This window comes from Nonomuraea sp. NPDC050691, assembly GCF_040654455.1.
Classification (GTDB): domain Bacteria; phylum Actinomycetota; class Actinomycetes; order Streptosporangiales; family Streptosporangiaceae; genus Nonomuraea.
Genome location: NZ_JBFAIA010000021.1, coordinates 1 through 53,581, shown reverse-complemented (window position 1 = coordinate 53,581; position 53,581 = coordinate 1). Strand labels below are relative to the sequence as shown.

The 53,581-nt window shown below is 69.6% G+C and carries 60 protein-coding genes and 8 pseudogenes (1 of these 68 cut by a window edge); 31 read left to right on the top strand and 37 right to left on the bottom strand.

The features are described from left to right. Positions 1-341: the 3' portion of an epoxide hydrolase family protein gene (locus AB0H81_RS12165; RefSeq protein ID WP_358372888.1), read on the top strand. Its footprint begins 784 nt before the window's first position; 341 of the gene's 1,125 nt are visible here — the last part of the coding sequence; its start codon lies beyond the left edge, outside the window; its stop codon occupies positions 339-341. After that, a complete protein-coding gene (locus AB0H81_RS12160) occupies positions 338-844 on the top strand; it encodes a hypothetical protein (protein WP_358372964.1) in 507 nt (168 codons plus the stop codon). Before AB0H81_RS12165 ends, AB0H81_RS12160 begins: the two co-directional genes overlap by 4 nt. A gap of 434 nt (positions 845-1,278) precedes the next feature. Here the strand turns inward: AB0H81_RS12160 and AB0H81_RS12155 are convergent. From AB0H81_RS12155 to AB0H81_RS12105, 11 genes and pseudogenes are all read right to left on the bottom strand, one after another. Beyond that, a pseudogene (locus AB0H81_RS12155) lies at positions 1,279-1,437 on the bottom strand (MerR family transcriptional regulator); the annotation flags it as partial. 143 nt (positions 1,438-1,580) lie between these two features. Then, positions 1,581-3,011: a hypothetical protein gene (locus tag AB0H81_RS12150; RefSeq protein ID WP_358372885.1), complete on the bottom strand. Its 1,431-nt coding sequence runs from the start codon at positions 3,009-3,011 to the stop codon at positions 1,581-1,583. A gap of 224 nt (positions 3,012-3,235) precedes the next feature. Next, positions 3,236-3,379 carry a hypothetical protein gene (locus AB0H81_RS12145; protein WP_358372882.1) on the bottom strand — a complete coding sequence of 48 codons (144 nt, stop codon included), beginning with the start codon at positions 3,377-3,379 and terminating at the stop codon, positions 3,236-3,238. A 44-nt stretch (positions 3,380-3,423) separates the two neighbouring features. After that, positions 3,424-4,470 carry a Gfo/Idh/MocA family oxidoreductase gene (locus tag AB0H81_RS12140; protein ID WP_358372880.1) on the bottom strand — a complete coding sequence of 349 codons (1,047 nt, stop codon included), beginning with the start codon at positions 4,468-4,470 and terminating at the stop codon, positions 3,424-3,426. Continuing rightward, the gene (locus AB0H81_RS12135; RefSeq protein WP_358372877.1) at positions 4,467-5,477 is read right to left on the bottom strand and encodes an ABC transporter permease; all 1,011 of its coding nucleotides are present in this window, start codon (positions 5,475-5,477) and stop codon (positions 4,467-4,469) included. Before AB0H81_RS12135 ends, AB0H81_RS12140 begins: the two co-directional genes overlap by 4 nt. Further along, positions 5,474-6,472, bottom strand: a complete 999-nt coding sequence (locus AB0H81_RS12130; protein WP_358372874.1) for an ABC transporter permease — start codon at positions 6,470-6,472, stop codon at positions 5,474-5,476. Before AB0H81_RS12130 ends, AB0H81_RS12135 begins: the two co-directional genes overlap by 4 nt. A 67-nt stretch (positions 6,473-6,539) precedes the next feature. After that, positions 6,540-8,081, bottom strand: a complete 1,542-nt coding sequence (locus tag AB0H81_RS12125) for a sugar ABC transporter ATP-binding protein (RefSeq protein ID WP_358372871.1) — start codon at positions 8,079-8,081, stop codon at positions 6,540-6,542. A 46-nt stretch (positions 8,082-8,127) separates the two neighbouring features. Then, positions 8,128-9,192 (bottom strand): ABC transporter substrate-binding protein, encoded by a 1,065-nt coding sequence (locus tag AB0H81_RS12120; protein WP_358372868.1) that lies wholly within the window; start codon positions 9,190-9,192, stop codon positions 8,128-8,130. Between the two features lie 237 nt (positions 9,193-9,429). Then, positions 9,430-10,215, bottom strand: coding sequence for a DeoR/GlpR family DNA-binding transcription regulator (locus tag AB0H81_RS12115; RefSeq protein WP_358372865.1), 786 nt, complete (start codon positions 10,213-10,215; stop codon positions 9,430-9,432). Continuing rightward, the gene (locus tag AB0H81_RS12110) at positions 10,208-11,713 is read right to left on the bottom strand and encodes a rhamnulokinase family protein (protein WP_358372862.1); all 1,506 of its coding nucleotides are present in this window, start codon (positions 11,711-11,713) and stop codon (positions 10,208-10,210) included. The genes AB0H81_RS12115 and AB0H81_RS12110 overlap by 8 nt, the downstream gene beginning before the upstream one ends. Positions 11,714-12,177: 464 nt before the next feature. Further along, on the bottom strand, positions 12,178-13,131 hold the full coding sequence (locus AB0H81_RS12105) for a hypothetical protein (RefSeq protein WP_358372859.1): 954 nt from the start codon (positions 13,129-13,131) through the stop codon (positions 12,178-12,180). Between AB0H81_RS12105 and AB0H81_RS12100 the strand changes: the two genes are divergently transcribed. Both AB0H81_RS12100 and AB0H81_RS12095 read left to right on the top strand, forming a co-directional pair. Beyond that, entirely contained in the window at positions 13,090-13,521 is a 432-nt protein-coding gene (locus tag AB0H81_RS12100; RefSeq protein ID WP_358372953.1) for a carboxylesterase family protein, read from the top strand. The two genes, AB0H81_RS12105 and AB0H81_RS12100, sit on opposite strands and share 42 nt — an antisense overlap. Further along, positions 13,488-13,562: a hypothetical protein gene (locus AB0H81_RS12095; protein WP_358372951.1), complete on the top strand. Its 75-nt coding sequence runs from the start codon at positions 13,488-13,490 to the stop codon at positions 13,560-13,562. Before AB0H81_RS12100 ends, AB0H81_RS12095 begins: the two co-directional genes overlap by 34 nt. Positions 13,563-13,728: 166 nt before the next feature. On the opposite strand, the gene AB0H81_RS12090 is transcribed toward AB0H81_RS12095, so the two are convergent. After that, entirely contained in the window at positions 13,729-14,382 is a 654-nt protein-coding gene (locus AB0H81_RS12090; RefSeq protein ID WP_358372856.1) for a response regulator transcription factor, read from the bottom strand. Then, the gene (locus AB0H81_RS12085) at positions 14,357-15,502 is read right to left on the bottom strand and encodes a histidine kinase (protein ID WP_358372855.1); all 1,146 of its coding nucleotides are present in this window, start codon (positions 15,500-15,502) and stop codon (positions 14,357-14,359) included. The genes AB0H81_RS12090 and AB0H81_RS12085 overlap by 26 nt, the downstream gene beginning before the upstream one ends. Before the next feature lie 167 nt (positions 15,503-15,669). Here AB0H81_RS12085 and AB0H81_RS12080 point away from each other — a divergent pair, with 167 nt between their 5' ends. From AB0H81_RS12080 to AB0H81_RS12040, 9 genes and pseudogenes are all read left to right on the top strand, one after another. Further along, positions 15,670-17,526 (top strand): serine hydrolase domain-containing protein, encoded by a 1,857-nt coding sequence (locus AB0H81_RS12080; protein WP_358372852.1) that lies wholly within the window; start codon positions 15,670-15,672, stop codon positions 17,524-17,526. Between the two features lie 230 nt (positions 17,527-17,756). Next, on the top strand, positions 17,757-18,341 hold the full coding sequence (locus AB0H81_RS12075) for a TetR/AcrR family transcriptional regulator (protein WP_358372850.1): 585 nt from the start codon (positions 17,757-17,759) through the stop codon (positions 18,339-18,341). After that, positions 18,338-19,879 (top strand): MFS transporter, encoded by a 1,542-nt coding sequence (locus tag AB0H81_RS12070; protein ID WP_358372847.1) that lies wholly within the window; start codon positions 18,338-18,340, stop codon positions 19,877-19,879. The genes AB0H81_RS12075 and AB0H81_RS12070 overlap by 4 nt, the downstream gene beginning before the upstream one ends. Continuing rightward, on the top strand, positions 19,837-20,475 hold the full coding sequence (locus AB0H81_RS12065) for a glycosyltransferase (RefSeq protein WP_358372844.1): 639 nt from the start codon (positions 19,837-19,839) through the stop codon (positions 20,473-20,475). The genes AB0H81_RS12070 and AB0H81_RS12065 overlap by 43 nt, the downstream gene beginning before the upstream one ends. A 68-nt stretch (positions 20,476-20,543) precedes the next feature. Continuing rightward, positions 20,544-20,747 carry a hypothetical protein gene (locus AB0H81_RS12060; protein WP_358372841.1) on the top strand — a complete coding sequence of 68 codons (204 nt, stop codon included), beginning with the start codon at positions 20,544-20,546 and terminating at the stop codon, positions 20,745-20,747. Positions 20,748-21,056: 309 nt separating this feature from the next. Beyond that, the gene (locus AB0H81_RS12055) at positions 21,057-22,580 is read left to right on the top strand and encodes an FAD-dependent oxidoreductase (RefSeq protein WP_358372838.1); all 1,524 of its coding nucleotides are present in this window, start codon (positions 21,057-21,059) and stop codon (positions 22,578-22,580) included. Positions 22,581-22,629: 49 nt separating this feature from the next. After that, positions 22,630-23,444: pseudogene (locus AB0H81_RS12050) on the top strand (IS5 family transposase). Positions 23,445-23,844: 400 nt separating this feature from the next. Beyond that, a pseudogene (locus AB0H81_RS12045) lies at positions 23,845-24,206 on the top strand (transposase); the annotation flags it as partial. 176 nt (positions 24,207-24,382) lie between these two features. Next, positions 24,383-24,718 (top strand): annotated as a pseudogene (locus tag AB0H81_RS12040) (GNAT family protein); the annotation flags it as partial. A gap of 263 nt (positions 24,719-24,981) precedes the next feature. On the opposite strand, the gene AB0H81_RS12035 reads toward AB0H81_RS12040, so the two are convergent. Then, positions 24,982-26,793: a sugar transferase gene (locus tag AB0H81_RS12035; RefSeq protein ID WP_358372835.1), complete on the bottom strand. Its 1,812-nt coding sequence runs from the start codon at positions 26,791-26,793 to the stop codon at positions 24,982-24,984. Between the two features lie 608 nt (positions 26,794-27,401). Between AB0H81_RS12035 and AB0H81_RS12030 the strand changes: the two genes are divergently transcribed. After that, a complete protein-coding gene (locus AB0H81_RS12030; RefSeq protein WP_358372833.1) occupies positions 27,402-27,539 on the top strand; it encodes a hypothetical protein in 138 nt (45 codons plus the stop codon). A gap of 312 nt (positions 27,540-27,851) precedes the next feature. On the opposite strand, the gene AB0H81_RS12025 is transcribed toward AB0H81_RS12030, so the two are convergent. Beyond that, positions 27,852-28,820 carry a helix-turn-helix transcriptional regulator gene (locus AB0H81_RS12025; RefSeq protein WP_358372830.1) on the bottom strand — a complete coding sequence of 323 codons (969 nt, stop codon included), beginning with the start codon at positions 28,818-28,820 and terminating at the stop codon, positions 27,852-27,854. A gap of 250 nt (positions 28,821-29,070) precedes the next feature. On the opposite strand from AB0H81_RS12025, the gene AB0H81_RS12020 reads away from it, so the two are divergent. Further along, positions 29,071-29,232 (top strand): heavy metal-associated domain-containing protein, encoded by a 162-nt coding sequence (locus AB0H81_RS12020; protein ID WP_358372827.1) that lies wholly within the window; start codon positions 29,071-29,073, stop codon positions 29,230-29,232. Between the two features lie 102 nt (positions 29,233-29,334). Here AB0H81_RS12020 and AB0H81_RS12015 read toward each other — a convergent pair whose 3' ends face one another. The 6 genes and pseudogenes from AB0H81_RS12015 to AB0H81_RS11990 all read right to left on the bottom strand — a co-directional run bounded on the left by AB0H81_RS12015 (position 29,335) and on the right by AB0H81_RS11990 (position 33,462). Beyond that, positions 29,335-29,877: a DUF4396 domain-containing protein gene (locus AB0H81_RS12015; RefSeq protein WP_358372824.1), complete on the bottom strand. Its 543-nt coding sequence runs from the start codon at positions 29,875-29,877 to the stop codon at positions 29,335-29,337. A 239-nt stretch (positions 29,878-30,116) separates the two neighbouring features. Next, the gene (locus tag AB0H81_RS12010; RefSeq protein ID WP_358372821.1) at positions 30,117-30,563 is read right to left on the bottom strand and encodes a hypothetical protein; all 447 of its coding nucleotides are present in this window, start codon (positions 30,561-30,563) and stop codon (positions 30,117-30,119) included. 391 nt (positions 30,564-30,954) lie between these two features. Further along, a complete protein-coding gene (locus AB0H81_RS12005; RefSeq protein WP_358372819.1) occupies positions 30,955-31,905 on the bottom strand; it encodes a M56 family metallopeptidase in 951 nt (316 codons plus the stop codon). Further along, positions 31,902-32,273: a BlaI/MecI/CopY family transcriptional regulator gene (locus AB0H81_RS12000; protein WP_358372816.1), complete on the bottom strand. Its 372-nt coding sequence runs from the start codon at positions 32,271-32,273 to the stop codon at positions 31,902-31,904. Before AB0H81_RS12000 ends, AB0H81_RS12005 begins: the two co-directional genes overlap by 4 nt. A gap of 11 nt (positions 32,274-32,284) precedes the next feature. Then, positions 32,285-32,371, bottom strand: a pseudogene (locus AB0H81_RS11995) (SHOCT domain-containing protein); the annotation flags it as partial. Between the two features lie 347 nt (positions 32,372-32,718). Further along, positions 32,719-33,462 (bottom strand): GNAT family N-acetyltransferase, encoded by a 744-nt coding sequence (locus AB0H81_RS11990; RefSeq protein ID WP_358372813.1) that lies wholly within the window; start codon positions 33,460-33,462, stop codon positions 32,719-32,721. A 64-nt stretch (positions 33,463-33,526) separates the two neighbouring features. Between AB0H81_RS11990 and AB0H81_RS11985 the strand changes: the two genes are divergently transcribed. Then, positions 33,527-34,054: a carboxymuconolactone decarboxylase family protein gene (locus AB0H81_RS11985; RefSeq protein ID WP_358372811.1), complete on the top strand. Its 528-nt coding sequence runs from the start codon at positions 33,527-33,529 to the stop codon at positions 34,052-34,054. Positions 34,055-34,107: 53 nt separating this feature from the next. On the opposite strand, the gene AB0H81_RS11980 is transcribed toward AB0H81_RS11985, so the two are convergent. The 3 genes from AB0H81_RS11980 to AB0H81_RS11970 all read right to left on the bottom strand — a co-directional run bounded on the left by AB0H81_RS11980 (position 34,108) and on the right by AB0H81_RS11970 (position 36,387). Continuing rightward, entirely contained in the window at positions 34,108-34,992 is an 885-nt protein-coding gene (locus AB0H81_RS11980; RefSeq protein WP_358372808.1) for a F510_1955 family glycosylhydrolase, read from the bottom strand. A 67-nt stretch (positions 34,993-35,059) separates the two neighbouring features. Continuing rightward, positions 35,060-36,022 carry a M56 family metallopeptidase gene (locus AB0H81_RS11975; RefSeq protein WP_358372805.1) on the bottom strand — a complete coding sequence of 321 codons (963 nt, stop codon included), beginning with the start codon at positions 36,020-36,022 and terminating at the stop codon, positions 35,060-35,062. Next, positions 36,019-36,387: a BlaI/MecI/CopY family transcriptional regulator gene (locus tag AB0H81_RS11970; protein ID WP_358372802.1), complete on the bottom strand. Its 369-nt coding sequence runs from the start codon at positions 36,385-36,387 to the stop codon at positions 36,019-36,021. The genes AB0H81_RS11975 and AB0H81_RS11970 overlap by 4 nt, the downstream gene beginning before the upstream one ends. Before the next feature lie 291 nt (positions 36,388-36,678). Here AB0H81_RS11970 and AB0H81_RS11965 point away from each other — a divergent pair, with 291 nt between their 5' ends. Then, positions 36,679-37,299: a DUF305 domain-containing protein gene (locus AB0H81_RS11965; RefSeq protein WP_358372799.1), complete on the top strand. Its 621-nt coding sequence runs from the start codon at positions 36,679-36,681 to the stop codon at positions 37,297-37,299. Between the two features lie 187 nt (positions 37,300-37,486). On the opposite strand, the gene AB0H81_RS11960 is transcribed toward AB0H81_RS11965, so the two are convergent. After that, positions 37,487-37,846 carry a hypothetical protein gene (locus tag AB0H81_RS11960; RefSeq protein WP_358372797.1) on the bottom strand — a complete coding sequence of 120 codons (360 nt, stop codon included), beginning with the start codon at positions 37,844-37,846 and terminating at the stop codon, positions 37,487-37,489. A gap of 184 nt (positions 37,847-38,030) precedes the next feature. On the opposite strand from AB0H81_RS11960, the pseudogene AB0H81_RS11955 reads away from it, so the two are divergent. Next, positions 38,031-38,147 (top strand): annotated as a pseudogene (locus AB0H81_RS11955) (DUF1259 domain-containing protein); the annotation flags it as partial. A gap of 375 nt (positions 38,148-38,522) precedes the next feature. Here AB0H81_RS11955 and rpsR read toward each other — a convergent pair. Then, entirely contained in the window at positions 38,523-38,750 is a 228-nt protein-coding gene (rpsR, locus tag AB0H81_RS11950) for a 30S ribosomal protein S18 (protein ID WP_358372794.1), read from the bottom strand. Next, positions 38,747-39,889: a GTP-binding protein gene (locus AB0H81_RS11945; RefSeq protein WP_358372792.1), complete on the bottom strand. Its 1,143-nt coding sequence runs from the start codon at positions 39,887-39,889 to the stop codon at positions 38,747-38,749. Before AB0H81_RS11945 ends, rpsR begins: the two co-directional genes overlap by 4 nt. A gap of 73 nt (positions 39,890-39,962) precedes the next feature. On the opposite strand from AB0H81_RS11945, the gene rpmG reads away from it, so the two are divergent. The 5 genes from rpmG to rpmF are packed head-to-tail and all read left to right on the top strand — an operon-like array spanning position 39,963 to position 41,074. Continuing rightward, positions 39,963-40,127 (top strand): 50S ribosomal protein L33, encoded by a 165-nt coding sequence (gene rpmG, locus AB0H81_RS11940; RefSeq protein ID WP_185055367.1) that lies wholly within the window; start codon positions 39,963-39,965, stop codon positions 40,125-40,127. Continuing rightward, positions 40,124-40,369 carry a type B 50S ribosomal protein L31 gene (locus tag AB0H81_RS11935; RefSeq protein WP_358372789.1) on the top strand — a complete coding sequence of 82 codons (246 nt, stop codon included), beginning with the start codon at positions 40,124-40,126 and terminating at the stop codon, positions 40,367-40,369. Before rpmG ends, AB0H81_RS11935 begins: the two co-directional genes overlap by 4 nt. Beyond that, entirely contained in the window at positions 40,369-40,605 is a 237-nt protein-coding gene (gene rpmB, locus AB0H81_RS11930) for a 50S ribosomal protein L28 (protein WP_358372786.1), read from the top strand. Before AB0H81_RS11935 ends, rpmB begins: the two co-directional genes overlap by 1 nt. Beyond that, the gene (rpsN, locus tag AB0H81_RS11925) at positions 40,605-40,904 is read left to right on the top strand and encodes a 30S ribosomal protein S14 (RefSeq protein WP_358372783.1); all 300 of its coding nucleotides are present in this window, start codon (positions 40,605-40,607) and stop codon (positions 40,902-40,904) included. The genes rpmB and rpsN overlap by 1 nt, the downstream gene beginning before the upstream one ends. A 2-nt stretch (positions 40,905-40,906) precedes the next feature. Then, positions 40,907-41,074, top strand: a complete 168-nt coding sequence (gene rpmF, locus AB0H81_RS11920) for a 50S ribosomal protein L32 (RefSeq protein ID WP_358372780.1) — start codon at positions 40,907-40,909, stop codon at positions 41,072-41,074. A 416-nt stretch (positions 41,075-41,490) separates the two neighbouring features. Here rpmF and AB0H81_RS11915 read toward each other — a convergent pair whose 3' ends face one another. The 3 genes from AB0H81_RS11915 to AB0H81_RS11905 all read right to left on the bottom strand — a co-directional run bounded on the left by AB0H81_RS11915 (position 41,491) and on the right by AB0H81_RS11905 (position 43,237). Further along, positions 41,491-41,961, bottom strand: coding sequence for a hypothetical protein (locus AB0H81_RS11915; RefSeq protein ID WP_358372777.1), 471 nt, complete (start codon positions 41,959-41,961; stop codon positions 41,491-41,493). A 149-nt stretch (positions 41,962-42,110) separates the two neighbouring features. Beyond that, complete coding sequence (locus AB0H81_RS11910; protein WP_358372775.1) at positions 42,111-42,722, bottom strand: DUF305 domain-containing protein; 612 nt, start codon at positions 42,720-42,722, stop codon at positions 42,111-42,113. 80 nt (positions 42,723-42,802) lie between these two features. After that, on the bottom strand, positions 42,803-43,237 hold the full coding sequence (locus AB0H81_RS11905) for a hypothetical protein (RefSeq protein WP_358372772.1): 435 nt from the start codon (positions 43,235-43,237) through the stop codon (positions 42,803-42,805). A gap of 239 nt (positions 43,238-43,476) precedes the next feature. On the opposite strand from AB0H81_RS11905, the pseudogene AB0H81_RS11900 reads away from it, so the two are divergent. The 3 genes and pseudogenes from AB0H81_RS11900 to AB0H81_RS11890 form a co-directional block, all read left to right on the top strand. After that, a pseudogene (locus AB0H81_RS11900) lies at positions 43,477-43,584 on the top strand (hypothetical protein); the annotation flags it as partial. Between the two features lie 2 nt (positions 43,585-43,586). Continuing rightward, entirely contained in the window at positions 43,587-43,883 is a 297-nt protein-coding gene (locus AB0H81_RS11895) for an oxidoreductase C-terminal domain-containing protein (RefSeq protein WP_358372948.1), read from the top strand. Positions 43,884-44,051: 168 nt separating this feature from the next. Continuing rightward, a complete protein-coding gene (locus tag AB0H81_RS11890) occupies positions 44,052-46,433 on the top strand; it encodes a heavy metal translocating P-type ATPase (RefSeq protein WP_358372770.1) in 2,382 nt (793 codons plus the stop codon). Here AB0H81_RS11890 and AB0H81_RS11885 read toward each other — a convergent pair. Genes AB0H81_RS11885 through AB0H81_RS11870 form a run of 4 tightly spaced genes read right to left on the bottom strand, consistent with a single transcriptional unit; the run spans position 46,405 to position 47,780 of the window. Beyond that, positions 46,405-46,998, bottom strand: coding sequence for a TetR/AcrR family transcriptional regulator (locus AB0H81_RS11885; protein WP_358372767.1), 594 nt, complete (start codon positions 46,996-46,998; stop codon positions 46,405-46,407). The two genes, AB0H81_RS11890 and AB0H81_RS11885, sit on opposite strands and share 29 nt — an antisense overlap. A gap of 25 nt (positions 46,999-47,023) precedes the next feature. Next, entirely contained in the window at positions 47,024-47,260 is a 237-nt protein-coding gene (locus tag AB0H81_RS11880; protein ID WP_358372765.1) for a hypothetical protein, read from the bottom strand. Next, a complete protein-coding gene (locus AB0H81_RS11875; RefSeq protein WP_358372762.1) occupies positions 47,257-47,466 on the bottom strand; it encodes a cation transporter in 210 nt (69 codons plus the stop codon). Before AB0H81_RS11875 ends, AB0H81_RS11880 begins: the two co-directional genes overlap by 4 nt. Before the next feature lie 32 nt (positions 47,467-47,498). Continuing rightward, positions 47,499-47,780: a metal-sensitive transcriptional regulator gene (locus tag AB0H81_RS11870; RefSeq protein ID WP_358372760.1), complete on the bottom strand. Its 282-nt coding sequence runs from the start codon at positions 47,778-47,780 to the stop codon at positions 47,499-47,501. Between the two features lie 460 nt (positions 47,781-48,240). Here AB0H81_RS11870 and AB0H81_RS11865 point away from each other — a divergent pair, with 460 nt between their 5' ends. The 4 genes and pseudogenes from AB0H81_RS11865 to AB0H81_RS11850 all read left to right on the top strand — a co-directional run. Further along, complete coding sequence (locus AB0H81_RS11865) at positions 48,241-49,662, top strand: MFS transporter (protein ID WP_358372758.1); 1,422 nt, start codon at positions 48,241-48,243, stop codon at positions 49,660-49,662. A gap of 27 nt (positions 49,663-49,689) precedes the next feature. Beyond that, complete coding sequence (locus AB0H81_RS11860) at positions 49,690-50,037, top strand: universal stress protein (protein ID WP_358372756.1); 348 nt, start codon at positions 49,690-49,692, stop codon at positions 50,035-50,037. A gap of 346 nt (positions 50,038-50,383) precedes the next feature. Next, on the top strand, positions 50,384-50,542 hold the full coding sequence (locus AB0H81_RS11855) for a hypothetical protein (RefSeq protein WP_358372754.1): 159 nt from the start codon (positions 50,384-50,386) through the stop codon (positions 50,540-50,542). Between the two features lie 26 nt (positions 50,543-50,568). Continuing rightward, positions 50,569-50,835: pseudogene (locus AB0H81_RS11850) on the top strand (NlpC/P60 family protein); the annotation flags it as partial. Between the two features lie 65 nt (positions 50,836-50,900). On the opposite strand, the gene AB0H81_RS11845 reads toward AB0H81_RS11850, so the two are convergent. Beyond that, positions 50,901-51,455, bottom strand: coding sequence for a helix-turn-helix domain-containing protein (locus AB0H81_RS11845; RefSeq protein WP_358372752.1), 555 nt, complete (start codon positions 51,453-51,455; stop codon positions 50,901-50,903). A gap of 116 nt (positions 51,456-51,571) precedes the next feature. Here AB0H81_RS11845 and AB0H81_RS11840 point away from each other — a divergent pair, with 116 nt between their 5' ends. Then, positions 51,572-52,219: a class I SAM-dependent methyltransferase gene (locus AB0H81_RS11840; RefSeq protein WP_358372751.1), complete on the top strand. Its 648-nt coding sequence runs from the start codon at positions 51,572-51,574 to the stop codon at positions 52,217-52,219. A gap of 129 nt (positions 52,220-52,348) precedes the next feature. Here AB0H81_RS11840 and AB0H81_RS11835 read toward each other — a convergent pair whose 3' ends face one another. Both AB0H81_RS11835 and AB0H81_RS11830 read right to left on the bottom strand, forming a co-directional pair. Then, positions 52,349-52,525 carry a hypothetical protein gene (locus AB0H81_RS11835; protein WP_358372748.1) on the bottom strand — a complete coding sequence of 59 codons (177 nt, stop codon included), beginning with the start codon at positions 52,523-52,525 and terminating at the stop codon, positions 52,349-52,351. A gap of 436 nt (positions 52,526-52,961) precedes the next feature. Next, on the bottom strand, positions 52,962-53,396 hold the full coding sequence (locus AB0H81_RS11830; RefSeq protein ID WP_358372746.1) for a GNAT family N-acetyltransferase: 435 nt from the start codon (positions 53,394-53,396) through the stop codon (positions 52,962-52,964). Positions 53,397-53,581: the final 185 nt, after the last annotated feature.

Below are 53,581 nucleotides of genomic sequence, written 5' to 3'. Positions count from 1 at the left end.
TGCAGCTCGCCTGGATCGCCGAGAAGGTCCACGAGTGGACCGACCTGCCGGTCGACCGCGACCAGCTTCTCACCACGGTCAGCCTGTACTGGTTCACCGGCTCCGGCGCCACCGCCGCGCACACGCTGTACGAGCAGGCGCACTCGTCCGACTGGGGCGCGCCGCCCGCCGTACCGCAGGGCTTCGCGGTCTTCGGCGCGGACGAGACGGTGCGCAAGCTGGTCCCCGCGCCGGCTGACGCGCACTGGAGTGAGTTCCAGCGCGGCAAGCACTTCCCTGCGATGGAGGCCCCGGCCCTGCTGGCGGCGGACCTGCAGGCCTTCTTCGGGCCACTGCGGTGACCGATGTGGTGAGCCGGCGTTGCCTCAACCAGGCCACGCTGGCTGGCCAGTACCTTCTGGAGCGCGCGCCGGCACGGGCGATCGACGCGACCGAGCACCTGGGCGGGATGCAGTCCCAGGCGCTGACCGAGCAGCGTCAGGTGGTACGGCTGCACCTGATGCGCAACACCGTGCATCTCGTCAGCGCGACTGCCTGGGCTGGAGGTCAGAGCGACGCCCCACTCCTTGAACAGCTGGCCCAGGGTGGAGGTCGCACCCCGCTTGTCGGTCTCGATGTGGATCGCACCGCGAGTGTCATGGGTGTGCGGCGTGGACATGTTCCCGCTCTTCGGGTCCACCCCGATACCGGCCGCCACGGGGACCGGCTTCCCATTGACGAGGACGTCGAGGCCGGAGCGGGCCACGGAGGCGACCCGCCATCCGGAGGGCTCGGCGCGGCAACCGTGCCGGCCACCACGGAGCGACCTGGGGCGGCTGCCTGCGCGTCCGACACGAGGCCGTAGACGCATCCCACCAGGACGAGAGCCGCGGCGGCGGCCACCAACTCGGGGTCCAAACAGTGACGCCGCCGCCGCGGTGGCTGATGCGGTGAGCGCACCCATGTCAGGCTGCGCCGAACCTGGTCGGCGTGCGTCACGCTCATCAGACGCCACCCCAAGGTGTGCCCCGGTGCGCCCTCGTTACACCTAAGCAACTTAGGCGAATCGAGGAAGCTCACTGAGTCGGTGGCTCGATGGCGAGTGCGGTGAGCAGGTGATGACGGCCACGTAGGTGAGCCCGTTCGTGAGCGCGCACCGCCGCCAGCCGCCGGTCCGCAATCAGGAGGCATGCCGCGACTCCTGGCTTCCCCCACGGCCGCAGGCAACGCTTCGAGGCTGTGCCAACGACCCGTCCAGCACGACAAAGCGTCTGACCAGGTCCGACAGAGGTCCGACCGGTCGTAACGGCGGCGTTCACCCTCCACGCGGGCCGGGGACAGGACCCCTATCGACTCCCAGTGCCTGAGTACGTGCGCGGCCACGCCGAACGACTGCAGGCCTTCCGCGGGGGGTTCGTCGACCAATGAGACGTGCCTGCCCACGCGAACGTGCCCCATCGGATGCCCGCGATCTTCACCCAGGCCATCAATGGCAGTCGGCCACGGTCACTGCCCGATCATCGGCTGTCTTCACAGACTCTGAATGATCAGGCAGTGGGCCATCTCATGCGACCTGTCATAAGTACAGTGCTATCCCATCCTTAGTCGATCTTTTCTCTTCTGCGCACGCTCCCGTAGTACTCGTCAAGCATCGTACGGAGCTCCGGACGGTCGGTGAGCTGGATCGACTGGATGACGTGGGCCACTTCGGGGCCGGTGAAGGCGCCTTTCTTGCCCTGGCAGATGCGGTTGGTCAGCTCGAAGAGGATGTTCTTGGCCAGGGCGTCCGGGGTTCCGTTCGAGGCACAGTCGAAGGAGACGGTGACCGTGGTCGCGGTGGGCGTCGACTCGAAGGTCAGGTCCTGGGTGTCGTCGGGCGTTGCCGGCCGCGGGTGCGTCCCGGGATCGTCCTTGGTGCGTTGCTCCGGGGCGCGGTTGAGTCCGCCTCTCGGCTCGGGGCCGAGCCTGAGGACGAGGTAGGTGTTCACCACGCTCATCAGGGTTTCGAGCTGGGCGAAGAGCTCTCTCAGCAAAGCGGTGAGCAGGCCGGGGTCTGAAGGCAACTGCAGCACCCGCAGCTCCTCGGTGGCGATCTTGGCGATCCGACCGTTCGCGGCCATGCCGATCAGATCCCAGACGCGGACCCAGGCACGGAGCACCCGCGAGCTCATCAGCGCGTGCACCTGCCCCAGCGAGTCGCCGGCGCCCTCCCGCAGCGCCTTGACCTCACCGGCGTTGAGCTGGCCCGGCATCCCGCCGATCAGGTTGATGACCACCTGCTCGTAGTTGGCCGCGTTGAGGAGAGCCAGCTTCGGCGGCAGCAAGTAGTGGGCGTGGGCTTCGCGGTAGGCGAAGTCGACAGTCGGCTTCGCCTCGAGCGTGTGCGAACCCTCGTGCACGAGTGTGGAGGCGGCCTTCACGTCGGACACGAGGTGCGGGCGGAACTCGGAGCTCAGGTCGATGCACGCGTCCGCGCCGCTGCCCCGCGCGAGCGCCCCCATCGAGCTGGGCAGCGCCGGGTTGTAGAGCATCCCTTTGCTCTTGTCGTCCGAGCGGGCATGGATGGCCTGCAGTTGCCGGAGGATCTCCCTGAACCGAGGGACGGCCGCCGCGGCCTCGTCCCCGAAGCAAGTGTGCACACTCGCCATCGCCCCCGGGGAATCCGTCTCGATCGGGACGACCACCCGCTCCTCGACCAGCTTCAGCAACCGGCTGATCCACGGGCTCCCCGCCACCGGGGGGAAATCCTCCGCGGACTGCTGCGCCTGGGGGGCTGCGGGGGCGAGAAGCTGGTTGAGATCAGTGACGAACTGCGGCAGCTCTGCCGCCCTGCGGCGCGCTGCATCGTCCTTGGTTTCCTGCCGACGGACGAAGCCGAGCTCGCTCCACTGGACGACGAGCCGCTGGTAGGCGTCGCCACGCGTGGCCTGCTTCGCGAGGGCAGCCTCGATCAGCCGGCAGTAGGAGGCGTAGACATTGTCTTCGTTCGCCGCGATCTGCTCTAGCAGCGCGCGAGTGGGGTAGGGGATCATGCCACCGTTGTAAACCCCCGGGATCGGTTCCTGATTGCCGATCGCTTGCAGACGGCGACAGATCAGGAGTGAGTGGTCGGCGGAGGAACGTGCACAACCAGGTGCGAATCAGCATTGACGCGCCGGTCGACGACGGAGCCTGATGGGCGTGGGGTGCTAGATGAAGACCCGCCAGATAGTTGTCGGGGAGAACCGATCCCAGTCGGTGAGCCGCGGATTGCCGATCACGCCGATCCCACGGACAGGTCGATCCCCGGGTGAGGGATCACCAGGAGTGGCCCGATGGCGAGCACCGCGATCACCGTGCTCTGCGCCAGCACGTTGCCCACGTTGAGCACGGTGAGGAACGCGGGCGCCTCGATGGTCATGTCACCGCTCCGGGCGGGTCGTCGTGAGTGGCCGGCGACGTCGTTCACACATGGCCGGACGGGATGTCCGGGCACGCGTCCGGGCTCCCTGCGGACAGGGATTCGCCGGGGGCGACGTCCACCCGCTTCCCCGACTCGTACGAGCGGATCACGGCGTGCGCGAGCGCGAGCGCGCGACGACCGGCGCGGGCGTGGACGGGCGGCGGATGCCCGGCGCGCAGGGCGACGAGCACCTCGTCGACGTGCCGGTCGAAGGTGGCGTGGAAGCCCCGGTCTGTGTCGTTGAAGTAGCCGGCCTGCCACACCCGGCTCGTCTCGTCCCCTGCCGGCGTGTAGGTGTAGCGGCGGACGGTGTCCTCGACGAGGATCCGGCCACCGGTGCCGTTGATCTCCAACAGGTGGGTTCCCGGATAGGTGTACGACGAGTCGTAGGTGCCGAGGAGCGTTCCCACCGCCCCGCTCGCGAACCGCGCGGCGATCGCCATCGTCGTGTACGGCGGCCCGCCGGTCATCTCGGCCGTCACGGACGCGATAGGGCCGCACAGGTGCTCGACCATGTCGAAGCCGTGGCACTGGGTCTCGATGAGGTTGGCGTGGGGGTGCCGGCTGGTGCCGGCCTCTCCGCCGAATCGCCAGGTCGCGAAGACCAGCCGGCCCAGCTCGCCACGCTCGATGGCGGCCGCCGCCAGCCGTACGGGACGGGCGTAGCGGTGATTGAAGTTGATGGCGAAGAACAGCCCGCGGGCCTCGGCCTCGGCGATCAGGACGTCCGCCTCCTCCATCGAGAAGACCAGCGGCTTCTCGACCAGCAGCGGGATCCCTGTCTCGATCAGGAGCCGGGTAGTGGCGAAATGGTCCTCGTTCGGCAGGCACACGGAGATCAGGTCGGGCTGCTCCCGGGCGATCATCTCCTGGACGTCGAGATAGGGGCGCACGCCGAACCGGCGGGCGCGCTCGGCGGTGCGCTGCTCGGTCCGCCCCACGATGGCGCACAACGTGGCGTCCTCGCGGCCGGAGAAGACACGTGCGTGGTGGAAGCCCCACCAGTCGCCGGTACCGACCACCGCGACCCTGGTCCGATTGCCGTTCACTGTCGTCTCCTCCTTGCCAGGGCCGCCTGGACGAGCACGACCAGGACGAGGAAGGTGCCGCTGACCACCTGCTGGTAGGCGGAGCTGAGCGTGCCCACCTGGTTGATCAGGTTCTGGATCACCTTGAGCAGCAGCACGCCCGCAAGGGTCCCGCCGAGCGTTCCGGCGCCGCCGGTGAGCAGCGTGCCGCCGATCACGACGGCCGCGATGGCCTCCAGCTCCCTGCCCTCGCCGAGGGTGGGCAGCCCAGAGGCGGTCTGCGCGGCGATGAGGACTCCCGCGAGGCCGGCCAGCAGCGAGCTCAGTACGTAGACCCGGACTCGGATGCGCGCCACCGGGAGCCCCATGAGCTCGGCGGCGTGCCCGTCCCCATTCCCGGCGGCGAAGACCCGCAGGCCGAACCGGGTGCGGTTGAGCACCACGCCGGCCGCTGCGAAGGCCGTGAGGGCGATCAGCACCGGGACCCCGACGCCGAGGACATTGGCCTGTCCGATCCGGGTGAGGGCCAGGTCGGCCGGGATGATGTAGACCCGGTTGCCCTCCTGCGAGACCGCGAAGGCCAGCCCTCGGGCGAACAGCAGGGTCGCGAGGGTGACGACGAACGGCGCGAGGCGGGCCCGCCCGACCAGCACCCCGTTCACCAGGCCGATCAGACCGCAGACCGCCAGGGGCAGCAGGACCGCGCCCGCCGTCCCCCAGCGGGAGCCGTACGCCGCCAGGACACCCGACAACGCGAGAACCGATCCGACGGAGAGATCGATACCGCCGGCGAGGATCACGAACGTCATGCCTGTCGCGACCAGCAGCAGGTAGGAGGCGTCCAGCGCGATGGCGCCGAGGTTCCCCGGCCCGGTGAAGCTCGAGCCGAAGGTCAGCGTCCCGAGGAGCACCACGAGGGCGAGCACCAGGGCGGCCCCGTGCCTCCGGGCGAGTGACGCCAGCCGCGTCCGCCCGGTGCCGGCGGCCGGAGAGAAGGGGGCGGCACGTTCCGCCTGTCCGGTCGTCACGTCCCGCTCCTGTCCCGCTGCGCGTACACGGCGGCCACGATGATCGCCGCCTGGATCATCCGGGCGGTCGAGTCGTGCAGGTCGTGCTGGATGACCGTGGCGATGATGAGCTGCATCAGCAACGCGCCCATCAGCGTGCCGAGGATCCGGACGCGGCCTCCGGCAAGAGGCGTGCCCCCTACGACCACGGCGGTGATGGCGCTCAGCTCGATCAGCAGCCCGGTGAACGAGGGGTCGCTCGCGCCCTGCCGCCCGGTCGTGAGCACTCCGGCCATCGCCGCGAGCACCCCGCTGATCACATAGACCGTGACCAGCGTCCGCCTCACGGGCAGGCCGGCCAGGAGCGCCGCGGGCCGGTTGCCGCCCACGGCCAGCAGCCTGCGGCCGAACGCCGCGCGGCGCAGGACGAACCCGGCGGCGGCGGCCACCGTCAGGGCCGCCAGCACGGGCAGGGGGACCCCCAGCACCTGCCCGCCGCCGATGGCGGTCAGCGTGGGATCGAAGATCTCGACGAGCCTGCCGTCCGCGACCACGAGTGCCGTCCCCCGTCCGGCGACGAGCAGCCCGAGGGTGGCGACGATCGGCTGGATGCCGTAGGCGACCAGCCCGCCGTTCACGAGTCCCACGGCGCCGCCGGCGAACACCGCGACGGCGATGGCGGGCCAGATCCCGTAGCCGAGGTAGAGCGGCAGCAACGCCGCCGCGATGGCCATCGTGGAGCCGACCGACAGGTCGATGCCTCCAGTGCCGATCACCAGTGCCATGCCGAGGGCGACGATGGCCACCGGGGCCACCTGGACGAGCTGGAGCCGGAGGTTCGCCACCGTGGCGAAGTTCGGCGTGAACACCAGGTTGAACGACAGCAGGAGGCCGAGGGCGAGGTAGACCCCGTAATCGGACAGCCAGGTCACCCGTCCCGCCACGCGGGTGCGGCCTTCGGGAACGGAAACCGCCTGCACCGCGCCGCTGGCGACCGCGGGGCTGCCGGCGGGCACATGGTGTCCGGGGGATGCAGAGCTGTCGGCAGGCGTGGGGGTCGAGGCGGGAGTCCCGTTGGCCGGCTCAGTCATCGAAGCGCCCACCGGCAGCTCCGTCCGAGTCGGCCGCAGCGATCAGCTCCATGATCGGCCGCTCGCCGATCTCCGCACCGCGCAGGACGCCGGCCGCCGTCCCGTCCCGCAGGACCACGACGGTGTCGGCGCCCTCCACGATCTCCTCCAGCTCCGCCACCAGCAGCACGCCCAAGCCCTCTTGGGCGAGCTCGTCGATGAGCGCCTGAATCTCGGCCTTGGCGCCGATGTCGATGCCCCGCGTCGGCTCGTCAAGGATCAGCACCGCGGGATGGAGACAGAGCATGCGGGCGAGCAGCACCTTCTGCTGGTTGCCTCCGGACAGCTCGCCCACCTTCTGGTCGGGCGAGGACACCTTGATTCTGAGGCGGCGGATGAACGCGTCGACGACGCGGTCCCGCGCCCGGCGGGACACCAGCCCGCCCCGGGTGAGGCGGGGCAGCGCCGCCAGCGTGATGTTGTCGCGGACCGACAGCCCCGGCACGACGCCCTCGGCCTTGCGGTCCTCCGGCACCATGCAGACACCCGAGCGGATCGCGATGGCGGGGTTCCACCGCCGGCGGGCGCGCCCGGCCACTTCCACCGACCCGGCGTCGAGGGGGTCGGCGCCGAACACCGCTCTCGCCGTCTCCGACCGGCCGGAGCCGAGCAGGCCCGCGAGTCCCACCACCTCGCCTGGGCGTACCTCGACGGAGACGCCGTGCAGGGCGTGCTCGCGCACCAGGGACTCGGCGCGCAGAACCGGCGCGGCGCGGCCCACCTCGTGGGCCTCGCCGAAGCTCGTCACGCCGCGGCGCACCTCGGCGACCGGCCGGCCGAGCATCGCGGCGACCAGGCCGATGCGGGAGGTCTCCCGGACGGGACCGGTGCGGACCAGACGGCCGTCACGCAGGACGCTCACCCGCTGGCAGACACGGAAGACCTCATCCAGCTTGTGAGTGACGTAGAGGATCGCTATGCCCTGCTCACGCAGCACCTCGATGACCTCCGCGAGCCGGTCCACCTCGCGCGGGGCCAATGAGGAGGTCGCCTCATCCATGATCACCAATCGGGCGCGCGCGCTGACCGCACGGGCGATCGCCACCATCTGCCGGATGCCGAGACCCAGCTCGCCGAGCGGCCGGCGGACGTCCACGGCCACGCCGTACCGGGCGAGGACCTCGGTGGCTTCCCTCCGCAGCCGCGACCGGTCGAGCAGCCCCAAGCGAGTGATCGGTTCCCTGCCGAGGAAGAGGTTGTCGGCCACGCTCAGCAGCGGGGCGAGCTCCACCTCCTGGTAGATGGTGCTGATCCCGGCGTCCTGAGCGTCGGCGGGCCCGGAGAAGGACACCGGCCGGCCGAGGTGGCGGACCGCGCCACCGTCGGGCCTGTGCACCCCGGTGAGCACTTTGATCAGCGTGGACTTCCCCGCCCCGTTCTCACCCACCAGTGCGTGGGCCTCGCCGGCGTCGAGCCGCAACGAGACGTGGTCGAGGGCGAGGGTCCCGCCGAACCGCTTGGAGATGGCGTGCGCCTCGCACACCGGTTCATTCATGTGTCCGCTCCTGGACGTCATGCGGGCGGCCTGGGCCGCCCCGGGCTCAGTAGGCGTTCGGCAGCTCGACCTTGGCGTTCTCGGGGGTGTATTCCTTGTCGGAGATGATCGTCTTCTCCGGTACGCCCTTGCCGGCGTAGAAGTCCTCGATCGCCTGGAAGGCCAGTGGCCCGAATCGTGGGTTCGACTCGATGACCGCGGCGATCCAGCCGTCGACGATGCCCTGGACCGCGCCACGGGTGCCGTCGATCGTGACGATCTTCACGTCTCCCGGCTTCTTGCCCGCCGCCTTGAGCGCGGCGACGGCGCCGAGGGCCATCTCGTCGTTCTCCGCGTAGATGGCGCTGATGCCGGGGTTGGCGGAGATGAGCTGCTCGGTGACCGCGCGGCCCTTCTCACGGGTGAAGTCGCCGGTCTGCTCGGCCACGACCTTCAGTGCCGAGCCCTTCGCGGCGAGCTGATCCTTGAAGCCCTTGGTCCGGTCGATGGTGACGTTCACCCCTGAGGCTCCGAGCAGGATCGCTACCTCTCCCTTGTCTCCCGTCGCGGTGATCATCGCATCGGCGGCTCGGGCGCCCTGCTTGACGAAGTCGGAGCCGATCCAGCCGATGTAGTCGACGCAGGCCTTCTTGGTGGTGAGCAGCCGGTCGATCGTCATGATCGGGACCTTCGCGTCCTGGGCCGCCTTGAGCGCGGGGTCGAGCCCTTCGGAGTTGAGCGGGGAGATGATCAGGATCTTGGCGCCCTGGGCGATCATGCCTTGGATGTCGGCGATCTCCTTGTTGAGGTCCGACTGCGCGTTCGTCGTGATCAGCTTGATGCCCCGCCGGGCGGCCTCGTCCTTGATCGACCGCGTCTCGGTGATCCGGAACGGGTTCGCCTCCTTCTCCGACTGCGCGAACCCCACGGTGACGTTCTTCAGGTCGAGCTTGGGAACGCCGCCGTTGTACCGCTCCGGGGCGCACCGCGACGCGTCTCCAGAGGTCGCCTCCACCTGCTGCTGGGCGGACGCGCCGGCGTCCGCGGGGCCGTCGCCTACCGACTTGGTGCACGCGCTCAGCGTGAGCACCAGCAGGCCCACGACGGCTGTGGCCGTTGTTCTCCAAGGCATCGAGTGACCCCTCCTTCCGAGGGAACAAGCCTGTTCACTGCCAGGATTTGCCCACTTTTGACAGGAACTTGGAGGAATTATAGGCGTGGCGAACGTAGATACGTCAATACGTGTCGGTGAATGTCACGCGACGTCAGAGGCCTCGCGCGCCCGACCTGCATACATACGGAGGTGGCGCAAGTGAGGATACGAGCAGCCCGCTATCCGCTAGCGAGACCTGTCACTTCAGGTCAGAACTCATCGATTCATGTCAGCGATGTGGACGTCGACCTGTGCCTGGACGAGCCGGTCGACCATGACGGGATCGGCCTTCGAGTCCGTGACCAGGATCCTGATGCGCTCGGTGGCCACGGTCTGGCACATCGTGTCATGACCGATCTTGGAGTGGTCCGCGAGGACGACGACCTCGCGGCCGGCCGCGGCGAGGGCCTGGTCGGTGGCCGCGGCGAAGACGTTGGGCGTGGTCAGCCCTCTCTCGGGGGTGACGCCGTCGCCCGACAAGAAGGTCTGCGCGCCCCGCAGACCCTCCAGGTGCTGCTCGGTGATCGGCCCCACGAAGGCGTGGATGGACCGGCGCAGCGTGCCGCCCAGCGCGACGACTTCGACATGGGGCGCGTCCATGAGCGCCTCGACCACCAGGGTGGAGTTGGTGACGACGATGAGGGACGGCAGCTTGGCGAGCCGGCGGGCCAGCGCCGCGGTGGTCCGCCCGGGACCGAGCAGGACGGCGGTGCCGGGCTCCACGAACGTCGCGGCGTGGTCGGCGATGGCCTCCCGCTCGGCCGCCACCACGTCCGGGCTGGCCGGGCGCGGCCCGGCGGACTGGACGGGCCGCGTCACGCCGCCCCGGGTGGCGTGCAGCAGGCCCTCGCCTACCAGCGAGCGCAGGTCACGCCGGACAGTCGACTCCGATGTGCCGAGCGCGCCGGCCAGCTCCTGGAACGAGGCGTATCCATGCTCATGCACGTGCTCCAGGATGCGGCGTCGCCGCTCTGCGATCAGCATGGGACCGGGCTCACCCATCTATGGTCGGGCTCCTCTGGGACGCTACTTTACTCCAGAAGTTGTCAACAGCGGTCAATCGCCGAAAGCGGGCGTATGCCGCGTCGTACGGCTCACGCTCACCGGCCGGCGTGTAGACCCGGGGCGGGAACGACCGGCGGACCACCTCGCGCAACTCTCCAAGCGAACCGATGCCCTCGTGCGCCATGACCTGGACGAGAAGATTGCCGATGCCGGTCGCCTCGACCGGCCCCGCGAGCACGGGCCGACCACCGATGTCCGCGGTGAGCCGGCAGAGCGTGACGCTGGCGGCGCCGCCACCGACGAGATGCACGGCCTCGACCGGGCGGCCCGTCAGCTCCTCGGCCTGATCCAGGACCAGGCGGTAGGAGCACGCCAGGCTCTCCAGGATGCAACGCACCGTCGCGGCCCGGCTCCCGGGCACCGGCTGGCCCGTCGCGCGGCAGAACGCCGCGACCCGGGCCGGCATGTCCTCCGGCTCGAGGAAACTCAGGTGAGCGGGGTCGATCAGCGGGCCGAAGGCGGGCGCGGCCGCGGCCTCGGCGACCAGGTCCGCATACGAAGCGCGGGTCCCCCAGGCCCGGCGGCACTCCTGGAGCAGCCACAGGCCGTTGAGGTTGCGCAGGAACCGCACGGTGCCCAGCACGCCGCCCTCGTTGGTGAACCCGGCGAGCCGGGACTCGGGCGTGGTGATGGGCTCCGCCGTCTCCACGCCGACGAGCGACCACGTGCCGCAGGAGACGTACGCGACCGCGCCGGAAGAGCCGCTCGGACCCGAGACGACGGGGAGCGCCGCCACCGCCGACGCGGTGTCATGACCGGCCACCGCGACCACGACGGCCTCGCCGGGCCTGCCGGATGCGTCCCGCAGCGGACCGGCGACCGTGCCCGGCTCGACGACCTCTCCGCCGAACAGCCGCGACGGCAGCCCGAGCCGGGCGATGAGATCGCCGGCCCAGCGGCCGGTCCGGGCGTCCAGGAGCTGGCTGGTGCTCGCGATCGTCCGCTCGGTGAGCGTCTCGCCGCTCAGCCAGAGGGTGAACAGGTCCGGCAGCATCACCAGCCGATCGGCGGTGTCCAGCAGCGGCGACCCGGCGTGCGCGAGGAGCTGGCACGACGTGTTGATGGGCAGCGGCTGCACCCCCGTCACCTCGTACTGCTCCTGGGAGGAGACCAGGGAGGTCAGACCCACGGTGTAGGGGTCGCGATGGTGCCGGGGGTTGGCGACGAGCCGCTGGTCGCGATCGAGCAGCCCGAAGTCGTTGCCCCACGCGTCCACGCCCACGCTGACGACCCGACGTTCACAGGCGACGCGCCCGATCCCGGCACGCGCCTCCGCCAGCAGGCGCAAGACGTCCCAGTGGAGGCCGCCGAGAACGCGGACCGGCACGTTGGGAAAGCGGTGGGCCTCGCTCACCACGAGACGCTCGCCGTCGAACTCACCCGCGAGCACCCGGCCGCTCTCAGCCCCGAGGTCCACGGCGACGTAGGTGGGCACAGGCCGAGCCTATCCCGCTCACGGCGCCCGGAAGGTGCCGCAAGGTCACGGTTCGAAGGCTGCGGGGTCGGCCCCGGCGCGTCCGGCTCGATCAGATGAAGCCCGGGTGAAGCCAGTGATCGGGGGTCTCGCCGCGATCTCGTCGTTGGAGAGCGAATCGCTGTTCGCCCGGGAGTCCTCACATGCCTCATCGAGGCCTACATCGCCCAGCCCACGGGCGGGCAGCCGGCGAGCCTGGACGCCCTCACCGAGCGGGAGAGCGAGGTCCTGGCCTTGGTCGGTCGTGGGCGGCCCCGGTGAGGGTCCGCAACGTCGAAGCGCGGTTCACCGCAACGCCGGCGGACGGGACCATCCGAGACTGGCGGTCTCCCAACTCCCGGCTCTCGGGCACGTCTCTCTCACGAGAACACAATCATGCTGGAGAGTGTCCATGGGCGCGACAAGCGATCCTCCATGATCGATGATCACTCGCGATTCGACATGAGAGTGATTCGCTGTTCGGAAGATCCCGTGTAGGCGCCATACAGGATGAAAGCGGTCGGCGGGCGTTTACCGACGAACTCCTTACCGATCGAGAGCGCCATGCCGTAGGGCACGCTGATCAGACGCGGCACCCCATCGGAGAAGGTAGGGCTGTCCCAGCGCTGGGCCGGGGCGTCCGAGCAGCGCGAGAGCCGGACCGCACGCATGCCGCCGCCGTTGAAGGCGACGTTGTCGTACTTCTCTCCTGCCGTCAGGCACAGGCCGCTGACGTTGTTCACGAGCTGGAACCGCCCCGGGTCTCCCTTGGTGCGCCAGGCTGTCCGCGCGTCGGCGCAGCGCGCCGCCGCGATCCGGCCGCTGATCACACCGACGCAACGGCCCGCGTAATTGATCCGAGTGCCGGGGACCGCTCTCGGGGTGGGCTTCCGGGTGGGTGTCGGCGTGGATTTCGGGGTCTTCTTCTTGGGCGTGGGGGTGGGCTTCGGTTTGGGTGAGGTGCTCAGTGTCGGCTGGGCTGCGGTGGAAGGCCGGGGATCTGGCGGAGGCGATGGGTCCGGTGGCAGGGTCGTCACGACAACCGCTGCAGTGACCGTGACGGCTGACGCGATCGACGCGGGAATCGCCCAGCCCAGTCCGCCGGCGGAGGCAGCCTTCGCCTTTCCCACGGCGCCCATGGCGAGGGGCAGCGCGGCGAACGGCAGCGCGGCCCGCAGTCTGGTGTTGAGATCGAGCAGCTCGCCGTAGGCCCGTGCGCAGTTCGGGCACGACTCCAGATGGGCGCGGCTGCCGTGTTGCGTACCACCGCGTACAGGTAGGGACGCCACGGCGCCTTCCGGACCGGCCGTGCCGGCGCGGACGGTCCGGAGGGTGCGGGCGAACGCCTCGCTGGCCAGATCCTCCGCCGTCTGCGGGTCGGCACACAGGCGGCGGGCCATGGCAAGGTCCGCGACTGCCTCGAGTTCGGCGCGGCCCCGCCTCAACTGGCGCCGACACCGACCGCGCCGCCACCATGGCGACCCGGTACCGGACTGGACTGCCTGACGCTGAACGTATGGAGCCCGGACGTCGGCACGGCGGGCCTGCCGGTCATGGAGTGGATCTACGGCGGCCTGTGGAAGCTCGGCTCGTCGAGCATGCCGCAGTACGACGCCGCCACCCTGACCGGCTCCGGGGTCGTGGTGGTGACCTTCAACTACCGTGTCGGCTTCGAGGCTTCGGACACCTGCCCGGGTCCGCGGACAACCATGAGCTGCGCGACCAGCTCGCCGCCCTGGAATAGGTGCGAGACAACATCTCCGCGTTCGGCGGCGCCCCCGCCAACGTGACGGTCTTCGGCCAGTCCGCCGGTGCCGCTCCACCACCCTGATCATGGCGAGGCCATCACCACGGTGATCGCGGCAGCCGCCGGTGTTCCAGCGACCGGGGACTCGTTCGCCGCCCTGCCGCCCGGTTGCTCGCCGGGTGGGCGGTGGTCCCGCTGGCGGTCGCCGTCATCGTCGGCGGCCGGTCTTCCTGAGCGGCGAACGTACGGGTCAGTCCACCAGCCCGGCGCGGTAGGCGGCGATCGCCACCTGCACCCGATTGGTGACGGCGAGCTTGTCGAACAGGTGTGAGATGTGGCTCTTGACCGTTGCCTGGCTCATGTTCAGGCTGGCCGCGATCTCGGTGTTGGAGCGGCCGAGCCCCACCTCGGTGAGCACCTCGCGCTCGCGGCCGGTGAGGGTCTCCAGCCGGGCCAGCGCGTCACGGCGGCGCCGGATCGGCACGTCGGTGGTGACCCGGTGGATCAGCCGCCGGGTCACCCGCGGGGACAACATCGAGTCGCCGCCGTGCGCGAGGCGCACGGCGGCGATCAAGTCGTGCGGCGAGGTGTCCTTGAGCAGGAAGCCGCAGGCCCCGGCCTCAAGGGCGGTGAAGACGTGCTCGTCGCTGTCGAACGTGGTGAGGATCACCACCGCGGGCGGCCGGGCGAGCTCGCGGATGGCCTCGGTGGCGGCGAGGCCGTCGGACCGCGGCATCCTGATGTCCATGAGGACGACGTCCGGCACGAGGCGGCGAACGGCGTCGACAGCCTGGTCCCCGTCCTCGGCCTCCCCCACGATCTCCACGTCGGGCGCGGATTCGAGGATGAATCGCAGCCCGGCGCGGATCAGCGACTCGTCATCCACCAGCAGCGTTCTGATCATGTGTGCCCCTCGCGGATGCGTCCCACGGCAACCGGCCCTCGAGACGCCAGCCTCCCGCATCGTCGGGCGCGCTGCGCACCGTTCCGCCGATCAATCGGAAACGTTCCGCCAGGCCCACGAGACCGGCCCCGCCGCCGGACGGGTGGGCCCCGGGCCTGAGCTCGTTGACGACCGCGATCGTGACGCCGTCCTCCGGACTGCCGGTCACCGAGACGGTGACCGGTGCGCCGAGGGCGTGTTTGTGCGCGTTGGTCAGCCCTTCCTGGACGAGCCGGTAGGCGGCCCGGGCCGTCGCCACGGGCAACGGGCCGAGGTCGCCGTGCAGCGTGACGGTGTTGCCGGCCGACGCCCACGACTCCACCAACCGCAGCAGGTCGGGAACTCCGGCGTCGTGTCCGGCCCGCAACACGCCCACGATCTTCCGCAGCTCTTCGAGTGCCTCCTGCGCGGTGAGCCGGATCAGCGCCGCCTCCCGCTGGATCCGCGCCGGTTCCGCGCCGGCGTTCACCTCCAGCCCGCCGGCGTGCAGCGAGATGAGGGTGACCTTGTGCGCGAGCACGTCGTGCATCTCCCGCGCGATCCTGCCGCGCTCGGCGGCCTTCGCCTGTTCGTCGCGCAGGTGCCGTTCGGTCTCGGCGCGCTCCGCGCGTTCGCGCAGTGATCGGGTGAGCTCGCGGCGGGTGGCGGCGTACAGGCCGGCCAGGAGCACGGCGCCGGTGGCGGCCACCGCGGACAGGAACACGTCCGCTCCGAACCCGCCGTTGCCGATCCACTGCTGGGCCAGGAATCCGGTGACGCCGATCGCCGCCAGAGCCACGAACCGCGCGCCCAGCCGCGTCCCCGCGCCGGAGAACAGGCCGATCAGCAGCGGCCCGGGATTGCCCGACAGCGCGTACGCGACCGCTCCGACGGCGGCGACGGCGGCCGGCCGCCGCTTGCGGAACCACACGGCGCTCGAGGCGAGCAACCCGGCGGCGGCGATGACTCCGCGTGGCAGCGGGGCCCACGGCGTCTTGACCGCCAGGACGGTCAGGAACAGGCAGAACGCCACGGACGCCGCGCTGATCGTGTGCGGTCCGGATGTGACGAGCCGCCGCAGCGCGCTCCGGTAGGGCACCATCGGCCCAGCGTAGCCAGGGGGGCGCGGGTGTCACCTCGGACGAGCGTCGATGCCGACCGCACGAAATCTCCGACTTTAGTGTGATGCGGCCATGACCGTGATGGCGATGCGGCCGCACCCTCGACGGCCGCACCGTTGATGACACCGACAACGTCAGGAGTCACGCCGTGTGGCCAGTCACCCTCCCTCGCCTGCTAGTCGTCGCCGTGCTGTCGCTGGCGGCCGTCTCCACCCCCGCCCCGGCGCCGGCCGCGGACATTCCGGACACCCGTGAGCTGGCAGACTTCTTCGACGCCGCGATGGCGCGAGGGCTGGAGGCCAACCATGTGCCGGGCGCGGTGGTCTCGGTGGTGGGCGGCGGACGGACCCTCTTCAGCAAGGGGTACGGCCTGGCCGACCGCGAGAACCGGACGCCGTTCGACCCCGAGACCTCGCTGGTGCGGATCGCCTCGATCACCAAGCTGTTCACCTGGACCGCAGTGATGCAGCAGGTGCAACATGGGCGCCTGGACCTGCACGCGGACGTGAACCGCTACCTCACCACGTTCAAGATCCCTGCGACGTTCCCCCGGCCGATCACGCTGGCGGACCTGATGAGCCACACCGCCGGATTCGAGGACAGCGCCATCGGCCTGGGCTCGCGGAGCAAGGCCGACGTGCCGCCGCTGGGCACGTATCTCGCCGAGCACCTGCCGGCGCGGGTGCGCCCGCCCGGAGAGGTGTCGGCCTATTCGAACTATGGCGCGGCGCTGGCCGGATACATCGTGTCGCGGGCGAGCGGGCAGCCGTACGACCAGTACGTACAGGACCACATCCTGGACCCGCTCGGCATGCGGCACAGCACGGCCGCCGAGCCGGTCCCCGCTGCCCTGGCCGCCGGCCAGGCACGCAGCTATGACTACGACGAGGGGACGTACCAGCGCAAACCCTTCGTCTTCGACAACCTCGGTCCCGACGGATCGATCAGCGCCACCGCGAACGACATGGCCCGCTTCATGATCGCCCATCTGCGGAACGGACCCCTGCTCGACGAGCGCACGGCCCGTCTCATGCACCAGCGGTCCTTCACCGCCGACCCGCGGATCGACGGGTACGCCCACGGATTCAAGGAGCAGACGCTCAACGGGCACCGCGTGATCATGCACGACGGCAGCTGGGAACGCTTCCAGAGCGCGCTGCTGCTCGTACCCGACGCCGACCTCGGCCTGTTCGTCTCCACCAACGGCGTCGGCGGCATCGACGCCGTCACCCAGCTCCTGCCCGCCTTCTTCGACCGCTTCCTGCCCGGCGATCGCGCCGCGCCCGCCGCCGCTCCGGGCAGGACGGCCGCTCCCGTGGCGGGCTTCTACAAGCCGACCCGCAGCGTCGAGTCGACCATCGAGAAGGTGCTCACCCTGACCGGCTCCTCCCGGCTGCGGATCGAGGACGGCGGGAAGCTCGCGTTCGTGGGCAAGACGTGGAGCCCCCTGGCTCCAGGGCTCTACCAGCAGGACGGCGGATCACAGCGGCTGGCGTTCGTCACGAACGGCGCCGCCACGTACGCGGCCACCGACGGTCCCGCCTACGAGCTCATCCCCTGGTGGGACACTCCCCCGGCCAACCTCGTCGTCGTCCTGGCGTTCGCCGTCACCGCCTTGACCGCCGTGCTCGGCCTGCCGCTGACCGCCGCGATCCGGCGGCTGCGGAGGCGTCCCACGCGGACGTCCCGCGCCTGGCGGGCCGGACGGCTCTTCGCCGGCCTGGCCGGCGCCGTCGGGCTGGTGTTCATCGTCCTGTTCGTGCTGATGCTGACCGGCGAGACGAGCATCCTGTACGGGGTGCCGGCCTCCCTCCGTGCCCTGCTGCTCCTTCCTCCACTGTTCCTGGCCCTCACCGTCGCCGCGATCACCACCACTGTCATCGGCTGGAGGCGGCAGGGAGTCGGCGTCCTGGCCCGCGGCCACCAGGTGATCCTGCTGGCCGGCATGCTGGCCCTCGTCTGGTTCTGCCAGCACTGGAACCTGCTCGGCTGGCGATTCGGCTAGCTGATGCCGTGCCGACGTGTGAACAGAGTCCCGATTTCGACACTGTCCGGGTATGAGGGCGACCGCATCGTCAAGATCCAGGCTCGACCAAGAATCCGATCATCACGAGCGGCTGTGAGGCATGCCGACTCCAGACAAGCGGCGAGACCTGGCGACGTCTGCAGAGTTGCGGGAGTTCGGCGGCATCCTCCATGTAGACACTGTCTACTCAGCTCTGGTAGACAGTGTCTATGCACGAGGAGGACGCCGGGCTGCGTGCCCGCCTGATAGAGGTCGGCGTGGAATTGGTGACCCGCGAGGGGACGCAGGCGCTGTCACTGCGTGAGATCGCCCGGCGGGCCGGAGTCTCGCACGGCGCACCGCGCCGTTACTTCCCCACCCACCTGGAACTGCTCTCCGCCATCGCCCGAGAGGGCTTCGCGGCCTTGGGCGCCGAGGTCACCCGGGCGCTGGGCGACGGCCGGGCGGATCCACGTGCGCAGTTGACGACGCTGGGCCAGGCATATCTCGACTTCGCGCTGGCCAACCGCGGCATGTACGAGCTGATGTTCCGCCACGACCTGCTCGAGAGCAACCATCTGGGCCTGCGGGAAGCCAGCCTGCCACTGTTCGATGTCGTGGTGGATCTGCTGACCCGGGCAGGCCTGCGGCCGGGCGTGGACCCGCGTATCGCCGCGGGCGCGCTGTGGGCGAACGCGCACGGTCTCGCCCAGCTGTGGGCCTGGGGCAGCCTGCAACCGACCACCGGATCGGCCGAGCTCGAACCGCTGCTGCGGGCCGTACTGGAGGCGCACCTCGGGCCGGAACCGCAGTGAGACCGGGACGCCACCGCCACCTCACGCTGGCCGCCAGCGTCACGGGGGCGGTCATCGTCGCCCTCGACGGAACCGTGCTCACCATCGCCCAGCCCACGCTGCAACGGGACCTGCACGCCTCCTTCGCGCAGGTCCAGTGGACCAGCACCGGCTACCTCATCGCCGTGGCCGCCCTGCTCGTTCTCGCAGGCAGGCTCGGCGACCGCTACGGCCACCGGGAGATCTTCGCCGTGGGGACCCTGGGCTTCGCCGCCACCTCGGCGGCGCTCGCCCTGGCGCCCGACGCCGGCTGGGTCATCGGCCTGCGCGTCGCCCAAGGAATCTTCGGCGCGCTGCTGCAACCGGCCACCCTCGGGATGCTCCGCGCCGCGTTCCCGGCGGACCGGCTCCCGATGGCCATCGCAGTGCGCAGCAGCGCCATCGGGTTAGCGGCCGCCGCCGGCCCGCTCGTCGGCGGCGCCCTGATCGCCCACTTCGGCTGGCGTTCGGTGTTCCTCCTGAACGTCGCCCCCGCGCTCCTGATCGGCGGGGCCGCTCTGGCCGCCCCCGTGCCGGCGCCGCGCGACACGGGTGCGGGCGTCGGCACCGGTTCCAAGGCCGGTGTCGGTGCCCGAACCGCCCCGCTCGGCCTGACCGGCGCCTGCCTGCTGGCCGCGGCCCTGGCCTGCCTGATCCACACCCTGGTGGAGGTACCACGCACGGGATGGACCGCGGGCACCGCGCTCGGACTGGCCGCGGCCGTCGCGGCGGGCGGCGCGTTCGCCTGGCACCAGCGGGCCGCCGCCCACCCGCTGATACCCCGGCAGGTGCTCGCGTCGCGGGCGCTGACCGCGGCGCTGGCCGTCCTGCTGGCGAGCTCCGCCACGATGTTCGGGGCGCTGTTCGTCGGCAGCTACTTCCTGCAGGAGGTCCTGGCCCTGAACCCGCTGCAGAGCGGGCTGCACGTGCTGCCGCTGGCGGTGATGATGGTGGTCAGCGCGCCGGTCGCCGCGGTGCTGTTACGCCGGCAGGGTCCCCGCCGGATGGCGGTGGGGGCGATGGCCCTGGTCAGCTCGGGAATGCTGCTGCTGGCCGGCGTGGAAAGGTCGGCGGCCTCACCGGCAATGGCCGGGGCGTTCCTCATGCTGGGCGCCGGCTTCGGCACAGTGATGGTCACGGCGACGGCCGTCGTGGTGCAGCAGGCACCCGCCGACGACTCGGGGGTGTCCAGCGGACTGAAGCAGACCATCATGAACATCGGCCCGGCGCTGGGCATCGCCCTGGCCACCACGTCGATCACACTCATCGCGCCCGGCCTGGCCGCAGGGCAGACCGGGGATGCGGGATCGCGGTGGACGGCCGCGGCCTTCGGCGGCGCGATGGGGCCCACGCTGCTGCTTCTCGCGGCCGTCACCGCGCTCGGCGTCCCGGCGGCCCTCAGGCTGCCCTCGGGCGCCGCGGACGGCGGCGATCATCGTCCAGCCTGGAGGGACGGGCGGGCGCTAGCGCGGCGGGGATGCCGACGAGCCGGGAACGCCCCCCGACGGTCACCGTGGTGATCCCGACCTACAACGAGGCCGACAACCTGCCGGTGATCGCCGAGCAGCTGCTGGCGTTGCCCGTCGACGGGCTGCGGCTGCTCGTGGTCGACGACAACTCCCCCGACGGCACCGGCAAGGTCGCCGACGGGCTGGCGGCCGGCCATCCCGGCAGGGTCGAGGTCGTGCACCGGCCGGGACGCCAGGGCCTCGGCCACGCCTACGTCGACGGGCTGTACACCGCCCCGGCGTGCGTGATCGGCAGCCGCTACGTCCCCGGCGGGACGCTCGCGGCCGAATGGAGCTGGCATCGGCGGGCACTGTCGGCGTGGGCGGGCTACTACGTACGGGCGATCCTGCGGATGCGGCTGCGCGACGTCACGGCCGGCTTCAAGATCTGGCGCGCCGCCAGCCTGGCCGAGCTCGACCTGGCCGGCATCTCCTCCGGCGGCTACAGCTTCCAGGTCGAGATGCACCACCGAGCGACCAAAGCCGGGATGACGATCGTGGAGATCCCCATCCACTTCTCCGACCGCCACGCCGGAGCCTCCAAGATGAGCCTGCGGGTGCAGCTGGAGTCCGCCCTGATGCCCTGGCGCCTCCTGTTCAAACGCTGATCCCCGGCCAACGCCGGTCTCGGCACTGTCGCGCCTGCACTGGGCATGGTGGGTGCCGCGGGGTCGTTGTGTCGGGCATCAAGCTCGGCACGCGCCGCCTCGACGACCCCGCCGAGGCGATCGCGAGCGCGCAGCGGGTGTGCGTGGATCTACGCACCCTGACCGAGGTCGGCCTGTACGGCCACCACCAGGTCCCACCCGCGCAGCGGCTGTGGATCTGGGCCAGCGACCTGGAGCAAGCCCGCAAGGACCTGTCTCTGCCCACTCTGTGAAGGCGTGCGCGTGCGGCTGCCGACACAGGCAATGTCCGCGTCCATCGTCCGTCCGCCGCTGCTGGAGCTGATGACGTAGGGGTTGGTGGCGGACCCGTCACCATGGACACTGACGTTCTGGCCAGCGGTCACCATGCAGGCCCACCGGCTGCCGCCGCCGCAGCCACATCGAGCCACGGTGCCCTCGACGCCCAAGCCGGCGGCGCCGCCGCGCGGTTGCCCGAAGCGGCACGGCGGCCACGTCCTATCACGAGGACCCAGTGTCGATGGTGCGGGTGTAGGCGCAAGCGGTGCGGGAAGCAGGAGCCCATGGACGTTGCGGGTCTGGCCGAGTCCTATTGGATGGATTCCACTGAGCCGACGTCGTATCCGTCGGTGATCGGTGACATCCAGGTCGATGTGGCGGTGGTGGGCGGCGGAATCGCGGGGCTGTCCACGGCATGGGAACTGATGCGGACGGGCCGGTCGGTGGCTGTCCTTGAGGCCGGCCGAGTCGCCGCCGGCGTCACGGGGTACACGACGGCGAAGCTGACCGCACTGCACACGTTGATCTATACGCGGCTGGCCGCCTCCGCCGGTGCCGAGGCGGCCCGGCTGTACGCACAGTCGCAGCAGGACGCGATCGAGCATGTCAGGCGTACCGCGGCCGAGGCGGGTATCGACTGCGAGTGGGAGCGGCGGGCCGCCTACACCTACGTCGAGTCGGCCGGAGAGGTGGAGAAGATCCAGGCCGAGGCGCAGGCGGCCGCAGCCGCCGGGCTGCCCGCGTCGTTCGTCACCGACACCGGCCTGCCCTACCCAGTTGCCGGCGCGGTGCGGGTCGAGGACCAGGCGCAGTTCCATCCGCGCCGCTACCTGGTGGCTCTGGCCGAAACCATCGTCGCCGGCGGGGGTGCTGTCTACGAAGGCACCAGGGTGCTGGGTCTGGATGAGGGTGAGCCGTGCCGGCTGACCACCGAGAGCGGCTTCACCATCACCGCCACCGATGTGGTGGTGGCCACCCACTATCCGGTGTTCGACCGGGCGTTGTTGTTCAGCCGGCTGGTGCCGCACCGTGAACTCGTGGTCGCCGCCGTGATCCCCGCTGAGCGGGACCCGGATGGTATGTACATCACCCAGGCCGACAACACCCGCTCGGTGCGTACCGCCCCGTACGCCGACGGGCAGCGCCTGCTCATCGTCACCGGGGAGACGTTCACGCCGGGCGCCGGCGAGGTCGGGGCCCGCTATGAGCGGCTCGCCGGCTGGACCCGGCAACGATTCGGCGTGGAGGAGATCGCCTACCGGTGGGCCGCCCAGGACACTCACACCACCGACAAGATCCCCTACGTGGGGCGGCTGCATCCCGGCGCCGAGCACACCTATGTGGCCACCGGCTATGGCGGCTGGGGCATGAGCAACGGCGTCATGTCCGGCCGACTGCTGGCCGCTCTGATCGACGGCCGGCCACTGCCCTGGACCGACCTGTACGACCCTCGGCGTCTGCACCCGCTGCGCGAGGCCGGTCCGTTTCTCAAGGCCCAGGCCAAGGTCGCCGGCCACTTCGTCGGCGACCGGTTGCGGCGCTCGCGTGCGGACTCCGTCGACGACATCGCCCCCGGCACCGCCGCGGTGGTGCGTGTGGGCGGCGAACGCTGCGCGGTGTATCGCGATGAGGCCGGTTCCCTGCACGCGTTGTCGGCTATCTGCACCCATCTGGGCTGCGTCGTGGCGTTCAACGACGCCGAACGGACGTGGGAGTGCCCTTGCCACGGCTCCCGCTTCGCCATCGACGGCTCGGTCCTTCAGGGCCCAGCCAACCACCCCCTGCAGCCCCGCAGTCAGAGGTCCTAACAGAATGATCTAGAGCCGTCCCATCACACTGCTGATCGTTCATCTTCGTATGAAGAAGGGCGAGCAGCTGCCGTGGATCGTGCCGGACAGCCTATGGGAGCGGATCGAGCCGCTGTTACCGAAGGTGGAGCGGCTCCAGCGCTATCCGGGCCGTGAACGGCTGGATGACCGGCTGGCGTTGCAGGGCAACCTGTTCGTGCTCTACACCGCGATCCCCTGGGAATTACTGCCTCAGGAGCTGGGCCTCGGCTCGGGGATGACCTGCTGGCGGCGGCTGCGTGATTGGCACGCCGTCGGCGTCTGGGACCGGCTGCACCAGCTCCTGCTCGCCGAGTTGCACGCCGCCGGGCATCTCGACTGGTCCAGGGCGGTGATCGACAGCTCGCACGTCCGGGCGCTCAAGGGTGGCCCAAAACCGGCCCGAGCCCGGTCGACCGCGCCAAGCCGGGCTCGAAGCACCACGTCATCACCGACGGCAGCGGCATCCCCCTCGATGTCTCTCTGACCGGCGACAACCACAACGACGTCACCCAGCTCATGCCGCTGATCAAGGACCTCGCGCCGGTGCGCGGCCGGGTCGGCCGGCCCCGTAAGCGGCCCGACTGCCTGTACGCCGACCGCGGCTACGACCACGACAAGTACCGCCGCCTGGTCCGGCGCACCGGCATCAAGCCCGTCATCGCCCGGCGCGGCACCCCGCACGGCTCCGGCTTGGGCATCCACCGCTGGGTCGCCGAACGCACCATCGCGCTCTTGCACTGGTTCCGCCGCCTGCGCATCCGCTGAGAAGTCCGCGACGACATCCACGAAGCGTTCATGACCATAGCCGCTGCGATCATCTCCTGGCGCCGCCTTGTCCGCTGATCTTCCTGCCAGGCAACTCTAGAGGCCGCACCTCACTGCCCTGCGCCGTGCTCGGAAGTTCACCCAGGCCAAGATCGCGCCTGCGGTGATCAAGAGCGCTGCAAGGCTCCCTGATAGCAGCCGACGAGCGGGGCACTGAGGGTCGCTCGGTTGATAGCCGTCTCCGAGAAAGGCACTTCCGCACGTCAGGGAACTGTGACCGTCCCAGCCCCATGGGTTCGGGAAGAAGAAGCCGAGCGCGGCACCGCTCACCACCATGAGGACGCCGAGCACCCACCAGGCCCTGACCATAGCCAGTCACGCTAGATCAGCGGACGAAACTCCGCCAGTCGATGATCCCGGCGAGGGGGCAGCGCCGCAGCTGACCACCGAATAGATCATTTTGTTAGGGTCTCTGAGTCTGACCGGAGGTAACCGCAACGACGTCACCCAGCTGATGCGGTGCTGCGGTCGATTCCGCCCGCGCGCGGGCGGCGTGGCCGCCCCCGCCGACGGCCGAAGGTGCTGTACGCCGACAGAGGCTACGACCACGACAAATACCGGCGGCTGGTCTGGGCAACCGGCGTCAAGCCGGTAATCGCCGGCCGAGGTAGCGGGCACGGCTCCGGCCTGGGCGTACACCGGTGGGTGATCGAGCAGACCATCGCCTTGCTGCACTGGTTCGGTCGGTTGCGTATCCGCTGGGAGATCCGCGATGACATCCACGAGGCTTTCATGACCCTCGGCGCCGCCATCATCTGCTGGCGGCGCCTCGCCCGCTGAGCATTCGGTTAGAAGTTCTTAGTCGTGAGACCCGGACCGTGGTCGGATATTCGGTGGTCTGCCCGCCCTCTGAGGACGCAAGATGGTGCGCATGACTTTGGCCACCCCCATACTGCACACCGCTCGCCTGCGACTGAGGCCCGTCGCCGACGCCGACGCGGACCGCCTCTGCCTTCGTTGGCTGGTGTGGTTTGACCGGATGGAACCCGGACTACCGCAGCGCGTCGTTGGGCTACTGCCTCGATGAGGCGATGTGGGGCTGCGGCTTCGCGACGGAGGCCGCGCACGCGTTGCTGCGGTGGGCATTCGACACGCTGGACCTGAATCGTGTTCAGGCCGAAGCCGATACGCGCAACGTGGCATCTGCCCGGGTTCTGGAGAAGATCGGATTCGTACGTGAAGGGACGTTGCGGGAAGACTGCGTCGTAGACGGCGAGGTGTCCGACTCGTGGGTGTTCGGGTTGCTCAGGCGAGAGTGGCAGCCGTCGGCCATGCCGATTCCAGCCCGCTAAGAGCTCCGAAACACCGCATTTTTGTTAGAAGTTCTAACAGGCGCGCGAGGCGGCCGCTGTAGCCAAAGCTCGCACCCAACCTCAAGATCAAACGCTGCGAGCGTACTGCGGGGCCGATGCCGGCGTCCTGCCGATCAGGTACAGCGATGGACATCACAGTCCTGGGATGTCCGCCTCCTGTGGCGCACACATCCGCATGTCGTGCGTGGACGACGCGTCGAAGTGCGGTCACGGCGCAGGCGTTGAGCGCTGCGGCGTCGAGACTAGGAGATGCGCTGCACGTAAGTGGAGATGAACTCCCAGAGGATATTGCGGTCCGAACGCAGGCTCGCGTTTCTGTCGTGCCAGAGGCCCGTGAAACCTCGTTGAACGTCGAACGCAACGGTCTTCGGCTTGAGACCGAGCTCGATGGTCTTGTTGGGGAACGGGCCGAACAGTCCGGGCTTTCCAGCCAGATCCGCTTCGTCCCAACGCGAACCCAGGATGGGGCCGAGGACTTCTCTTGCCTCCTGCCTGGTGGCGGCCAAGAGCGGCCGGTCGTTCACGACCGACATGTCACCCTTATAGAGGACGTTGTAGGCCAGTTGGACAAACCCATCGAGACTGGTCTTCGCCCACATTCTGCCAACCGCTGTCCGCCGCGAATCCGATCCGCCGAGGCTGCTGTCCTTACCCAGGGTCGTGCTCATCGAACGGCCCTTGGCCATGTCGAACAGGCGGCCGAACTGGCCCACCCGTTTCTGCAGGAAGAAGGGATTCTTCCTGTCCTCGACGAACTTGGCGAGCGCGAAGGCCGAGACCGCAGGAGCGGTGATGAGAAGAATCCCCAAGGCCCACTTGACGTCATGCCACCGCTTGGCCGGACTCTGCTTCCAGGCTCTGCCCGTCAGGCTCGCATAGCTCGGGGCACGCCAGGTTCGGGAGGCGAGTGCCGCGCCGGTACTGAGAACGGCCATGCCGAACCCCATCTCAGCGGCGTGCTTCCCATTCCAGCCGGCCCCGCTGGCCCATCCCGCGGTCGCCAGCACGGTTGTGCTCACCGCCCCGCCGACCAGGATCCGGGAGAATGCCCGCTCCCATGTGGCCGACTCCATGGCCTCGGCCAGGCCGGTGAGCGCAGGCCCGCCCCGGCGTAGAAGCGCGGGCAGCGCGGCGTGCGCACCGGCCATCAAACCGCCGGCGAGCGCTCCGTGGAACAGATCCCGAACGAGCCGCACCGCATCGATGTCGCCGGTGGCGAACAACTGGTCGATCGCGCTCAGTCCGCCGGAGAACATCGCACCGAGCGCGGCCTGCCGGATGATCAGCAAGATGATCCGCAGTGCCAGGCCCTCCGCTCGGAGAAGCCTTCTCACCACAATGTCGAGGAGCGGGCCGAGCCGAGGAGCCAGGAGCTTTGCGACGAGCATCAGCGTCAGCACGAACGCCGCGGACGCCACGAATCGCCACCTGGCCTTGACGATCGCGTCATGGGCGATCTGGCCGCAGTAGGCGAGATGCTCGCACCGCCACCGCCACCGCAGGTCCGCCAGATGCCCCAACTCGCCGTGCACCGCCCGCGCGGCCCGTCCGAACGTGGCCGTGGCCGGCCCGAACCCGGCCCCGGTCACCCGCCCGGCCTGTCCTTCGATCTGCTCCTGAACGTCGCCGACCACGCGTCCCACCGCCATCGCGGCATCCCGCAGCCGTGTCACGCCGTCGAGATCGCCATCCGGCCACGCGGAGCCGAATCCCACAGACTCGAGGAACCAGATCGCCTGGCTCACGAAGCCAGGTGGTGGCGTGGTCGTCGGCAGGCCGCCGGGGCCCGGCTCAGGCTTGTACTCCTCCGGATCCGTCAGCCATTTCGGCCGCGATCGCACGTACGGGGTTCCGTCGTTCGCCGCCTCGGCTTCGGCATACGTGTCCCCGGTGACGACCAACCCGGCGGCCATCCGGCGTAGCAGGTTCACCGCCACGACCAGATCCGCCAGCAGGTCATCACGCAGTCGGGCGAACCCGGGTATGCCTGCCTCGGAATCCCCCTCGAACAGCGCCCGGCCCAGATCATCCTGACCGAAGGGCCGCTCGCCCATCGCCGGCAGAACGCGTCCACGCCGCAGGCCAGATCGTCAGCGGTCTCCCGGACGCCTTTCCCCGCGCTGACCCAGATCTCCGGGGTGAATTGCGCTGCCCCGACGGGCGGCAGATCGTCCGCGGCGATGTCTCCTCAACCCCATCACTCCGAGCAAACGCTCCCGCGACTCTAACGGATCAGCTCCCACCCGCGGAATGCCGACAAGCTGCCGAGGCCCTCTGGCCGGAGCAACGGGGGTGTCACCCCGTGAACCGAAGTACAAGTCACCAGCCCTACCGCAAGATGGAGTTGGATCAATGTGGCGAGACTTCCGCGACATCCCATAGCCGAACAGTGCCGTAACCCACTGCAGGCTGTCGCCACGACCAGCGGCGCAGTAGCTCGACATCGATCTCGCGCAACTCACGTCCGCCGGAACCACGACCCCACCGGCCAATCCCCCATGGATGCTCCTGCTTTCTATACGCCCCCTGTTGGGTCAAGGGCGGTTTGGCGCGACGGCAAGAGTCAGAAGACTGACCGTCAGAGATGCACTCTGACATCGCGATATGTCCACATATGGGCGTAATGTTCAAATCTGGGTCGCCTAGCCCACGGGGAGGAAAAATGGCTAGGTATACGTCTAACGTCGGCTTCGAGCAGGGCGGCGGGTGGCGCCGTCGCCGCTGGTGGGGCGGTGGCTGCCGCCGTCGCTGGTGGGGCGGCGGAGGCTGGGGCTGGGGCGGCGGCGGCTGGTGGTGGTAGACCAGCCCCACCGGAAGCTCTAGCCGCAGAGTCGGCAAACACGGAAATCGGCCTCCGGCCCTCACTCGAGGGCCGGAGGCTTCTGTGACGATGCCGGGTCCAAGTGGTGCTGCACGACCGAAGGCGCTCGCCGACCGCATCTCCGGTTGCGCCTACCTCCCCGAAACCCGCGAGGCCGCTTCACCGTGAACAGGTGCCGTCCCTGCCGTGTCAACGGATCTCCTGTACCCCGATCGCCACGCCAGCCTCCCTGTCCGGCGCAAGCCACAGAGCCTGGCGACCTTGCCCCAGCACAAGGGGCGTATACAAGCTCTAGTCGAGCCAGCCCAGCCGGGCCGCGCGTACGCCTGCCTGGAAGCGGCTGGTCGCCCCGAGCATCGCGGTCAGCTCGCCGACCACCCGAGTGACCGTACGGGTGGAAACGCCCAGGCTGCGGGCGATGGCGGAGTCCTTGGTCCCGACCGCCAGCATCCGGAGGACGGCGCGCTGCTGGTCGGTGAGCGCGCCGAAGTCGGATGAGTGAGGCACGTCGCTGAGCTCCGAGGCGGTCATCCAGCAGTAGTCGTAGATCGCCGCCAGCGATCGCACCACCGCGCCACCACGGATCAGCACGGCTCCCGCCTCCAGGTCGCCAGGGTTCGCCTGGATGATCGCCGTGTGCCTGTCGTAGATGAGCATCCGCGTCGGGATCACCGGCGCCCCTCGCACCTCCATGCCCGCCCGTACCCACGTCCGCGCGAATTCCCGCAGCAACGGATCACCGAAGGCACGCTGAGCATGGAGGCTGCGCACCCGCACACCCTTGGCGATCACGAGCTCGTTGCGTGCCAGCGCCTCCTCCAGCGACTCACGGGCCCAGACGGCGACCGGGTGCATGCCCACGATCTCGTCCCTGGCCAGCTCGCTCAGCTCGGACATCCGCCTGCTGAGCCGTCCGCGCGTGTCCTGGCGGGGGAAGAACTCCACGTGCGCGTTCTCATCCGGCCGGCCGGGCAGGGTCAGGTATCCGCCTGCCAGCGCGGCCGCCTTGACCTGCTGCTCCACGAGGCGGTCCAGCAGGCGGTGGCTTTCCTGGAGAGTGCGCCCGAGCGCCGCGACCGCCTCCACGGATGTGCCGGTCTCCGTGTGCAGGAGGTGAAGCCGATCAAGCGCCTCACGAGCACGGGCCACCTCGGCCGCGGTCAGGTCCATGGCCGCGGCCGCCTCGGGCAGTGACTCGTTCCGCTCCCGCATGCGGGCGTAGAGGGTCCTGGCGACTTCGTCATCGGCTGCGTTCGGCACTCGTCCTCCACCTCTTCCCGGCCTCTCCGAACGACGGCAGGTGCTTGTCCCCCGCCCGGCGCGGGGGCTTCCGTTTCACGCCATGGCGCGCTGTGGACACCGCTCCCGCATTCCGTCCGGCCCCGCGCTCCGCGACGATCGTGAGCGAGCGACTCACGCTGTCGAAGGGAGACCTCTCATGATCACTGTTGCTTACAGTCTTGTCGCATACCAGGTCACCGGCCTCCTCCCGGACGCCTGCGATCACTGTGTGGCCGACATCAAGGCGGAGCTCATCCAGGTGCCCGGTGTCGTCGGAGTGGATGTCACACCGGCTACTTCACGGATCAGCATCCTCACCGACGGCCCTGTCGACGATGCGGCGATCCGTACGGCGATGGAGGCGGCGGGCTGCGGGGTGATCCCGCGGTAGGGGGCACGCTTCCAGAACGCGAGAGGGTGGTGCCCCTGCATGCGGCCGCAGCCGGATGGCTGCGGCCGCGATGCTTTCGCCCCTGTCGGGCAGGCACGCGGGTCAGTGGTGGTATGCGTGGACGACCGCGTGTCCCTTGCCCCGGCCGATGATCCACTTGTTGATCGGCGTGGTGACGACGAAGGCGACGCCCAGGGCGACCGCGAGAGCGCCCCAGAACAGCCCGGAGGTCAGCCCGGCGTCCATGGCGCCGGGGATGACCAGCATCACGCCGTTGTCCACGATCTCCATGACGATGATCGACACGGTGTCCGCGGCCAGCGCCAGCTTGATCGCGGTGCCCCAGCTCACCCCCGCCTTGCGCAGGGGGAGCAAGGTGAGCAGGTAGCCGAAGAAGAATGCGAGCACCACGGCCAGGGCGATGGACGGCGCGGTGGTCCAGCCGAGCGCCGTGGCGATCACGAGGCCGAGGACCTCGCCGATGGCGCATCCGGTGAGGCAGTGCAGGGTCGCGGACGCCGCCGTACGCCAGGACACCTTGCCCGGACCGCCGGCATGCGCAGAGTGCTGGTGCCCGTGGTGCTCCGCCGCGCGGTGTCCGGCGTGGTCGTGTCCGGCGTGGTCGTGGTGGTGCTGCTCGGTCATGACTACTCCAGAACGTTGCGCAAATGTCAGTGCTTGCCCGAAGGTATACCCCCTATGGGTATCTGGCAAGTGCTCTCCGGCTACAGCTCATGACGGAACGCCGAGCAGGGCACTCGGAACCCACAGCCGCGAGGCAACCCGACTGGGCCGCGGTAGCAGGTCGGCGCGACCGTGAACCTCAAGGAGCGCGGCATGGCGGCCCTGGAGGCGAGCGGCCCGCACTGGGCGTCGGGGGTCCGTCACACCGCTTTCGATGTTGCCTGCAACCGCACCGGCTCATCTGCGCGCTGACCGAGCACCGAGGCCAGGACTCGGCCATCACGGCGAGCGTCGTCGACCTCGAACGCATGCCGGCCCGCCCGGGGCTCCCCTGTCTGATCACAACTGGCGTCGAGCTCAGGAGCCGCGGTACGGCGCTGTTCGCCGGGCGCGAACTGATGGGTGGCCGGAGGAGTGACGGAGGGGTTGTGTGCGCCGAAGACGAGGGCGATCTGCATGTGCGGCTCGAGCAGGATGGCGGCCGGGTCGCCGCCCGTCTTCTTCCCGTTGACGTAAGCGCCCAGCGTCTCACCTCCCCCTGTCTTGAGCGCACCGATCCGGCTGGAGGTCAGAGCGACGCCCCACTCCTTGAACAGCTGGCCCAGGGTGTAGGTCGCACCCCGCTTGTCGGTCTCGATGTGGATCACACCGCGAGTGTCATGGGTGTGCGGCGTGGACATGTTCCCGCTCTTCGGGTCCACCCCGATACCGGCCGCCACGGGGACCGGCTTCCCATTGACGAGGACGTCGAGGCGACCTGTGGCGGCGGCCCTGCGCGTCCGACACGAGGCCGTAGACGCATCCCACCAGGACGAGAGCCGCGGCGGCGGCCACCAACCCGGGGTCCAAACAGTGACGCCGCCGCCGCGGTGGCTGATGCGGTGAGCGCACCCATGTCAGGCTGCGCCGAACCTGGTCGGCGTGCGTCACGCTCATCAGACGCCACCCCAAGGTGTGCCCCGGTGCGCCCTCGTTACACCTAAGCAACTTAGGCGAATCGAGGAAGCTCACCGAGTCGGCGGCTCGATGGCGAGTGCATCAGCGCGTGGGGCAGCAATCGATGCCGATCGTCGACACAGCAGGCATGACCGCGGCCACCACAGGTGCCGCCATCGCCGTCCAGGCCAGGAGAACAATGGCCAGGGTGACGGCCGGGCGCAACGGGGGTGTGCGCTGCAGCAGCCGGCGGACCCGCTGCCCTGTGTCATGAGCGGCGCCCCCCAGAGCGGGCCCCGGTATCACGCGATCGTCGGCCAGCGTGAGCAGGGCATCGGCGACCGTCAGCCGGTCGGATGCGTGGACGGCGGCGTCGTCGGCCGCCAGCTCGGCCAGCCGGTCGATCTCCCGTTCGGCCGTGGCGAACAGGGTGATGAGCGGAAAGGCCCGCCTGAGGCCCCTGGCGAGTGCGGTGAGCAGGTGATGACGGCCACGTAGGTGAGCCCGTTCGTGGGCGAGCACCGCCGCCAGCCGCCGGTCGCCGAGAGCGGACAGGGCGGAGCTGCTCAGCACGATGGAGCCACCACGACCCGGCAGGCAATAGGCGATGGCCGCGCGATGATGGACCACCAGGACGCCGAGCCGGACATCGCGCCGGGCCACCATCCGCAGCACGGCCATGTGCCGGCGCCGCTCCCACCAGGCACGACCCAGCTCCACGCCGACGCCGTACGTCACCCGCGTGATGATCGCGACAGAGAGCAGCAGGGCGACCATGACGGTCAACACTCTTTGCGGGGTGGCGTACGACTCGTGCAGCATCATCACGCAGCCGTTGAGCGCCCGGGCCAGCTGGACGCCGACCGGGCTGGCGGGCACCACCATCGTCAGCCCGGCCAGCAACGCCGCGCCGGGCACCGCGACCATCAGGGAGCGCCAGGCGGCTATCGCCAGCCGCGGCGCCCGCTCCACCCACGAGGCCCGCTGGAGCATCGCCGGTGCCACCGCGCCCAGCACGACCGCATAGGTCAGCAGCAGCATCGCCGTGTTCATGGCGGCGACTCCCCCGTCCGAGCGGCCTCCAGGGCGGCCCGCAGCTCCTCGATCTCGGCCTGGTTCATCCGCTCGACGAACCGTGCGAGCGCGGCGGCACGGTCCGGGCTGGACTCCAGGGCGCTGGACATCAGACCGGCCACGTAGTCGTCCCTGCCGGCCGTGGCCCAGTAGCGGTAGCCACGCCCCTCGAGCCGGCGGTCCACCCACCCTTTGCGGTACAGGATGTCCATGACCGTCTGGACCGTGGTGAAGGCCGGCTCACGGTCGGGACGCAGCCGATTCAGGACCTCTCGCACGGGCAGCGCCGCTTCGGCGGCCCACATCACGTCCATGATCGCGGCCTCCAGTTCACCGAATCCGCGCACCGCGACTCTCCTTACGACTCCAGGTCAACCTTGCGCTGCAGGAACTCTTCGCGCTCGATCTGACCGGCCACGTACCGGCGGCGCAGTTCTTCCTGCGCGACGCCCAGCGGCGGCTGCTGCCATCACACCCATGTCGCACATCACGGTCACCCCCGAGGGACCGCACCGCACTTTCAGCGAAGCCCCAAAGGCCAATCTATTCCTCAGGTCTCCGCTGCCCGAGTCGAAGGGGCCAATGAGCCCCCCGCGCCGGCGACTGCTGCGCCCCACCACGTAGTGCCGACGCCGCCCCCTGCCGTGCACGACCGGCGGAAATCTCCTGACAAGCACACGGTGCCACGGACGCTGTACCGCCAAGGAGGGCCGAAAGTCCCTACGAACGTGCAAGCCGGCGCACGCCCATCGCTCGTTCTTCTTGGGCTTATCCCGGGCAGTCGGCAGCCGCTCACGCTTCACCGCGGCGCGCATCTCCTCGCCGCTGGGGGGTTCCGACGGGTACAGACGCGATCGCTGCTTCCTCCGTCAGGCCGAACGCCGTCCATCCGCTGTCGTCGAAGCCGGCCGCCCTGGCGACGGCAGCCGAGGCGTGGTTGTCCGGGGCGTGCATGTACGTGGGCACCGCCCCTTCGTCGAGCACCCGCCGGGCGGCCTGGGCGACGAGCCCACGCGCCAGTCCGCGTCCCCGCGCCTCGGGAGCCGTCACGACCGCCAGCTCATGCCCGTACGCGTCGTGCCGTTTGATCCCCGCGCCCGCCAGGTGCGTCCCGGTCTCGTGATCCCGGACGACCAGCACGTCACCGCCGAAGGGCTGCAGCCACGCCGGGACGTCGGGGTCGTCCGCGGCGACCCATACGCCGATCTGGGGCAGGACCGTGGGCCGGCCTGTCCATCGATACACGGCGGTGAACCATCCCCGCTCCGGATACCCCACCAGGGCAGGAACCCGGGGCCCCGTCACCGCGAGGTCATGGCCGTCGGCGGCGTACCGCAGCGCGACCGGCTCGACATGCTGCGGCGGGACCGACAGCACCCCGCCTTCGGGCGTCGCCACCCCGATGACCGGATGGAGCCGGCCGTCCCAGCCGGGCCGCCCCCGAGCGGGCTCGCCGACGACGTCGAGTCTGGAAACGGGCGGCCACGCGCCGAGCCAGTGGGCCAGGTGCTCGGCCAGCCGTTCTTCGGGTTTCATCTTGGCCTCTCCTTATACGGTGGGGGGGTATAGTGTCGTCACCTTACTCCTGAGGAGGTAACCCATGCGACGCCTGACCGCCCTCCCCCCCGCCGACGCGCCCGGGAAATCACGCCAGCTGCTCGACGACATCATCGACAGGAGGGGCGGCGTCGGCGAGATGGTCGCCACCATGGCCCACTCCCCCGCGCTGCTCCAGGGCTACCTCGACTTCTCACGCGCCATGAAGCGCACCAAGCTGCCCCGCACCCTCAGTGAGAAGATCTCGCTCGCCGTCCAGGAGTGGATCGGTTGCGGCCTGTGCCTCGACGCCCACACTGCGGGCGCCCGGGCGGCGGGGCTGAGCGAGACGGACATCGCGCTGGCCCGCCAGGGCACCTCGACCGACGCCCGCGAGGCCGCGCTCATCGCCGTCGCCGTCCGCGTGCTGGCCGAGCCGTCCTCGCTCAGCGACCAGGACGTCGCCGACCTGCGCGCGCACGGCTGGAGCGACCGGATCATCGCCGAGCTCCCCGGCCTGGTCGCGCTCAACCTGCTGACCGGCTCCTTCAATCTGCTGGCCGGCCTGGAGCCGACCGAGCCGGCGGCATAGGGCGTCCATGCCAGGGGTCCCACGTACGGGGGAACCCTGGCGGATGGCGTATTTCAGCCGTTCGCCGACCTGAAGACCGTGGCGAAGGTCTCGCCCCCATCCTTCGACTCCAGGACCGTGCCATCCTCGGTCGCGGCCAGCAGACGCTTGGTGTGGATCGCGGTGAAGGCCACAGCGGCGCCGGGGAGCTTGCCGCCGTTCCGCCATGTCTTCCCGCCGTCGCCGCTGGTGTGCAGAAGGCCGTCCGCTCCGGTGCCCACGAGGAAGCCCTTCGCCGGCTGGTCAAGGTGACTCAGGAGTGGTGCGCCGGCCACCGGGTCGAACTCCATGCCGCCGTTTCCGCTGACCTTCACCCCCTCCGGCGTGGTGGCGTAGACGGTCGTGGGCTCGTCGGCGCCGGCGGCGAGGTCGATGACTTTCTCCTCGGCACCTTGCGTCCACGTCTGCCCTCCGTCTGTGCTCCGGCGGAGCCTGCCGGACTGGCTGTCGTAGGCGTAGAGGGCCTCTCCGGCCGGTTGCAGAGCGTGGAAGTCGGCCGTTCCCGCCTCGGACACCGTGGTCCAGGACTGCCCTGCATCGGTGGTACGGATCAGTCCCAGATGCGGTGCGGCATCGACGGCCGCTTCGCCCGGGTGACCGCTGGCCAGGAAGGTGCGGGGGCCTGCCACCGTGAATCCCATGTGATCCTGAACGCGGCCGGCGACCCGCTCGGCCTGCGTGCCGTTCTTGACCTTGAACAGCCCGTAATGGCCGGCGACATAAAGCGCTCCATCGGCCGGGTCGACGCCCAGACCGTGGATGTGCCCGATGCCCGGATCCGCGCCATGGGCGCTCTTCTGCGGTTGCTCGCCGCAACCGGCCACGGCTGCCGACATCGCCGCCGCGACCAGCAGCGTCCCCGCCGCCCTGACCCTGCAATGGTTGACGCGCATGGACATGACCTCGTTGTAGGGGATGGACAGGCCAAGCCTATCCGCATCTACTACGTAACGTCGTTGATAGCGCTCAGGCGAAGAGGAGCTCGTGGCAGTGGTGCGCGAGCAACGACACAAGGCCTGGCACGAGGGCCACCATGGCCGGTCCTGCGAGCAGGAGCCCAACCGCCAGCGCCCCGGTGAGGCGTCCTCGGCGGTCGAGGGGCGGTTCCGGGGTGAGCATGCGTCGTACGCGGATCAGTGCGGTCTCGCCGCCGGCCCCGAGGGTGAAGGCGGGCGCACGGCCGGTGGCCAGGCGCACCAGCGCGGCAGCGATGACGATGCGGGGATGACGGCGGGCGGCCAGGTCGTCGGCCAGCAGCTCGACCAGGCGAGCCAGCTCCGTTCTGGCCCGCTCGAACAGCGGAACCCCCGGGAACGCCCGGGCGAGGACCTCGCCGAAGGCCAGCACGAGATGATGACGGCCGCGCAGGTGCGCCCGCTCGTGCGCGAGCACGGCCGCGGCCTCCTCCTCGCTGAGATCGCGCAACGCACCCGTGGTGATCACCGCTCTGCCGCGACGTCCGGGCACGCAGTACGCGAGGCGCTCGTCGAAGTCCACGACGATCGCGTTCAGCGCGCCGTCGTGGCGGCCGAGCAAGGCGAGCATCTCGGCGTGGCGGCGCCGCTCGGCGCGGGCGCCGGTCAGCACGGAGACGGCGCACCAGGCGACACGAACGATCAGCGCGCCGGCGACGGCGGCACCGGAGCCCATCGTCGCCATGATCAGGTCGGGGCCGTCCGTCAGCATCTCCTCGCACGCCGCGAAGAACTCGGCCAGACCATGACCCACGACCGCCGCGGGGACGGCGAGCACGAACACGGCGAGCAGCACGGAGACGATCACCGACGCACAGGCCGCCTGCCACACCGCGATCGCCAGCCGGGGCGCCCGATCGGCCCACTTCGCCTCGCCCAGCAGCCGGGGCAGCACGACCGCGGCGATGATCGCATAGATCGTCAGCACAGCGGCGGGCACGATCGCCGTGATCATACGCGGCCCTTCGGCGGGAACACCTTCAGCGCCGCCTCCAGGGCGTCGGCCTCCTCGGGCGACAGGCGCTCCAGGAAGTGGACGAGCGTGGCGGCCTGGTTGCCGCTGCGGGCCAGCGACTCGCGCATCTGGTCGGCGGTGTAGGCCTCCTTGGAGGAGACCGACTGGTAGATGTACGCCTTGCCGACGGCCTCCCGCTTGAGCAGGCCCTTCGTGTGCAGCTTGTCCATCACGGTCATCACGGTCGTGTAGGCGATCTCCCGCTCGCGGCGGAGGTCCTCCAGCACGTCGCGCACGGACGCCGGCCGGCGGTAGGACCACATGCGGTCCATGATCGTAGATTCCAGCTCTCCGAGACCGCGCACAACGTCAACCTTTCTGAACAGCAGGACCCTGTTCATGCTACTGGCGGTCGTAGACAGCCGGCTTGCCTGATGCGGCAGGCCATCACTAGTTGGCGCAGGTGAGGGTATCCACCTCTCTGCAGGGGGACGGATGAGCAACAGCACGGAAGGTCGGCCACGCCGGTATTTCCGGTGGGCGAGGTGGTCATGCCCATGGTGGAGCGGAGCCTCGGTCGAGATGGTGCGTACGAAGCATTTAGCCCGTCATGTCATGACGGAGGCAATGCCCGCACCCATCCACGGGGGTCAACGATGCCCATCAACCGATCGATCACCAAGCGCATCTCATCCGCCGCGGCTGCGGGAGCCGGCGCGCTCGTCCTGCTCACGGCATGCAACAGTGGCTCACCTCCAGGGCAAGCCGCGCCGCCCATCGGCGATGTCGCGAACATGGCCACCACGCAGCCTGGAGCCTCGTTCAATGACGCGGACGTGATGTTCGCGCAGATGATGATCCCGCACCACGAGCAGGCCGTCGAGATGGCCGAGCTGGCCGAGACCCGCGCGAGCGATCCTGAGATCAAGGAACTCGCAACGAAGATCAAGGATGCCCAAGCGCCGGAGATCAAGACCATGCGGGGCTGGCTCGAGGAGTGGGGCAAGCCCGAGCCCACCGGTATGGGACACATGGACCACGGCATGCCCGGCATGATGTCCGCCGAGGACATGGACAAGCTCAAGGACGCCAAGGGCGCCGCGTTCGACAAGCAGTTCGTCCGCATGATGATCGCCCACCACGAGGGCGCGATCCACATGGCCGAGATCGAGCAAGCACAGGGCCAGAACCCCGACGCCAAAGAGCTCGCCAAGAGCATCGCCGCATCGCAGCAGGCCGAGATCGAGCAGATGCGCACGATACAGAACCGGCTCTGACCGCGTGCCGGACGCCCGCGACGGACGTCCGGCGCCTCTTGCGGGCGCCCCTCCGCCTTGAGCCTCACCCCGTGATCAACAAGGAGATACGCCACTACGCGACATAGTTAGCGGCACGGCGTTCGCCCAGGCGCGCATGCCTGCAGCAAGCCCCGGGAAGGTAAAGGATTCGTCGCTGAACCCCAGGTCACGTAACCGCCTCAAACCGAGCCATCTGATCGCGCAGCCGCATGATGCGGACATAGGTCTCCTCCACATCGGGATCCAGGAGCCGGGCGCGTTCGAGGATCTCCATGGCACGTCCGGGCGCCTCATTCGCGAGGTCTTCCGCGTACTGGCTCAGTAGATCCGCCTGGGCTCGAATCATCGGATACCGGTGGCAGCCGCGCACTTGCGAGAACTCGCACCTGCAACAGACGCCGAACGCGCAGAGGCCGGTCGTGCCGGCCGGGTGCGGTTCGGCCGCGAGTGGCGGCGAGCACATGGCCGCCGCCTCACCCGCCGGGCATGAGCAGGCCGGACAACAAGGGCCGATCCAGATGGTCAAGAGGACCTAGGCCGACTGGCAGGGTGCGGCCCGGCGTTGGGCCGGGCCGGCAAGCTGTCCAAGGACGGCACCGTGTACCGGGTCGGCTTCCCCCGCGCCGATCTGAAGGTCACCTCGTACGGGGTGCCGATCAAGGCGGCCTTCGCGTTGGCTCGTATGCGGCCTTCGCTCGTTACGCCGACGCTCGGCCATGGTGATGGGCGACCTGGTGGTCACCGAGCCGGAGTTGGGCAAGGTGACCGACGCGCTGCAGCGTAGCGGCATCGCGCAGTACCCTCAGCGATGGCCACAGGTCCCGTGAGAAGGACAGCCGGTGGGCGTAGACCTTGGCCAGGAGCTCGGCCACGAAGATGTACAACGCCACGTGGTCGACCACGGTGAGCAGGCCCTGTAGCGTGCCATGACCGTCGGCGAGGTCTCCAGGCCGACAGTGGCCGCGTTGATCAGGACCACCAGGTTGATCGCCTGCTGGGCCCGGGGGCCCTCCACTACGGTGCGAACGCGTTCGCGCCAGGTCAAGGGGGACTCCTCATTCACGCCATGGCAGCCGGTCGAGTGGACGGACATGATCGTAGTGAGGGCTGTCGGCAAAGACGATCTTCCATGCCTCGTCGGGGCGCCTACTCGGTGTTCCGGCGAGTACGTCAACGGCGCTGACGTCGAGTGATGCTGGGGATCACGAAGTGGTGCGGGAGCCGTAGGGGAGCAGGGCCATCTCGCGGGCGGTCTTGATGGCCTTGGCGAGCTGGCGTTGCTGCTGGACAGTGACGCCGGTGACCCGCCGACTGCGGATCTTGCCGCGGTCGGAGACGAACTTGCGGAGCAGGTTGGTGTCCTTGTAGTCGATGCGGTCGGCGTGCAGGAGCGGGTTGGGCTTCCTGCGCGGGGTGCGGCGGTTTTTCACGCGTTCTCCTTGGTGGTCAGGATGGGGGCGAACGGGTCGTCGTAGCGGGTCCAGGCGTCTTGGCCGGCTTGCTCCTCCGCCTCGGTGAGCAGGCAGGAGTCGAGCAGTGCGCGGAAGCGGGCCGGGTCGAGGTCGGGACCGGTGAAGACCAGGTGCTGGACGCGGTCGCCGCGCTCGGGGTCCCAGTCGAGGGCGGCGGCGAGCCGGCGCGCTGGGGCGGCCAGCTCCCAGGCGGCCTCCGGTAGTGCGGCGAGCCAGGGACCGGCGTCCTCCACCGAGACGATCCCGGCGACGGCGTCCCACGCCAGGAGCTGGCCGGGCCGGGTGGCCAGCCAGAAGCGGCCACGTGAGCGGACGGATTCGGTCACGAGTTCGTCGACGGCCTCGAAGAGGCGTGCCGGGTGAAGAGGGCGGCGACTGCGCCAGACGGCCGTGACGATCTCGTCGGTCTGGAGGTCGCAGGGCAACTGGGCGGTGGCCGGGTCGACCCGTTCGGCCAGTGCTCGCGTGCACACGGCGGCGCCGGTCACCGGGGGCAGCGAGGAGACGGCGTGGACCGGGGTGACGGGGGCGAGGTGGGAGAGGACCGCGCGGGACAGCTGCCGGTCGTCCCGGTCGCCGCCGTGCAGGACCAGGCCGGTGGGGTATTCGAGCTGGCGGACCAGGACCTCGGCCAGATGGCGCTGGTCGCCGCCGGCCGCGGCTTTGCCGACCTCGGCGAGCCGTTCGCCGCGGGTGATGTCGTCGGGCATGGCCTCGGCGTCCAGCGCGGTGAGGACGGCGGTCAGCCGCAGAACCTGGCGGGCTTCGTCGCAGTCGACGGCCTCGGCGACGGAACGGGGCTCCACCGAGTCCCACAGGTCCACGACCAGCAGCGTCGCGCCGGCGGCCAGCCGGACGAGCTGCGGGAGGAGATCCTCGCGCACGGTGCAGGTGATGCAGCCGTGCGCGAGCTGCACGTCGGCCGTGTCCAGCACGCGCGTCGCGTCGCGGACACTGCGCCGGACGCGTCCACTGGCGACCTCGCTCAGGTCGTGGTGGACGGCGAGGGCTCCCGGGTGCTTGGCGAGCAGCCGCTGGACGGTGGCGGTGCGGGCCGTGCCGTGCAGTCCCGCGACGAGGACGACGGGGGTGGACATCCAACCTCCGGTTGTGAAGATGAAAACCATTATCGTTATCATGGCACACGTTCGCGACTGGAGAGGAACCGCTTTGGCCAGAAATGAGGTGCGCCCCGTGATCAAGCTGCGATCCACGGCCGGCACCGGATACACGTACGTCACGAGGAAGAACCGCCGGAACACACCCGACAGGCTCACCCTCCGCAAGTACGACCCGACCATCCGCCGGCACGTGCTCTTTCGGGAGGAACGATGAAGAAGGGCATCCACCCCGACTACCATCCGGTCGTCTTCCGGGATCCCGGCGCGGACTTCGCGTTCCTCACGCGGTCCACGATCACGAGCGACAAGACGATCGAGTGGACCGACGGCAAGACCTACCCGGTCGTGGACGTCGACGTGTCCGCAGCGAGCCACCCGTTCTACACCGGCCGCAGCCGCGTGCTGGACACCGCGGGCCGGGTCGAGCGGTTCAACCAGCGCTACGGGAGGACCTGATGTCCGCGCACTGCCAGCTCACCGGGGCCAAGCCGGTCTTCGGCAACAACGTCTCCCACTCCCACCGCCGCACTCCACGGCGCTGGAACCCCAACATCCAGCGGCGCCGCTACTGGCTGCCGAGCGAGGGCCGGTACGTCCGGCTCACGCTCAGCGCCCGGGCGATCAAGACCATCGACCGCATCGGTATCGACCGAGCGGTCGCGCAGATCCGGGCCAGGGGGGAGCGCGTCTGATGGCCAAGAAGAGCAAGATCGTGGCCAATGAACGGCGCAAGGCCGTGGTCCTGCGTCACGCGCGACGGCGAGCCGAGCTGAAGGAGCTCATCCGCACCGGCACCCCACAGGAGCGGGCGGACGCCGTACGGGAGCTGTCCCGGCAGCCGCGCGACGCCAGCCCCACCCGCGTCCGCAACCGCGACTCCGTCGACGGCCGTCCCCGCGGGCACCTCACCAGGTTCGGCCTCTCGCGCATCCGCTTCCGCCAGATGGCGCACCGCGGAGAACTGCCCGGTGTGACGAAGGCGAGCTGGTAGCCGTGGCCGTGCCCAAGCGCAGAACCTCGCGGAGCAACACCCGGCACCGTCGCAGCCAGTGGAAGACTGCCGTGCCCGACCTTGTCCCGATCGTCGTGAACGGGCGGGAGCTCCGTGTTCCCCGTCCGCTCGTCCGCGCCTACCAACGTGGACTGATCACTGCCGACTGAGACCATCCGGTGTCCCTGCCGCGCATGGACAGGCCAGGCGCGGCAGGGTGCCCGGCGGCGATCGCCGACGCCACGGCCGCCGCCCCGCGCAGCGCCTTACCTCGCCTGTCAGAGAAGCGTGCCCCGGAGACCGTCAGGATGACCCACGGTCCGCACCGTAACACCCCATGATCGGAACGGACAGCTGGTGAGCCGCACCCCGGCCAACGCGACAGCACACAGGGAGCAAGACTGTAGACCTGACGAGCATGGGGGTTCGGGTGGGTGGTCGGTCCGGACGGGAGCCGGGTCACTTACCTGCCGCGCTGTTGTGGGCTCTGCGCTGGGTCCTCGACGGCGCACTTCCCGCTGACCATCTGAAGGCTCAGGCGGGACGGGCAGCGGAGTCAGGAGGTCGCACAGGCTGAACAGGCCGACTACGACTCCGCCGTCATCCGTGAGCAGGGCGAGCCGACGATGAACCGCGCGAGCGCCGCGACCGCGTCGGACACCACAGTGCTCGACGTCACGGTCGGCACCGTATACGCCAGCCGGCCGGCGGTGACCTCGACCCCACGGGCTCGGGCGAGATAGGCGTCGCGCACGTGGACGGCGCCGAGCGCCCGGTCGCCGTCCCAGACGAGGAGCCGCGTGCGCCCGGTTCTGGCCGAGGCGTCGACCACCTCCTGCGCGGAGGCGTCAGCGCCGACACCCACGATTGCGCCGGCCGGCATCAGCGACAGTTCCCTGATGCCGGATACGGCAGCGGCGGCGGCGCGGCTGCCCTGCGCGGCGGCCTTCTCAAGGCGGTGCCGCTTGGCCGCGACGAGGGCGAACCCGGCGGCGACCAAGAACCCGTTGCCGACGAGCAGTGCGAGGGTGACGGCGAGGCTGGTGGGCAGGTTCATGATGACAGCTCCTGACCCTCGTCGCTGTCCTCGGTGGACGTCCGCTCCTGGACGACAGGCGTCAGGCGCACCCGCTCGGGCACGTGGCGATCGAGGGTGAGCACGCCGATCCGGGCCCGGGTGCGATCGCACCCGGGCGAGTCATGACATCAGAGCCGGTTGAGGATCTTCTGCAGTTGCTCCACCTCGGCTTGCTGAGTCGTCTCGATGGTCTTGGCCAGTTCCTTGGCCTTGGGGTTCGAGCCATTGGCCTGCTCGGTCCTGGCCATCTCGATCGCCCCGTCGTGATGAGCGATCATGTGCTGAACGAACAGCTTGTCGAACGCCTTGCCCTTGGCGGCCTCGAGCTTCTTCATGTCCTCCTCGGAGATGATTCCCGGCATGCTGTGCCCCATCCCACCGGAATCCGGGTGCACGCCCCAGTCGGTCAGCCAGTCCTTCATGGTCTGGATCTCCGGAGCCTGAGCCGTCTTGATCTTGGCGGCGAGCTCCTTGACCTCCGGGTCGCTCGCGCGCGTCGCCGCCAGGTCGGCCATCTCGACGGCCTGCTCGTGGTGCGGGATCATCATCTGCGCGAACATGGTGTCCCCGTCGTTGAACACAGCCGACGGCGACGCACTGGCGGTGGTGGCGGCAGGCGCGCTGCTGCTGCTCATCCCCTCGTGTCCGGCCATGGAGCCGCCGTTGCCCCCGCCGCAGGCGGTCAGCAGAGCGAGCGCGCCCGTGGCGGCAGCGAGGGAGGTCTTGCGGTTGATTCGCATGGTTGTTGGTCTCTCGAAGTGTCGGAACTGTCGGCCTGTTCGCGGACAGCCTCGAAGGCACGTCCGCACGGGTCATCGGCCTAGATCCGCAATATCGAGAGACTCGCCAGCCGCAGCGACGTGGGCTTCGGCGGCGGTCGGGCGACCCGTGGGACGACTGCCGGTCCCCCGGCGCACCCGTCTGATCTCTGCCCCACTCTGCCCCAGGCGGCGATCAGCAGCACGACCATGAACGAGGTCAGGATGGCCACGCAGACGCTGGTCGGGTCGAAGCCGGGCATCTCACGCTCAGGAACGAATGCCCGTAGCCCCGCCGGGACGGCCATGAGGGGCTCTTGAGCGACGCCCATGCCGTGTGCATCCGGTGGAGAGCCACCGTGCCGTACATCGACATGCCCCAGGGTGTGCATGCCGCATACGCCCAGGGCGAGGCTGACGAGCAGGAGGCCGCGCGCGACTCGCAACGCGAGGCGGCGACGCACCACTCCCATCAGCCCTCCTTCGGCGATCGGCATGTCACGAGCCCCATCAGTGTACTAAGGAGACTCGTAGGACCCGTCCGAGCCGGCCGGGTGCCCCCAAGGAGGGGTACGGCACCCGGCCCGCAGCCGTTCCTCCGAGAAGCCGGGCGCGCCTTTCACGCAAGGCTCTCGGGTCAGACGGCGGTCAGCTCGTAGCCCGCCTCCTCGACGGCCTCGCGCACGAGCGTCTCGTCGATGGGCTCGTCGCCCGTCACGGTCACAGCGAGACCCGCGTGACCGGATTCGACGGCACCGGTCGCGTGACCGGGGTGCGGCTGAGCAACGGTCGAACGCTGCCCGCCGACCTGGTGATCGCGGGTGTGGGCGTGGCACCGAACACCGAATGGCTGGAAGACAGCGGCCTGACACTCAGCGACGGCGTAGTGTGCGACGAACGTCTGTTCGCCGATCTTCCCTCCTTCGCCACTCACGTGCACGGCGCCCGGATCCAGACCGCCGGCCTGCCGCCCTCGCCGACACCAGCCGCGTCGTCGCCGGGTCGCCGGAGGAGGACCGCTTCGCGATCGCCTTCGTCAGGGACGAGGCGCTCGTCGGCGCGGCCGCGGTGAACTCCCCCAAGGACCTGATCCGCGTCAAGCGGGCCATCAGCGCCGGCGAACGCCTGGACGCCCTGGCATGACCTGAAGGCACGCCTGCACGGTCTCGGACAGCGGCGCCACGTGGGCGCCTGGCCGTAGAAACGGCCCCCTTCGATATCCACCATGTGAAGGGGTACGAATGGCTATAGCGAGTGCGAGATCTACGACGAATTATCGTGTACCAGGCAACCTCGTGTGGGGGACCGCTCATGAGCGACCACACCCAGGCGCACCATGACCACGACAAGGAACGCAGCACCGCGATCTTGGATGTGAGCGGGCTGCAGTGGGCCTCCGAGCAGAACGTCGTCACCGCCCGGCTGGGCCGCCGTCCTGGTGTGCTTCACGTGGAAGCCAACCCCGTCGCCCAGACGGCGACGGTGAGCTTCGATCCACGCCTGACCTCTCTTGCCGAGTTGCGCACCTGGGTGATCGAGTGCGGGTATCACTGCGCAGGGCAGTCGGTCCCCTCCCACATCTGCGATCCGATGACCGAGCCTGATCCACCGGGCATGGCTCCGGTGGAAGCTCCGTACGCCGGTCACCCGGCTCACACCGAAGAAGCCGCGCCCTCCCCCCACGACATGATGGGGCACGGCGGGCATGCGGGCATGTCGATGGCCTCGATGGTGGCCGACATGCGGAACCGCTTCCTGGTCGCCGCGCTCTTCTCCATCCCGATCGTGTTGTGGTCGCCGATCGGCACCGAGGTGTTCGGGCTGAACCTGCCCGTCCCGTTCGGGCTCCGCCAAGACGTGTGGGCGCTGCTGCTCAGCCTGCCCGTGATCTTCTACTCGTGCTGGATCTTCTTCGACGGAGCCGTACGGGCGCTTCGGGCGCGGACACTGGACATGATGGTCCTGGTGGCCGTCGCGATCGGCGCGGGCTGGCTGTACTCGCTCATCGTGACCCTCACCGGGGGCGGCGAGGTGTTCTACGAGGCCGCGACCGTGCTCGCCGCTTTCGTGCTGCTCGGCCACTGGTTCGAGATGCGGGCACGGGGTGGCGCCAACGACGCCATCCGCGCCCTGCTCGACCTGGCGCCTCCGAAGGCGACCGTCATTCGTCGCGGCCGGACCGTCGAGGTGCCGACGGCCGAGGTGATGGTCGGCGACCTGCTCCTGGTACGTCCCGGCTCGAAGATCCCGGTCGACGGAACGGTCGAGGAGGGCCAGAGCGAGGTGGACGAGTCGATGGTCACCGGCGAGAGCCTGCCGGTGCACAAGGAGGTCGGCTCCGCGGTCGTCGGCGCGACCATCAACCGCAACGGCACCCTGCGGGTACGCGCCACCAAGGTCGGGGCGGACACCGCCCTGGCACAGATCGTCAAGCTCGTCCAGCAGGCTCAGAACTCCAAGGCGCCGGGACAGCGGCTGGCCGATCGGGCGGCGTTCTGGCTGGTGCTGGTCGCCTTGATCGGGGGCGCTCTCACGTTCGCGGTCTGGCTGCTCCTGGCCGGTCAGCCGTTCGGCGTCGCGATCCTGTTCGCCATCACGGTCGTCGTCATCACCTGCCCGGACGCGCTGGGCCTGGCGACTCCTACGGCGATCATGGTCGGCACCGGGCTCGGAGCCAAGCGCGGGGTGCTGTTCAAGAACGCGATGGCGCTGGAGACCTCCGCCCACATCCAGATCGTGGTCATGGACAAGACCGGCACCTTGACCAAGGGCGAGCCGGAGGTCACCGATGTCATCGTCGGCGAGACCGTGGCTGAGGACGAGCTGCTGCGGCTGGTCGCGGCCGTGGAGCGGGAGTCGGAGCATCCGCTGGCCGAGGCGATCGTCCGGCATGCCGACGATCTGGGCCTGGACTCGATGAGGGCCGAGCGATTCGAGAACGTCCCCGGCCATGGCGCCATCGCCGAGGTCGGCGGCCGGAAAGTGGTGGTCGGCAACCGCCGGCTGCTGGAGCGCGAAGGCGTGCCACCCGAGAAGATGGCGAGCAGGAGACAGGAGCTGGCGGAAGGCGGCCGTACGGCGGTCATGATCGCTGTCGACGGCACGGCGGCCGGGGTCATCGGCATCGCCGACGCGCCTCGCGAAACCTCACCGGCGGCCGTGGCCGCTCTGCACGAGCTCGGCGTCGAGGTGGTCATGCTCACGGGGGACAATGCCGCCACGGCAGAACGGATCGCCCAGCAGCTCGGCATCGACACCGTGATCGCCGAGGTGCTGCCGAGAGACAAGGCGGCCAAGGTGGCCGAGCTTCAAGGAGGCAGGCGCAAGGTCGCCATGGTGGGAGACGGTGTCAACGACGCCCCGGCTCTCGCCCAGGCCGATCTGGGCATCGCCATCGGGGCCGGCACCGACGTGGCCATCGAGACGGCCGATGTCGTGCTGATGCGATCGGATCCTCTGGACGTACCCACGGCACTGCAGATCGGCCGAGGCACCCGGCGAAAGATGCTGCAGAATCTCGGCTGGGCGATCGGCTACAACGCGCTCGCACTGCCCATCGCCGCCGGAGTGTTCGAGCCGGCGTTCGGCCTCGTCCTCCGGCCGGAGATCGCCGCACTGTCGATGTCCGGCTCCAGCCTCATCGTCGCCGTCAACGCCTTGGCGCTCAAACGACTGCGTCTACCCGCCAAGTGAGGAGCCCGGTCAGGATGACCGTGACGAGACGGCGGGTGGCGTCCGCAGAGGGCAGCTCGCCGGCCGCGGAAACGGCGTGCAGGCAGTAGGTGGCGAGTTCTTCCGGTGCGACGTCGTCGCGGAAAGCGCCGGATCCCGCGCCTTCCGCCACGAGGTCCCGAATCATGTCGTGGAGCTGTCGCTGGGCTCGGGCGACCCGCTCGTCGCGGTGCAAGAACGCCACGAGCGAGTTGTCGCCGTGTCCGCGGGACCGGTGCGTGATGAGGGCGTAGGCCTCCAGCACGGCTCGTAGTCGCGCTTCGGCGTCGCCTGCCCGGTCGCGGACTCCGGCGAGGTGTTCGAGGTGGGCGGCGATCTGCCGTTCGTGCCGGGCGAGCAGGATCGCTTCAACGTCCGGAAAGTATTTGTACAGCGTCGCGCGCCCGATGCCGGTCTTCTCCGCGATCTGGGACATGGTGACCGATCGCAGTCCGTGCTCGACCACGAGCGCCGATGTGTGGTTGAGGATCGCGTCCCGGACGTCACGGCGATGCGCCTCGATGGTCTCGTTCCACAGTCTCGGCACTACTTGAGCATACGACATGACACGGTCAATACACGATGTATCCGGACCCTTGGAGCCCGCCGGGGGTATCGTTCTTCACCTGCTCGGTGGCGTGCTGCCCGTGTCCCACGCTCGCCGTCGGCGTCGCCATGGTGGTCATGGCGGCATGCTCTTCTGCGGGGGACGCGCCCACCGGTCCCACCGCCTTACCGACGCCCAGGGCGCCGCCGAAGACGACGGCCAGCCCCAGGACGTAGGAACCGAGCTTGGCTGCGGTGTTCACGGGTTCGCCACCTCATATCCGGCCCCCTCGACGGCGGCGACGATCCGCGCCGAATCGATGGGGGCGTCGCTGTCGACGGTCAGCAGTCCGGTGGCCAGGTCCACCTCGACGTTGGTCACGCCGGCCACTTCGCCGACCTCTTCCTTGACCGAGCTGACGCAGTGGCCACAGGTCATGCCCTTGACGGTGTAGGTGGCGGTGCTCATAGCGATCTCTCCTTCAAATGCGTCCAATGCGGTCAGGAACGGACGAGTCTTGCGATGGCGTCGGAGGCTTCCTTGACCTTCGCCTGAGCCTCCGGGCCGCCCTTCCGCGTCGCCTCCGCGACACAGTGGGCCAGGTGCTCTTCGAGCAACGACAGGGAGAACGACCGCAGCGCGCTGGTGGCCGCCGACACCTGGGTCAGGATGTCGATGCAGTACTTGTCCTCGTCGACCATGCCCTGGAGGCCACGGATCTGACCCTCGATGCGGCGCAGTCTCACCGCGTTGTCATGCTTGGTGGTGGCATGTCCTGGCATGTCGTTCCTCCCTCGGGCTCCTCACCTATGAGAACACTATACCCCCCTATGGTATTTCGGGAAGCCCGGCGCGGCTTCCGGAAAGCCCGTCCGACGCCTCCGAAACGCAACCATCCATCGCGAAGCCGAGGAATCAACTTCGCGATCACACAGGGCCCGGCCCGGCGGCGCAGGCGAGCGGGACCGGCATGGCTCTCGGAGAGTCGGGCAGCCCTGACCTGCGCGCTTTCCATGGCACAGAGGGGGCTCCAGGAGATCGTGGGACGCGCCGGGATGGTGGACGGTTCGCGCCGATCATCACGGCGATCGCTCTCGGCATGTTGCGGTGACACCGGGAGGCCGGCCCCTTGACATATACCCCTAGGTGGTATTTATTACCGGTCACTGAGATACCCCTACAGGGTATCAAGGACTAGCTGAAGATACCCTACTCCCGTAGGGCTCACCGTGGAGAGTGCTCATGTCCGCACCATCCCCCAGGCGATGGACTGCCCTCGCCCTGATCGCCACCGCGCAGTTCATCGTCATCATGGACACGTCGATCATCGGCGTGGCCCTTCCCCGTATCCAGGAGGACCTGGGTTTCACCCAGGAGAGCCTGTCCTGGGTGTTCAACGCCTACGTCGTCGCCTTCGGCGGACTCCTGCTGCTGGGTGGTCGCCTGTCCGATCTGTTCGGCGCCCGTCGCCTGTTCGGGGCGGGCTGGCTGATCCTGCTGGCCGGCTCGCTCATCGCCGGCATCGCGCCCGAGGTGTGGGTCGAGCTGACCGGCCGAGCCGTTCAAGGAGTGGGCGCCGCCCTGATCGCTCCCTCGGCGCTCACCTTGCTCATGATGCTGTTCGGCCACGACCCCAGGGAACTGACCAGGGCCCTGGCGCTGTACGGTGCCGCCGCACCGGCGGGCGGCACGGCCGGCGTCTTCCTCGGCGGCGTCATCACCGAGTACCTGAGCTGGCCGTGGGTCTTCTACATCAACATCCCCATCGCCCTGGTCGCGCTGCTGGCCACCGGCCCGCTGATGCCCGCCGCTCAGGCCCGACGCGGCTCCGTCGACGTCGCCGGCGCCCTCACCGTCACCCTGGGCCTCGGTGCCGCCGTCTACGCCATCGTCCGCGCGCCGGAGATCGGCTGGGGCTCCGCGCAGACCTGGCTCGTGCTGGGCGCCGCCGTGGTGCTGCTGGGCGCGTTCGTCGCCATCCAGGCCCGCCGCCGCGAGCCCCTGATGCGGCTGTCCATCTTCCGCACCCCGAACCTCGCCGCCGCCAACGCCACCCAGCTGCTGCTCGGCGGGGCCTGGATCCCGATGTGGTTCTTCCTCAACCTCTACCTGCAGCAGGTCCTCGGCTACAGCGCCTTCCCCAGCGGCGCCGCCCTGCTCCCGATGACCGTTCTCATCATGATCGGCATGATCTTCCTGGCACCTCGGACCATCAACCGGTTCGGCCCCAAGACCACGACCGTCATAGGCCTGGCCCTGCTGGCCGCCGGCATGGGGTGGCTGTCGCTGATCAGCCCGGACGGCAGCTTCGCCGCTGACGTCCTGCCCGCCAGCCTGGTGGCCGCCCTCGGCATGTCGCTCGCCTTCATCCCCTCCCTCGGCACCGCCATCTCGTCCGCGCCACCGCAGGAAGGCGGCCTCGCCTCCGGCATCGTCAACACCAGCTACCAGGTCGGCTCCGCGCTCGGCCTGGCCGCGATGACCGCCGTCGCCGCCGCCAACGGCGCCGCACAGCTCGGCAACCTCCCGGCCATGACCAGCGGCTTCTCCGCCGCATTCGTCGGAGCCGCCGGCGTCGCCCTGGTGGGTGCACTGCTGGCTGCGGCGACCCTGCGCTCGCACGCGTCCGCCCCCGCTGACGAGGTCGCCCCCTCCCGCGACTGACACTCCACGCGTGAAAGGAAAGACCCCATGTCCACGCCCATCCTCATCGCCTACGACGGCTCACCCGACGCGAGACACGCCATCGAGGAGACCGCACGGCTCTTCCCGGGCGCCTCTGCGGTGGTGCTCGACGCCCGCCAGCCGTGGGAGAGCCTGACAGCCCACCTCGAGGGCCATCCCGCCCTCGAAGACCTGCATGATTTCGACGCCAAGACCTTCGACGCCTCGCTGATCGTCCTTGGCTCTCGGGGGCGGCACGGAGCGCGGGCGGTGCTGGCCGGCAGCACTTCCACTCGCGTCATGCACTCCACCGGCCGGCCCACACTGGTCATCCCATCCACACCACTCGCGGCTGCCCGCCGCGCCGATCACTGAGGCGGTGCGCCCCGGCTCCGGTACTCCCCCCGGAACCGGGGCACGCCACTGAGACGCCCCGTCTCGGTGCACGTTCTCCAGCACGAAGTCCTTCCGCGCCTGGCCTGGCGGCGCACCTTGGCGCGGGCGACGGAGCGCGGCGGGTCAGGCCACTGAACGCCACGCAGCGAGCACGCGCATCTTCCCTAGGTTGGTGCTATCGCAGCTAGTAGGTACCGGCTCCCTTGGAGGGACTTGCCGCGATCGCGCGACTAACTCCTTGCACTTCTGTACCATTTCGCCCCAGATTGGAGACTTACGAGGAGGCATCGTAGTGGTCGTGCCAGCGAGGCTTGGTCGAACAGCGTTGGCCGCAGCGCTCACCTTGATCACACTGACCACGAACGCCCATGCGGAGCCGTCCCCCGTCAAGCGGGCCTTCGAGGCGGCGACCAAGGACCTGCGCGAGCGCCGCGAAGAAGCCCAGAAGGCCCTGGCGGAGGCCGAAACCGCGCCGCCAAGGTAGGCGACGACAAGGCTGAGGTCGACAAGCTGGTCAAGGAACAGATCAAGCTGCTGCGCAGGCTCGGCACCTTCAAGTCCGGCGACCCCACCAGCCCCGGCATCCAGTACACCGGATCGGCCTCCGGCAACGCCCGTTCCGCGCTGGAGTTCGCCTTCGCCCAGATCGGCAAGCCCTACCGGTACGGCGGCACCGGGCCGGGGTCCTTCGACTGCTCCGGCCTCACCCAGGCCGCCTGGCGCGCCGCCGGAGTCGAACTGCCCCGCACGACCTACACACAATGGGCATGGGGTGCCAACCGCCGTGTCTCGCTGGACGCCCTGCAGCCTGGCGACCTGCTGTTCAGCACGCAAGGGCGCGGTTACGGCTGGGCCAGCACGGCCCGCACTCCGGGCTCGACGGCCGCGCGGAAAGCGGCGTCCAGCTCGGCGGGCGAGGCGGTGGTCTCGCCGTCCACCCACGCCCGCAGCAGCCCCATGAACGCGCCCACCACGCAGACCACCAGCAGGTCGAGCGCGGCCGACGCCGGCGCGCCCGCGGCGAGAAGCTCCTCCCTGACCAGATCGGCGAGCAGCCGCTCCCCGTGCACGTGCACCGGACCGCCGCCGCGCCGCCCCAGCAGCGCCCGCACGAGCCGCTCCTGCTCGCGCACGTGCTCCAGCATCGGCAGGCTGAACGCGAACAGCTCCCCCGACCCGTCGGCCGGCGCCGGATGCAGGAAGGCCAGTTCGTCAAGGTTGCTGAGCAGCACGTCCTGCTTGTCGGTGAAATGGGAGTAGAAGGTCGAGCGGCCGACGTCCGCACGGTCGATGAGGTCGGTGACGGTCACCGCCTCATAGCCCTTCTCCAGGATCAGCGCCACCAGCGCCTCCTGGACCATGCGCCGCGTGCGCCGCACCCGCCGGTCTCCGGACACTTTCGCACTCCCTGTTCGGTACGGCACAACACGGCCGATCTGCTCGTTGACCCTCCCACAGTATGAACGCATCATTCATAACCGAACAGGTCGTTCGGAATCCAGGAGGTCATGCCATGGGACTCGGAAAGCTGCTGCATCACCATGACGAGCACGCCGACGCGGGCGGGACCATCGACCGCCCGCGGGCCTACGAGGTCTTCGCCTCCATCGGGTTCCTCGGCGGCCGTCGCGCCGCCTTCACACGCCTGGCCGCCACGGCCAAGCCACGCGCCGGGGACCGCGTCCTGGACGTCGGCTGCGGCACCGGTTACCTGAGCCGTGTCCTCGCTCCGGTCGTCACGCCGAGTGGCCACGTCACCGGCCTCGACCCGTCACCCGCGATGATCGAGTACGCCACCCGGCACGCCCCGGCCAACTGCACCTATGTCGTGGGCGTGGGGCAGGACCTGCCGTTCCCGGACAGCTCCTTCGACCTGGTCGTCTCCAGCCTGGCCGTGCACCACATGCCCGTCGAGGCGCGGCCCGAAGCGCTGCGGCAGATGTTCCGGGTGCTGCGGCCGGGCGGGCGCCTGCTCATCGCCGAGTTCCGCCCGCCGGCCAACCAGCTGGCCCGGCACCTCGTCGGGGTGCTGTCCGGCCCCGCCATGCGGCATGACCCCCGTGACCTGCTCGGCACCCTCGTCCCGGACGCCGGCTTCGAGGTGGAAGCCGAGGGTGACCTGCCGTACCTGCTGTTCTACGTCCGTGCCACCCGGCCGTAGAACGCAACAACGCCTTGCTGTCGAGCGGTGGCAGCGAGTCCAGGGCCCACAGGCCCGCCGCGAGGCCCGGGTGAGCGCTCGGCGTCCGCATGCCGCACGGTCACGGGCTGTCGCGCCGGTGGAGCCGGATCAGTCCTCGCCCACCACGGTCAGGTCGTCGCCCAGCGCGGCGGCGATCTCCGCCGCCCGGGAATGATCGTCCAGTCGTCGCGTCAGGTAGGCCGCGCCATGGCGGTGCCTACGCGACCACCAGGCCGCCGAGCCCCCGATCCCGCCCTTGGCGATCTTGCCATACTCACTTCCCACACCCCCATAGGGAAGATCCCTCGCATCGAACGTACCCCTAGAGGGTATCTATGACAATGGCGAAGGACCACGGCGTCGCAGGACTCCCTCCCCCGGACTTCCGGCGCCGTAGCCGTGCGGCGGCATATGACGGCGGGAGTATCGCGACCGTCTCCGGCCGTACGACGACGGCGGCGGGCCCGTACGCCGGCACGCATTGAGGTCATGACTCGCACAGCAGGAGCTGTAGAGCCGGCTGGACGCGCGCGGCCGAGATGGCCACCCCCACCGGCAAGAACAAGGGCCGCAATCCCTCTGTCGCCAGCGCCTGTCGCATCCTCGCCGACGGCGACGTTGCCCCGTCCTGACATGTACGCCCGGGGCTCCGCCGCTGTCGACAGTGACGTGAGGTTGTGTGGTGACCTCAGACTGAGGACGCCGCCGGGCGGCGTCCGGGCTACTTCGGCTGCCAGCGGCCGATCTTCTTGGAGATGAGGGTGGCGCCGATGCGCTCGTAGAAGCGGTGCGCGCCTGCGTTCGCCTCGGCCACCTCCCAGCGGATCACCTTGCCGTCGGCGGCTTCCGCGATGGCCCTCATGAGCTGCTCGCCGACGCCGTTGCCGCGTTCGGTGCCGGTCACGTACAGGTCGTCCAGGTGGAGGTAGTCCTGGCCGGACCAGAAGCCGATGCGCTGTAGCCAGGAGACGTAGCCGATGGGGTGGCCGTCTCGCTCGGCGATCAGATAGCCGACCTCCGGGCGGGCGAGCATCCGTTTCAGGTCGTCGACGCTCACCGTGACGCCCCAGCCCTGGTCTTGATGTTCGGCCAGGCCACGGATGAGCCTGTGCACGGTGGCGGCGTCGTCGGAGGTGGCGCGACGGATCGTTATCACAGTGGTTCTCCCCGGTAGAGGGTCAAGGGGTGGTGTGCTCTCAGGCCGCCCGCTGGGCGGACCGGACGCGCTCGGCGGTCAGTGGCGCGGCGTGTTGCCGGTGAGGTCACCGCCCCGGGCAACACGCACGTCCACTACGTGTACGTGGTCCGCCACCCGCGCCGCGACGAGATCATCGAGGCGCT

What these genes read in the sequence shown, in the direction of transcription:
- AB0H81_RS11860 (WP_358372756.1), top strand. Translation starts at nt 49,690, where the DNA reads ATGTCCACGCCCATCCTCATCGCCTACGACGGCTCACCCGACGCGAGA.
- AB0H81_RS11980 (WP_358372808.1), bottom strand. Translation starts at nt 34,992, where the DNA reads ATGTCCATGCGCGTCAACCATTGCAGGGTCAGGGCGGCGGGGACGCTG.
- AB0H81_RS11935 (WP_358372789.1), top strand. Translation starts at nt 40,124, where the DNA reads ATGAAGAAGGGCATCCACCCCGACTACCATCCGGTCGTCTTCCGGGAT.
- AB0H81_RS12075 (WP_358372850.1), top strand. Translation starts at nt 17,757, where the DNA reads ATGCACGAGGAGGACGCCGGGCTGCGTGCCCGCCTGATAGAGGTCGGC.
- AB0H81_RS12115 (WP_358372865.1), bottom strand. Translation starts at nt 10,215, where the DNA reads ATGGGTGAGCCCGGTCCCATGCTGATCGCAGAGCGGCGACGCCGCATC.
- AB0H81_RS11965 (WP_358372799.1), top strand. Translation starts at nt 36,679, where the DNA reads ATGCCCATCAACCGATCGATCACCAAGCGCATCTCATCCGCCGCGGCT.
- AB0H81_RS12150 (WP_358372885.1), bottom strand. Translation starts at nt 3,011, where the DNA reads ATGATCCCCTACCCCACTCGCGCGCTGCTAGAGCAGATCGCGGCGAAC.
- AB0H81_RS11910 (WP_358372775.1), bottom strand. Translation starts at nt 42,722, where the DNA reads ATGCGAATCAACCGCAAGACCTCCCTCGCTGCCGCCACGGGCGCGCTC.
- AB0H81_RS12090 (WP_358372856.1), bottom strand. Translation starts at nt 14,382, where the DNA reads ATGATCAGAACGCTGCTGGTGGATGACGAGTCGCTGATCCGCGCCGGG.
- AB0H81_RS12030 (WP_358372833.1), top strand. Translation starts at nt 27,402, where the DNA reads ATGGCTAGGTATACGTCTAACGTCGGCTTCGAGCAGGGCGGCGGGTGG.
- AB0H81_RS12035 (WP_358372835.1), bottom strand. Translation starts at nt 26,793, where the DNA reads ATGGGCGAGCGGCCCTTCGGTCAGGATGATCTGGGCCGGGCGCTGTTC.
- AB0H81_RS11870 (WP_358372760.1), bottom strand. Translation starts at nt 47,780, where the DNA reads ATGCCAGGACATGCCACCACCAAGCATGACAACGCGGTGAGACTGCGC.
- AB0H81_RS11975 (WP_358372805.1), bottom strand. Translation starts at nt 36,022, where the DNA reads ATGATCACGGCGATCGTGCCCGCCGCTGTGCTGACGATCTATGCGATC.
- AB0H81_RS11890 (WP_358372770.1), top strand. Translation starts at nt 44,052, where the DNA reads ATGAGCGACCACACCCAGGCGCACCATGACCACGACAAGGAACGCAGC.
- AB0H81_RS12145 (WP_358372882.1), bottom strand. Translation starts at nt 3,379, where the DNA reads ATGACCATCGAGGCGCCCGCGTTCCTCACCGTGCTCAACGTGGGCAAC.
- AB0H81_RS12125 (WP_358372871.1), bottom strand. Translation starts at nt 8,081, where the DNA reads ATGAATGAACCGGTGTGCGAGGCGCACGCCATCTCCAAGCGGTTCGGC.
- AB0H81_RS12055 (WP_358372838.1), top strand. Translation starts at nt 21,057, where the DNA reads ATGGACGTTGCGGGTCTGGCCGAGTCCTATTGGATGGATTCCACTGAG.
- AB0H81_RS11905 (WP_358372772.1), bottom strand. Translation starts at nt 43,237, where the DNA reads ATGCCGATCGCCGAAGGAGGGCTGATGGGAGTGGTGCGTCGCCGCCTC.
- AB0H81_RS11990 (WP_358372813.1), bottom strand. Translation starts at nt 33,462, where the DNA reads ATGAAACCCGAAGAACGGCTGGCCGAGCACCTGGCCCACTGGCTCGGC.
- AB0H81_RS12105 (WP_358372859.1), bottom strand. Translation starts at nt 13,131, where the DNA reads ATGGCCCGCCGCCTGTGTGCCGACCCGCAGACGGCGGAGGATCTGGCC.
- AB0H81_RS11915 (WP_358372777.1), bottom strand. Translation starts at nt 41,961, where the DNA reads ATGAACCTGCCCACCAGCCTCGCCGTCACCCTCGCACTGCTCGTCGGC.
- AB0H81_RS12120 (WP_358372868.1), bottom strand. Translation starts at nt 9,192, where the DNA reads ATGCCTTGGAGAACAACGGCCACAGCCGTCGTGGGCCTGCTGGTGCTC.
- rpmB (WP_358372786.1), top strand. Translation starts at nt 40,369, where the DNA reads ATGTCCGCGCACTGCCAGCTCACCGGGGCCAAGCCGGTCTTCGGCAAC.
- AB0H81_RS11985 (WP_358372811.1), top strand. Translation starts at nt 33,527, where the DNA reads ATGCGACGCCTGACCGCCCTCCCCCCCGCCGACGCGCCCGGGAAATCA.
- AB0H81_RS12065 (WP_358372844.1), top strand. Translation starts at nt 19,837, where the DNA reads ATGCCGACGAGCCGGGAACGCCCCCCGACGGTCACCGTGGTGATCCCG.
- AB0H81_RS11945 (WP_358372792.1), bottom strand. Translation starts at nt 39,889, where the DNA reads ATGTCCACCCCCGTCGTCCTCGTCGCGGGACTGCACGGCACGGCCCGC.
- AB0H81_RS11875 (WP_358372762.1), bottom strand. Translation starts at nt 47,466, where the DNA reads ATGAGCACCGCCACCTACACCGTCAAGGGCATGACCTGTGGCCACTGC.
- AB0H81_RS11840 (WP_358372751.1), top strand. Translation starts at nt 51,572, where the DNA reads ATGGGACTCGGAAAGCTGCTGCATCACCATGACGAGCACGCCGACGCG.
- AB0H81_RS12085 (WP_358372855.1), bottom strand. Translation starts at nt 15,502, where the DNA reads ATGGTGCCCTACCGGAGCGCGCTGCGGCGGCTCGTCACATCCGGACCG.
- rpsN (WP_358372783.1), top strand. Translation starts at nt 40,605, where the DNA reads ATGGCCAAGAAGAGCAAGATCGTGGCCAATGAACGGCGCAAGGCCGTG.
- AB0H81_RS12005 (WP_358372819.1), bottom strand. Translation starts at nt 31,905, where the DNA reads ATGAACACGGCGATGCTGCTGCTGACCTATGCGGTCGTGCTGGGCGCG.
- AB0H81_RS11865 (WP_358372758.1), top strand. Translation starts at nt 48,241, where the DNA reads ATGTCCGCACCATCCCCCAGGCGATGGACTGCCCTCGCCCTGATCGCC.
- AB0H81_RS12015 (WP_358372824.1), bottom strand. Translation starts at nt 29,877, where the DNA reads ATGACCGAGCAGCACCACCACGACCACGCCGGACACGACCACGCCGGA.
- AB0H81_RS11895 (WP_358372948.1), top strand. Translation starts at nt 43,587, where the DNA reads ATGGCTGGAAGACAGCGGCCTGACACTCAGCGACGGCGTAGTGTGCGA.